Source organism: Neorhizobium galegae, assembly GCF_017877135.1.
Classification (GTDB): domain Bacteria; phylum Pseudomonadota; class Alphaproteobacteria; order Rhizobiales; family Rhizobiaceae; genus Neorhizobium; species Neorhizobium galegae_A.
This window is the reverse complement of sequence record NZ_JAGIPH010000010.1, coordinates 114633-172303: the sequence shown is the minus strand read 5'-3', so window position 1 is coordinate 172303 and position 57671 is coordinate 114633. Positions and strand designations below refer to the sequence as shown.

Genomic DNA, 57671 nt, shown 5'->3' with positions numbered 1-57671 from the left:
CGCCGACTATACCTTCCTCAAGAATGCCGAGCAGCGCTATCCGATCACGGTGGATCTCTGGAAGCGCATCCAGGGGTCGCGCGCCGCGCTGATGCCGAACCTCAATTGCAAGGATCCGGTGTGGAACGCGCTGTTGCGCGACGTTCGGGTGCGCCGGGCGCTGTCGCTTGCCGTCAACCGGCACGAGATCAACATGGCGGTGTTCTTCGGTCTTGCCAAGGAAAGCGCCAATACGGTTTTGCCGGAGAGCCCGCTGTTCAAGCCGCAGTATCGCGATGCCTGGGCAAAATACGATCCGGATCAGGCCAATCGCCTGCTGGACGAGGTGGGCCTTACGGGCCGTCGCCACGACGGGCTTCGCCTGCTGCCGGATGGCCGCTACGCCAAGCTGATCGTTGAAACGACCGGCGAGCACAGCGTCGATACGGATATTCTCGAGCTTATCCACGACCATTGGCTGGAGATCGGCATCAAGATCTTCGTGCGCACCTCGCAGCGCGAGCTCTTGCGCCGCCGCGTCAAGGGCGGTGATACGGTGATGACCATTTCCGCCGGCCTCGACAACGGCGTGCCAACTGCCGACATGTCGCCGAAGGATCTGGCGCCGACCAGCGACGACCAGATGCAATGGCCGCTCTGGGGTCTCTTCTCCTATTCGGGCGGCAGCGACGGGCAGGCGCCCGACATGCCGGAAGCAATCCGCCTCAACGAGCTTCTGGACAAATGGCGTCATTCGGAGACCGAGGAAGAGCGGGCCGCCGTCTGGCACGAGATGCTGGCGCTCTGCGCCGACCAGGTGTTCACCATCGGGACCGTCAACGCCACGCTGCAGCCGGTGGTGCATTCCACGCGGCTGCGCAATATGCCGCGCGACGGGCTCTACGGCTTCGATCCCATGTCCTATCTCGGCGTCTACAGACCCGACACATTCTGGTACGATCAAGATGCGTGAGATGATCCGCTACATCCTCTGGCGCTTTATGGTGATGATCCCGACGCTGGTGCTGATCTCCATGCTGATCTTCACCATCATCGAGCTGCCGCCGGGCGACTATTTCGAAAGCTATGTCGAGGAGCTGAAGGCGATCGGCGAAAAGGCCGACATGCAGGAAATCGAGGCGCTGCGCGCTCGCTATGGCTTCGATCAGCCGCTGCCGATCCGCTATGTGCACTGGGTGGGCGGCATGCTGACCGGTGATTTCGGCTATTCCTTCGAATACCGCATGCCGGTGACCGACGTGGTGGGCGACCGGTTGTGGCTGACGGTTCTGGTCTCCACCGTCACCATCATCCTCACCTGGCTCCTGGCCTTCCCCATCGGCATCTACTCGGCCACCCACCAGTATAGCTGGGGCGATTACGGCCTGACTCTGCTTGGCCTGATCGGTCTTGCGGTGCCCAATTTCGTGCTGGCGCTGGTGTTGATGTATCTTGCCAATATCTGGTTCGGCACATCCATCGGGCACCTGATGGACCAGAAATATCTCTCCGAACCGATGAGCTGGGACAAGTTCACATCGATCCTCGAGCACATCTGGATCCCGGTTATCATCATCGGCACGGCTGGAACCGCCGGCATGGTGCGCCGCGTGCGCGCCAACCTGCTCGACGAGTTGCACAAGCAATATGTGATGACGGCGCGGGCCAAAGGCCTGCATCCGTTCAAGGTGCTGATCAAGTATCCGCTGCGCATGTCACTCAACTTCTTCATCTCGGATATCGGTTCGGTGCTGCCGGCGGTTATTTCCGGCGCTGAAATCACCGCGGTCGTTCTGTCGCTCGAAACCACCGGGCCGATGCTCATCCGCGCGCTGCAGAGCCAGGACATGTATCTGGCGGGGTCGTTCCTGATGTTCCTCGCCTTCCTCACCGTGATCGGCGTGCTGATCTCCGACATCGCGCTTGCCATTCTCGATCCACGGATCCGCCTGCGCGGAGGAGCCACGAAATGACATCGCGCACCGATACCCCTTCCGACATCCTGCCGCATTACGTGCGCGATACGCCGTTCGACCCTTATGCCGACGATGCCGCCGCCGGGACCATGCCCGCCGACCAGGCCTCGCAGTTGAAGCTGATGTGGTGGCGCTTTCGTCGCCACCGGCTGGCCCTCATTTCGGGCATCGCGCTTCTTCTCGCCTATCTGATGATCGTGATCGTGGAATTCCTGGCGCCCTACAAGGTGCACACCCGCAATGTCGAATTCATCTATGCGCCGCCGCAATCGGTGCACCTCTTCCATGAGGGCAGCTTTGTCGGCCCCTTCGTCTATGGCCAGACCATGCGGCTCGACATGCAGACGCTGCAGCGGGTCTATACGCCCGACAAGACGGATATCCAGCCGCTGCGCTTCTTCTGCCATGGCGAACCCTACAAGTTCTGGGGGCTGGTGGATGCCGACCTGCATCTGGTCTGCCCGCCGGAAAACAGCCAGTTCTTCTGGCTGGGCACCGACAGGCTCGGTCGCGATATCCTGTCGCGTATCCTTTACGGCGCGCGCATTTCGCTCACCATCGGTCTTCTCGGCGTCATGACCAGTTTCGTTCTCGGCATTGTGATCGGCGGGCTCGCCGGCTACTGGGGCGGCTGGTTCGATCTCGTCGTGCAGCGGGTGATCGAGGTGCTGCAATCCATCCCGAGCATTCCGCTCTGGCTGGCACTTGCCGCCATCCTGCCGGTCGACTGGAGCCCGCTTCTTGTCTATCTCGGCATCACCTTCATCCTCGGCCTGCTCGACTGGACGGGACTTGCCCGCGCGGTGCGCTCCAAGCTTCTGGCGCTCCGGGAAGAGGATTATGTGCTGGCGGCGCAGATGATGGGGGCGGGGAGCACCCGCATCATCGGGCGTCACCTCATCCCCGGCTTTCTGTCGCATCTGATCGCCAGCGCCACGCTCACCATCCCCAGCATGATCCTTGGGGAAACGACCCTGAGCTTCTTGGGCCTCGGGCTGCGTCCCCCCATTACCAGCTGGGGCGTTCTGCTCACGGAAGCGCGAACGGTGAGTGTTCTGGCACTGTATCCCTGGCTGCTTTTTCCGGTCCTGCCGGTCATTTTCGTGATCCTTGCCTTCAATTTCCTGGGCGATGGCCTTAGGGATGCTGCAGACCCATATAAATGAGAACCAAACGGATTGCGCGGGGAGGCGTTGTCCGGCACCTGAACTCGATGGAGTAGACTGAGCATGCCAAGACGCCTTGGGAACGCTCGTATCCTGATGTACAGCCACGATACATTCGGGCTTGGCCATTTGAGACGCTGCCGCACGATTGCCCATTCGCTGGTCGAGGATTACCGCGGCCTCAACGTGCTCATTATCTCCGGCGCCACCATCGCCGGGGCCTTCGACTATCGCGCCCGCGTGGATTTCGTCAAAATCCCCAGCGTCATCAAGCTGCGCAACGGCGAATATACGTCCATGGACCGGCATATCGATTTGCACGAGACCATGAAAATGCGCCAGTCGATCATCCGCCATACGGCAGAGACCTTCGAGCCTGACATCTTCATTATCGACAAGGAGCCGCTTGGCCTGCGCAACGAGGTGGAGGATACGCTTGCCTACCTCAAGACCCGCGGCACGACGCTGGTGCTGGGTCTGCGTGACGTCATGGATGCGCCGCACCTCCTGGAGGCGGAATGGAAGCGCAACGATGTCCTGCGCAAGATCGGCAATCTCTATGACGATGTCTGGGTCTATGGGCCTCCGGATTTCTATGATCCGCTGACCGGCATCGATATTCCGCACTCGGTGCGCTCCAAGATGAATTTCGTCGGCTTCCTGCAGCGCAAGGCTTCGCTGGAGCCCAGTACCTCGCAGGCCGGCCGCGAGGATTACCTGCTGGTGACGACAGGCGGCGGTGGCGATGGCGCCGATCTGGTGCGTGACGTGATTGCCGCCTACGAGGCAGATCCGACGCTGACCCACAAGGCGGTGATCGTGCTCGGCCCCTACATGTCCGGCGAACAGCGCAGCCACTTCAAGGATGCCTGCGAGAACAACCCGCTTCTGGAGATCATCGAGTTCGACAACCGCATGGAAGATCGCATTGCCGGCGCAAAGGCGGTCGTGGCCATGGGCGGCTACAACACCTATTGCGAAATCCTCTCCTTCGACAAGCCGGCTCTCATCGTTCCGCGCACGCAGCCGCGCGAGGAGCAACTGATCCGTGCGACGCGGGCAAGCGAGCTTGGCCTTGTCAGCATGGTATCGGGTGAGGAGTCCGTCGATCCCGTGAGGTTTGCCGCAGCCATCAAGGATGTGTTGCAGCGCGATCCGCCGTCGGTGAGTGCGCCCGGCATGCATATGGAAGGTCTCCCCACCATTTCGCGCATCGTCGCCAACTGGTTCAAGCGCAAGGGTTCGTACCATCTGTCGCTCGCGCAGGGCTGAATTCGCATGAAGAAGATTCTGGTCCTGCTGAAGGGCTATCCTCGCCTGTCCGAAACCTTCATCGCGCAGGAATTGCTGGGGCTGGAACGGGCAGGTTTCGAGCTCGAACTGGTGGCCATGCGCCGCCCGACCGACAAGAAGCGGCATCCGGTGCATGACGAGATCCGCGCCAGGGTCTGGTATCTGCCGGAATACCTGCACGAGGAACCGCTTCGGGTGCTGAAGGCGCTGGCGGCGGTCGCGCGCCTCCCGGGCTTTTCCACGGCGTTGCGATCCTTCCTCAAGGATCTTCGCCGCGATGTGTCACGCAACCGATTTCGCCGCTTCGGTCAGGCCGCCGTGCTGGTGGCGGAATGGCCGGCGGATGCCGGATGGCTGCATGTGCATTTCATCCACACGCCTGCCTCCGTGGCGCGCTATGCCAGCATGATCTCAGGCATTCCCTGGACGGTTTCGGCGCATGCCAAGGATATCTGGACCTCGCCTGACTGGGACCTTGAGGAAAAACTCGCCGATGCCGATTGGGCCGTCACCTGCACCCGCGTCGGCTTTGATCAGCTGACCAGGCTATCGCGGGGGCGAAACAATGTTCATCTGAGCTATCACGGTCTTGATCTCGACCGCTTTCCGCATTTTGGCGGTGAGCGGCCAGCACGAGATGGGTCTGATCCGCAAGACCCGGTCCGGCTGCTGAGCGTCGGCCGCGCCGTGCCGAAAAAAGGCTATGACGTGCTGTTGCAGGCGCTCGCAAAACTGCCATCGGATCTTGCTTGGCATCTTACCCATATCGGCGGTGGTGACGAGCTTTCGCGGCTGAAACCGCTCGCCGAGGAGCTTGGCATTGCCGGCCGCATCACCTGGAAGGGCGCGCTCGACCAGCGCGAGGTGCTTCAGCATTACCGCGACAGCGATCTCTTTACGCTCGCCTGCCGGATTACCGCCGATGGTGATCGCGACGGTCTGCCCAATGTGATGGTGGAGGCCGCAAGCCAAGGGTTGGCGGTTGTATCGACGACCGTTTCGGGTATTACCGAACTCTTCGAGGATGCGCAAAACAGCCTGCTGGTTGCACCCGATGCCCCCGACGCGCTTGCTGGAGCGCTTGCGCGGATGATCGGCGATCCGCTGCTGCGCGCGAGCTTGGCGCAAAAGGCCGAGCAGAAGGTGCGCACGCAGTTTGACCACCACAACAGCATCCGCGATCTGGAGCGGCTGTTTGCAGCAAGCTGGACAAGGAGTGTGTGACGTGACGGAAACGGATAGCGAGACGGTGAAGGCACCGAAGCGGATTTTCTTCTACGTCCAGCATCTGCTCGGCATTGGCCATCTCGTGCGGGCAAGCCGCATCGCCGCAGCGCTCCATGCCGCCGGCATGGAGGTGACGCTGGTGACCGGCGGCAATTCCATCGAAGGGTTTCCTGGTCCGAACGTGCGGCATGTGCAACTGCCGGCCGTGCTTTCCTCCAGCACCGGTTTTTCGGGCCTGATCGACGCCGATGGCCGCCGTGTCGATGAGCGGTTCGAGGCGCGCCGGGCAGCACTCCTCAGCGAAGCCTTCCAGGCGGCAGCCCCCGATGCGGTGCTGATCGAAGCCTTTCCCTTCGGCCGCCGCCAGATGCGGTTCGAGCTTCTGCCCCTTCTGGAGGCCATCCGGCAGGCATCCCCGCGCCCGCTTCTCTACAGTTCGGTGCGCGATATCCTGCAGGAAAACCGCAAGCCGGGCCGCGACCGGGAAACCGCCGATCTTGTCACGAATTATTTCGACGGTGTGCTGATCCATGGCGATCCGCAATTCGTGCGGCTGGAAGACACGTTTCCGCTCGCCGGAGACATTGCCGGCAAGGTGCATTACACCGGGCTTGTGGCACCTCAGACGCCGGTGCCGTCACCGGATCGGTTCGACGTCGTCGTGTCTGCAGGCGGTGGCGCGGTGGGAGCCGCCCTTGTCGAGGCAGCGCTCGATGCCCGCGATATCCTCAGCGACGACCGCAGCTGGTGCCTGATTGCCGGGCCCAACATGCCGGCCGAAGCGTTTGACCGCCTCTCGGCGCGGGCGGACAAGAATGTTGCGCTGGTGCGCTTTCGCACCGACTTTCCGAGCCTCCTCATGAATGCCGAACTGTCGATCTCGCAGGCCGGCTACAATACTGTCTGCGATCTTCTCTTGGCCACATGCGGATGCGTGCTGGTGCCCTTCGCATCGGGCGGCGAGACCGAACAGACGATGCGCGCCGAAAAGCTGGCAAGCCTCGGCTTTGCCGAAGTGGTTGGTGAGCAGCAGCTGAGCGGCGAGACACTGGCTGCAGCCATCGGCAGGGTGCGGCAGCGTCCGGCGCGGCCGCAGATTTCGATCCTGATGGACGGGGCAGAGACCACCGCTGCCCTGATCGGGCAACAGCTCGACGCGCGCGCCGCTGCGTCCGGATCCTGATCACAGGACATCAGACGCCGGCGCATCCTTGGCCGAAGTCAAGGACCTGCTAAAAAAGTTCGACAGGTGTCTCATTCTATTCCAGATTTGAATGACCGCGGGGTGGATTCGTTCTATGGACTGGCCGCAAGAGGCTATGCGAGGGCGCATGATGGACAACAATAGCGGTGCCGATGTTTTCGATCTCGCGCCTATTGCCATGTGGATCGAGGATTTCAGCGGCGTTGCCGCTCAATTCGACGTCTGGCGTCGCGAGGGGGTGACCGACATCCGCCGTTTCCTGCGGGCGGATCTGTCGCGCGTGGCGCTCTGCGCCTCCAAGATCCGCGTGCTGGAGGTCAATCGAAAGACGCTCGAGCTCTTCGGGGCCGAAAGCCAGGCGCATCTGGTTGCTAATATCGACCGCGTCTTCCGGGACGACATGCTGGAAAGCCACATCAACGAGCTTTCCGCTCTGTTCGATGGGCATAAGGAGTTTTTCGGCAGTGCGGTCAATTACACGCTGTCGGGCCGGCGTCTGGATATACAGCTGCGCGGTGCCGTCTTGCCGGGCCATGAGCAAACGCTCGACCGGCTTCTGCTGACGACGGAAGACGTGACGGAGCGCGAGGATGCCCGCCGCCGTGAACTGTCGAACCGTCAATATGCCGAAGGGATCTTCGAACACTCGCCGGTGTCGCTGTGGGTCGAGGATTTCAGCCGTATCCGCACCATGCTTGAGGATGTGCGCGCGCAGGGCATTGCCGATTTTCGCGTGTTCACCGACGTGCATCCGGAGTTCGTGCGCCAGTGCATGAGCGAGATCCGCGTCATCACGGTCAATCAGTCGACGCTCGATCTGTTCTGTGCGCCCGACCGCCAGACGCTGTTGCAGCGGCTCGGCGATATTTTCCGCGATGAGATGGAAAAGCATTTTCGCGAACAGCTGGTGGAGCTGTGGAACAACAATCTCTTCCACCAGCGCGAGGTGGTCAATTATGCGCTCGACGGGTCCGAGCGCTATGTCCTGATGCAGTTTTCCGTGCTTCCGGGCCACGAAGACGACTGGTCGCTGGTGCAGGTGGCGCTCACCGACATCACGGCGCGCAAGAAGGCGGAAGCCTATCTCGAATATCTCGGCAAGCACGATGTGCTGACCAAACTGCATAATCGCGCCTTCTATGTCGATGAAATGAACCGCATGGAGCGCAAGCCGCTGAGGCCGGTCTCTATCCTCGTGATTGACCTCAACGGGTTGAAGGACACCAATGACACGCTGGGCCACGATGCGGGCGATGCCCTGCTGCGACGGATCGGCGAAGTGCTGAACGGTGCCGTGACGCGGCCGAACCACGTCGCCCGCATTGGTGGCGACGAATTTGCCATCCTGATGCCGGGTGCCGACCGGGCCGCAGCGGCGGCCATGGCTGACACGATTCAGGAGCTGTTGAAGATCAACAACCAGTTCTACTCGAACGCACCGCTCAGCATCGCGCTCGGTATCGCCACCAGCGAGCAGGGTGAAAAGATCGAAGCCGTGGTGCGGCGGGCCGATGCGGCCATGTATCAGCAGAAGCGCCAGTTTCACTCTGCCCGGCAGAGGCGCCTCGCAGAGGAGATGGGAAGAGACGATCATCATCCGGGCGAGCAGATTGCCGCCCTTGGCCAGCCCGCGGCCGAATAGCCGGCCTCCGACACGGCTTGCGCGAAGGTTTGGCTGTCTGCCCGGTGACGCTTGACGCCCATCGGCGGCGCGCCTCGTCTTTCTGCACAACGCGCCTGCAGCCGCCGGTCATCCTATAGCCGCATTCCTGTCAATCGAAAATTGCCTGCGGATGATGCAGCCAAAGGCATTTGGCGGGGAGGGGTCGAGGACGCCTTGCATTCGCTGCATAGGTGGCCTGACGCATTGCGACTGTTCGCTGGCCGCCCCCGAGTCTATATTAGCGACATCAAACGACGCCGGAGCCAAGCACGGTTGCTGACGTCAAACGAACCTCAGGAAAGGGGAGCATCATGAACGTAGCACGCTCTCTCAACAATTGGCGCAAGTATCGTCAGACGGTCACGGAACTTGGCCGCATGTCCAACCGCGAACTGAACGACCTGGGCATTGCCCGCGGTGAAATCCGCGATGTGGCGCGGGCCTCTGTCGGCTTCTAAGCCTTTCGCGCCAGTTCTGTCTTGCAGACGCCCGCTCTCGACGCGGGCGTTTTTGCGTTTGGGCCGCAGTCACGATGCTGGATATGGGTTCTGGAGCATCCCGATTTTTGCATAGCTGCACTGCAACATAATGCCTATCAAATCCGCCGATCTGGCGTATGATCATCCTCATCGAAGCAATGCTCCTCCTCCCGCAGAGCTTCGTGTGTCAGACGGCCCACTCCTCCTCCCAAGGGGCGTCTGCAGAGTGGCGGCACTCCTCCTCCCAGCGCCGTTCAGTTCTTTTCGAAAAGCCTGCCGCACCTCCTCCCGCGGCAGGCTTTTTGTTTTTGGACCTGGCTTTTGATGCGCGGTGCCCGGTCACATCTGCATGATCCTTCAGCCCTTCATGCCTGAAAAGCATCCGCAGTCGAGGCAGTTGAGCGGCTCAATGCTGTGCGCGATCGCGGCGATCGCGCAATAGGCCGATGCAACGGCGCCTTCCTGCCATCCGGGCCAGTAGCTCCAAGTGTCGCCGGCGCAGAAGAAGCGGCCCGACGGGTCGAATGTCGTGATCTCCCGATAGACGTTCGGCGACGTGCTTGCCGTATCGGACGCCCAGCCGCCGACCTGGTTCGGCATATATTGCCAAGCGATCGACAGGCCCCGGTAAACCTCCTCCTTTGCCTCCGGATGGAGAAGCCCGAGGCCGTGCCGCGCCGTGGCGATACGCTCCACATTGCCCTGGCGCGCATAGGTGACAGCCGGCGTACCGCGATTGTAGGCGCCGGTCAGGATGCCGGTATGGGCGGTGAAATCCTCCGACGGGTACCAGATCTGGCCGATGATGTCGGTGGTCCAGGAAATGCCGCCATAGATCTCATCTTCGGTTTCCCAGAAGCGGCTCTTGCCCTGCCATCCAACCTTGATCGCCGGTGTCCACAGATTGGGTGTGGGATCGTCATCGCCCCATTCCCCCTGGACCGAAAATGCGTCCAGCCCGTTGATGAAGGCCCGCGGCAGGCCTTCCTTCACCAGGATGCGGTTGAGAAGGGAGGGGGCGGTCGTGGAGATGCAGAAGTCGAATTCGTGTTGCTGGACGCCCGTCTCTCCCGTGGCATTGGAAGGGTTGACGCGCAGGCTGACGCCGCTGCTGCTGGGCGCAATGCCGGTGACGGCCGTATTCAGGAGAACGAGGTTGCCAACCTTGGCGCCGGCGCCGGCGACCGGCTGCAGGCTTTCGTTCCAGATCGCCGTTTTCGGCACATCCTGCAGCAGCAATTGCTGCCAGATTCGGTCCATGCCCCCGATCGGCTGCATCAGCGACGGCTGCCAGTCGATGTTGAAGCCGTTGAACAGAAACGATCCCGGCGACAGTTCCGGATTGGCGTCGGCATCGCCGATGAAGCCGGAGGACAGGATCTTGTCGAGGGGGACGCTGTCACGCAGCGTGCCGCTATCGCGCCAACCGCCTGGCAGATGCGTGTATCCGAGCCGCGAATTCGGCTGGATGTCGCCGCTGCTGCTAAGGTTGCCGAACAACTGGTAGAGGTTCTCCAGCGCTTTCGTTTCTTCGGCGCCTGGGTTGCCCTTCAGTTTGATCCCCTCGCGGGCCACCTGGTACATCATCTGCGCCATTTCGGCATAGAGACTGTAGGTCACCTGGGCAAAGCTGATGGGCTTGCCGTTGTCAAAAGTCTGGCTTTGAATGAGGTTGGACATGGACTGGAAGAAATAGGGCTCGAGCGCCACGCCGATCTCCTGGCAGAGCGCGATGAGATTGACGTGGTTGGACGGGATGCGCCCTGGCCCGGCATTCAGAAACAGTTCCACCGGATCGCGCCCTGACTCGGGCTTCCAGTCATCATCCATGAATTCGCAGATCTGAAGATCTGGGGCAGGGCTTGTCGCCACCTCCTGGTAACGATCCGCATACATGGCCGGAAACTGATCGGTTCCGGGATATTTCTTGAACCACCATTTGCGGTAGGCTTCGTTGGACGGACGGGCGGTCAGGCTGCGCCCGCCATAGCGGCTGTCTGCCTCAAACACCACGACCTTGAAGCCGGCATTGGCCAGCCTGAGGGCCGATGTGAGCCCGGCTACCCCAGCGCCGACAATGGCGACGCTCCTTCCGCGACCGAAGTCTGCGGGAAGATCCGGACGGGTTGTCCTATAGGCGGCCTGCGCCTGGCCAAGGCCGGAGAGAAGCGGCGGCGCAAACAGACTGCCCGCAAGGGCCGTCATGCTGCGCAAAAGTGTACGGCGTGTCCATGAAGATCTCATCCCAGTTTTCCTCCGAGGCATGGTGAAAAATCGTAAAGCGGAACAAGGTGTTCTGCATTTCGCGCGCAAAAAAATCGCTGGAAACGCAGTCTGCTGGCTATTGGTAAAAGCGAACGCCAGGCCGCATCGAGTTGTCTGCTCGAATGGCGTTGGCGATAGACACGGGCTCCCAATGCCGCTGGCGGATAAGGCCGGCAGAGGGGGCAAGGCATGACATGATTGACGGCCCGTTCGATGCGGGCCGTGGATGATTACCGGTGCATTTCGTCTCTAGGGAGAAGTCGCTACCGATGCGATTACTTAAAGTTGATTTATGTTATTTGTCAACCGGAGGATGTAATTCTTGTTCTCATCGGTCCTGATCATGCGTCGGCATCGAATCCACGTGTCCTGCGCGGCATGACCAGCGATGCCTTGTCGACGGGCGGGCGGCCGATGCACTGGTATCCGCGCCGCCGGCGGCTATAGGCGAAATGGGTCCTGCCGGCGGCATGGGTTGTGGCAAGCACCCGGTAGCCGTTGATGAATTCGTCCGTCACCTCCAGGTTTTCACCCCAGAGCCAGCCCCCATAGGCGGTGCCCTTGTCCGACCGCAGCACCAGTTCGAAGAAATAACCACCGCCGGTTTGGCTCATGCGGAAGACGAGATCGACATTATCCTGGTCCGTCTCCTCGAATGCCCCTTGCGCAAGTCTCGCATAAGCAACCTTTGCTTCAGTCAGCGCACCGATTGCGTAGAATGGATAGCCTTTGAACCACATGAACTCGGTAATGGCGAAGCCGACATCATCGGCGCGCTGGTAGGGTTCAGTGTAAGAAGAAAATTGTACATAAGAAGAATTGAATGTCATGCGGTGCATCGTTTCTATTTGACCGGAAGAATGATGTCCGGGCGGGCTCCCCTGCTATTTAACTTCGGGAGAATCATGCGACAAACGGCGTCACACCGGCGTCAAATACGGGGCATTATCTCGTTCGATGTCGCGGGAGTGGCGAAATGTCGGCAACCACGAGGGGTGGGTTCTTGAACGGCGACGAAGGCAAACCATTCATCCGGCTGTTCGGGACGCCGCGCTGCGAGACCGAGGGGCAGGCATTTTTTCCCGCAAAGGGGTTTGTCCTGGTTGCAGCGCTTCTGCTTTCTCCCGGCTTCTTTCTGACCCGGCAGGCAGCGGCGGCCCTCTTGTGGGAAGAGGCGGATCAGAAGCGGGCGCTTGGAAATCTGCGGCAACTGCTGTCGCGGCTGCAGCCGCTGGCAACGGCGGACGGGGCGTTCGTCACCGGCACGCCGACGGGGCTCAGCGCCGGCGTGCTGGCGCAAAAATCCGATCTGGCCTTCTTCCTCTCGGCGCTGAGATCGGAGGATGTCGGCTTGCGCCTGCAGGCGCTCTGCAGCGTGGATGGCGAACTGCTGGCCGGGCTTGAGGAGAACCAGGAGCAATTTTACCTCTGGCTGGTCTCGGAGCGACAGCGGCTGAAGGACCTGTTCTTTTCCGCCCTGGGCTCGGCGCTCGAAGATCTCACCCGCTTCGGGGGGGCGAAGACCACGGCTATTGCGGCCCTTGCCGATGTCGCGCTGAGACTGGAGCCGGAGCGGGAGGAGACGTTTCGCGCCCTGATGGCGGCCTATGCGCGCGCCGGCGACATTGCCGCGAGCGACCGGATCTTTCAGATGCTCACCCGGCAATTGCAGCTGGAAGGGCGAAACCCGGAACCGGCAACGCTTGCGCTGCAGCGGCGAAACCGAAGCTATGCCGCACCGGCCGCCGAGGAAAAACCGGCAGCCGCGCCGGAAAAGGCGGTGCGCAAGCCCCGCGTGGCTTTCCTGCCGCCGGTCACACTGCAGGCCGGCACCGCCTCCTTTCCCATCGCCCATGCCTTTGTCGAGGATGTCGCAAACAGTCTGGTGCGCTATCGTACATTTACCGTGCTTGCGCCGCACAGCAGCTTTGCTTCTGCCGAGGATGCCTCGGGTAGGCTCTACCAATCCCTGCGCGCCGATTACCGCGTCCGTTCCACCCTTATCGAGCCGACGCGCCTGTCGATATCGCTGATCGAAGAGGAGACGGCGGAGGTGGTCTGGGCACTGGAAGTGGCGCTGGATGCCGAGCAGGTGCATGCCGCCTTTCGCCTTCTGTCGAAACAGATTGCCGCAGCGCTTGCCGAACAGATCGAGCGTTTGCAGGTGGATCCGTTTCGCGCCCATGATGCCAATGCCTATCAGCGGCTGCTGGCCGGCCAGCATCTGTTGCGCGGCAAGTGCGACCTGCCGTCGCTGCGGCGCGCCCGGGCGGAATTTCGCAGGGCCGTGGAGCTCGATGGACGCATGGCAACGGCGCGCGCCCGCATCGCTCAGACCCTGCAACTGGAATGGCTGATGCTGGGCGGCGGCGATCCGCATCTTCTTCACCGGGCAAAGGCCGAGGCGGAAGCCTCGCTCGACATCGATCCGGCTTCCGGCATGGGTCACTGGATGTGCGCCGTCGTTGCCCTTTACCGGCGCGATTTCGACACATCCGCCCAGCGTTTTTTCGAGGCCGAAGCGCTTGCCCCCAACTCCGCCGACCTGCTCCTGCAGCACGCCGATGCGCTCGCGCATTTCGGCCAGCCGGACGCCGCCTGGCCCCGCTTCCAGCAGGCCATCGACCTCAACCCGATCGCCCCCGACATCTATTGGTGGGCGGGCGCCAGCATTGCGTTCAAGCGGGAAGCCTATGGCGAGGCGGTTCAGCTGTGCCGGCGCATGGAAAATGACGAGCCAGCCCTGCGGGTGCTGACGGCAAGCCTGGCTCTCAATGGAGATCTTGAGGCGGCACGCCAGTGCGGCTTGCGGCTTCAGGACATGTACCCGGGCATGAGTGCAAGGGACATCAGCGGGTTATCGCCGAACCGCGATCCCGCAATCAATGAACGATTTTATCACGCCTTCCGAACGGCAGGCCTTCCTTAAGGAGAACACATGACCAGCTCCAAACTCTATATCATCGGTAAAAAGGGCGACGGCGTCATTTTCTTACGCACCGAGCCGCTGCGCGTGGCGCAGGTTTCGCATCAGACCATCGTGGATTATGAAACAAGCCATCCGGGCGTCGATGGCTATGCCCGCATTGCCGCTGCCGCCAAAGGCATGCTGGCAAGCCAGGATGGCCAGGCCGAAACGTCGCTGGATCAGGTGCAGATCCAGGGTGTTGAAGCCTTGATTGCGGGCGGCGCCGTCATCTCCGAAGCTGATTTTGCTTTGGTCGGCACTGTCGTCGATACCGGGTGGGACACCAACCGCGACATTCGCCTGCCGATCGAAAACCCGCTGATGGCCGTTGGCCCGAGCGGTGCGACCACTGGCGACCTCTTCGACGCCATCCTGTCCGACACGCCAAACACCACGCCGTGATCCGTGCCGACTGAGCGGACACCCGTTGCCGAACTGAATGCCAACGGCGCGCCCGATCTGTCCGCCACGCTTCTGGATGATCCCGAACTGCTCAGGCGGTTCGGGATTACCCGGGTCGGGGATGTGACGGATCTGGACGTGATCGGCGTGCCGGTATGGTTTGCGGTGCGGCCCAATTCCCGGGGTCTTTCGGTGGCGCAGGGCAAGGGCTTGAGCGTGCGGCAGGCAAAGCTGTCGGCCGTGATGGAGGCGATCGAGGGGGCGGTGGCTGAAGAGACCGGGCGTCATATTGCCGAGCAGGGCACGCCCGAGGCACTTGTCGCGCGCGGCCTCTGCCCGATGCCGTTGGAGCGCATGGCCCGCATCACCCATGATCATTTCGATGCAGGCCGTGCTCGCGCCTGGGTCAAGGGATTTTCCGCGCGTGACAATCGGCCGGTCTATGCGCCCTATGAACTGGTCGGCATGGATTTTCGCGCCGATTTTCCCTGGGATCGCCAGGCCTTCCAGATGACATCGCACGGGCTGGCGGCCGGTTTTGACGAAGACCGCGTCGTCCTGCATGCGCTGCTGGAACTGGTGGAGCATGATGCCTGCGTGCTGATCGACACGTTCGAAAGCCGTGCGCTCGGCATGCGGCCCTTGTCCGTTTCACCGGGTCAGTTCCAGCCTCTCGACGACCTGCTGGCGCGGCTTGAGAGCCAGAAACTTCAGGTGGGCTTCTTCGACCTCACCGGCGCAACCGGCGTGCCGGTCATTCTGGCCGGCATCGAGCGGCCGCTGATGTCGGACGATGGCCCCGGTCAGCGCCATTCCGCCGGCATTGCTTGCCGGCTTGACCCGCTGGAGGCCGCCCTTGCCGCCCTTCTGGAAGCGATCCAGTCACGCCTCACCGATATCAGCGGTGCGCGCGACGATCTGTCGCCGGAACGCTACCGGCCGGATTTTTCGGCCCGTTTCAGCAATGTCGCGCCAGCCGGAAAAGGGGTCGGGTTCCCGCCAAAGCTTGATCTTTCAGCCGGTGGCGGGCAGGGCCCGGTGTGGCGACGGCTCGCCAGACACCTGTTTGATGTCGGCATTCGCGATCTCTACGTCTTTCCGCTGGATACCGGCACACCCGGCATCCATGTCGCAAGAGTGCTTGCGGATGGACTTTCGGCCGGCAATGCGGGCCTCAACCGGCTTTCCCTGAATACGCTCAGCGGGTTTTTGAAATCGTGACGTGCCATACGGTGGTGTTTGCCGGGCCTTCGATACATGGCCTTGATCTTTCCTCCTTTGCGGGGCTTGTCTTTCGCGGGTCTTCGGCCTGCGGCGATCTTTTGTCGGCCGTGCACGATGGCGCGCAGGTGATCGGTCTGATCGACGGGCTCTATGGCGATTGCGCCGCCGTCTGGCACAAGGAAATCCTGTTTGCCCTGTCGAAGGGCGTTGCAGTCATCGGCGCGGCCAGCATGGGGGCGCTGCGCGCTGCCGAATGCGAAGCCTTCGGCATGACCGGCATCGGCAGGGTTTTTGAAGACTACCGCGATGGCCGCCGCGTCAGCGATGCGGATGTGGCGCTGTCACATGCCCCTGCCGATCTCGCCTACCGGCCGCTGACCCTTGCCCTCGTGGACGCCCAAGCCACCATCGACAGGCTTGCGGACACCCTTGGCGAAGACGATCACGCACGGCTGATGGCCGCCGCATGCCGGCTGCATTTTTCAAGGCGCACCTGGCGCGCCATTGCCCGGGAAGGCGGTTTTGCGATGGAGATGGCCGACCGGCTTGCGGGGAACGCCTTTTCGGTCAAACAGGCGGATGCGGTCGCCTTGCTGAACCTCCTTCAGGACGGGACCCTTTGTGCCCCGCCCGCCGGCACCTGGCGGTTTCAGCACACGTTGTTCTTCCGCAGCCTTCTCTCGCGCCAACAAAGTGGGAGCCGTACCTGATGTCACAGGTGCCGCCAGCCCGCCTGCTTGCCGATTGTGGCGGTTTGATCGAAAAGCTGGGCATTTCCCTCCCTTCCGCCTTCTTCGGTGGGGAGAGCTTTGATCGCTGGAGCCGGCCTTTGGCTCCGATCGGCAATCTCATCGCGGCGTTTCCGGCTGGGATCGCGCTTTTTCTGGTCGTGGATCGCCAGCGGCTTGCAGAGGCGGAGCGGTGGTTGGCGACACTGCCTCTTGCGGTGTCGGTGACGCTGGTGCCGCTCGATATGCCGGAAAGCGCGCGCCAGAGCCCCTGGATGCAGGATCTCTTTCATGTGCGCGACCATGCGGGTAACCACCTGTCGGGAGGCGAAATCTTAAGCCGTGCCGGCACGGCCATTGGCCCGACCCTTGCCCGCTCTCTCGGCTGGAAGAGCGTTTCGGTGACGCTGGACCTTGATGGCGGAAACCAGCTGGTGGGCGAGAATTTTCGGATCGTCGGCGCGGCAAGCCTCGAGCGCAACGGGCTTTCAAGCCCCCCGCCGGAGAGTGCTGCACCGGCCGACCTTGGTCTCCTCGAAACGCTGGACGATCGGCCCGTCCACCTGTTCGGCTACCGGGCGGCGGGCGGCGGGCGGCTGCACCAGCCGGGTTTTCATGTGGACCAGTTCGTCTCGGTAACCGGCCTTTCGCAGAACGCCCGTCCGCTGCTTCTGGTGGCCGAGCCATGCCTTGAAGGTGGCGGTGAAAGCCGGCTGGTCGAACAGGCGCGGAGTCAGCTCGATGCCTCTGCCGTCTCTCTGGAGCGCCAGGGCTTTGCCGTCATCCGCAACCCGGTGCCCTTTGCCGTGACGCCGGATAGCGGCAAGAGACTGGCGCGGCTTTACAACAATGTCCTCCTTGAAAACGTGGTGCGCAAGGGGCGGGAAAAGCCGCTCGTCTGGCTGCCGCACTTTGGTGATATCGAGGCGCTGTCCGCTTACGACGAGGCCAACCGGCATCTCTGGCAGGATCTTGGCTTCGAGGTGATCGGTGTTTCCGGCTGGAGCCATCTCGCCAGCCGCAACGGCGCCCTGCGCTGCAGCGCAAAAGTGCTGCAAAGGCTGAAGACAGGGTCATCGTCATCCCTTCCAGACGGCGCGACTGCGGTGTGACGCCCGCGTGACGCCTGCCATGTTCTTCTCTTCTCGAAGCAGCAGATCACGCCTCCAGGATCTGCTCCTTCAAACGGGGTGGCACCGTTCCAACCTTGCTCACGCGCCAAGAGCCGCAGGCTCCCTGGTGCGGTGGTAAAGGAACGGCAGGTCGGAGAAGAGCATGATGCACGTGATGGAGACCACAGATCTGCAGGTGGAGCCCAACCGTCGGGAACTTCGCACGGTTCTCGATGCGGCGCCGATTGCGCTCTTCTGGGCCTCGCTGAAGGATTTCAATGTCCGTTCCGCCAATCATGCCTTCACCGATAAGTTCGGCACTCTGGATGGCTGCTTCACGTCGGTGGAGCAATGGCTGGATGCAGCCTGCTGCCATCCGGAGCAGCGCCATCGCGCGCGGATCCTCTGGCAAAACCTGCGCAACGGTAACAGCCTAGGCAATGCGGCAAGCTCCGGCATCGAGCTTGATCTGCGCTGCGCCGATGGCACGATCGTCACCACGCTCCACCGTGGCACGGTCGACCGTTACGAGGGCATCGCGATTGCGACGTTCGAAGACATCTCCCAGTGCAAGGCTGTGGAACATGCCCTTCGGCGTATCGCGCTGGAGGATCCGCTGACCGAGCTTGCCAACCGGCGGGCACTGAGCGATCGCTGGCATTTCGAGCTGCGCTGGCATGAAAGCCATCCGTCCCTGTCCATCGCCGTCCTGCTGATCGACCTCGACCGGTTCAAATCGATCAACGACAAGTTTGGTCACGATGCCGGCGACGAGGTACTGAAGACGGTTGCAACGCGCCTGCGGGCGGTCGTGCCGCCAACGGGCATCATCTCTCGGCTGGGGGGCGACGAATTCGCGGTTTTGCTGCCGGGGCTCACCTCAGGCGCCGAGGCCGAGCTGGTGTCTCGGCGCATCTGCAGTGCACTTTCGCAGCCCTTCACTTGGGAGGCGAAGCAGCTATCCGTCGGGGCAAGCCTTGGTATCAGCTGTTACCCTCAGGATGCCGGCGATCTGCAGACCCTGATGCGCTATGCCGATCAGGCGCTTTACCGGCGCAAGAAGACAGGCGAGGGCGGATGGGCCTGGTTCCGCGGGGCCTTCTCCGGAAGCCGGAACCCGGCCTGACGCCGGCTCAACGCCTGTCAGGCAGCAGTTTCGGCGTGTCGCTATACGCCATCAGGCGCTTTTCGACTGCGGGGGACGTGCGAGGGCCGGGCTTGGTCTTCCGAAGAAATAGCCCTGCAGATAGTCGATGCCGAGCGCTTCGAGCTCAGCCACCTGCTGTGCTGTCTCGACACCTTCCGCCACGATGGCAATCCCGAGCTTTCGGGCAATGAGAGCGGTTCCCTCGATGATGGCGTGGCCATGGCTGTCGAGCGCCTGGACGAAAGACCTGTCGATCTTCAGCGCCTGCACCGGCATTTCATGCAGGCGTGACAGCGACGAATAGCCGGTGCCGAAATCGTCGATATGGATTTCGACGCCATAAAGATGCAGTTCAAGCAGGACTGCCTTGATGATCGACTGCCGGCGCGTATCGAAAATGGATTCCGTCACCTCCAGAACGAGATCCTCCGGCCGCGCCTGATGGCGCTCCAGCGTGGAGCGGACTACCTCGAAAAAGCCCGGGGCGATCAACTGGCGAAGCGACACGTTGACAGCAAGGCGGCGCGGACCATCAGGATCGGCCGTTCGGGCGATCTCGCGCAGCGCTGTGTCCAGCACAAAGGCGCCAATCGTTACGATCTCGCCCGTATCTTCGGCAATCGGAATGAATTCGTCGGGACTGACCAGACCGTAATCCGGATTGTTCCAGCGCAGCAGCACCTCATGGCTATGCACCGCATGGGAACCCGCCTGAACCACCGGCTGGAACACCACCGAAAACTCACGATTGGCAATGGCCTGCTTGAGGGCCTGGACAAGGGCCAGATTGCGCTCCTGCTCGGCCAGCAGCGTCTTGCGGTAGATCTGGGTAACGCCGCGCCCCTTGCGCTTGGCATCGCCGGCGGCGAGATCGGCACAGTGAATGGCGTCCGTTACTCGGAGGCGGTCGCTGCCGGTCGCGGCGACGCCGGCGCTGAAGCCTACCTGCAGCTGGCGCCCGGCAACAGCAATCGGCTCCTCCACCGCCGCGCGCATGCGGTCCACCAGCGTGCAGCTCCAGTCTTCCGGACGCTCCTGCGGTGTGCGGACAATGGCCACGAACTCGTCGCCACCCCAACGGCCCAGGGCGCCATGGGCCCCAAGTGCCCGATCCAGCCGCCTTGCCACTTCCACCAGCACGATATCACCAACCGTATGGCCCAGGCCGTCATTGATCTGCTTGAAACGGTCGAGATCGATGAAGATCGCCGCAAAGCCGGCCGACGCACTGACGCTTTCCTCCTGCTCGGCGCACCATTGCATCAGGCCGCTGCGGTTGAGAACGCGGGTCAGAGGATCCTGCGCCGCCAGTTCCTTCAATTCCGCCGTGCGCTGGCGCACCCGTGCTTCCAGAGTGGCGTTGAGGTTTTCCAAAAGGCTGCGTTCAGCCTCAAGCTTCTCGACGAGATCATTGTTGCGAAACTGCAGCTCGAAACTCTGTCTGAGAACCTGATGATTGTTGCGGTGTGCAATCAGCATCACGATGGTGAAGATGACGCCCAAGACCGCCATCAGGTGTTCCGGCTCCCTGGCAAGGGCAAGGGCGAGTGAGCCCTGAAGCAGCATCACCGAAATATAGATGCGGCCGATCACCCGTTGCGACGCCAGAATGCCGGTTGCGCCGGCCGCAAGTGCCGGAATGATGACAAGCGCCGCATGCCGGCTTTCCTCATGTCCCGCAAGCACGGTCGAGGCCGTGATGATCCCCCACAGACCGGCTGCCGTCAGAAGGCCTGCGGCGTAGAGAAAGAGGTGCGGCCGCAACTGGGCCTGGGTGATGTCGGGCTCGTCCCGAAGGCGCTTGATGACAAAGAAGGAATGCGTCAGCCGCGCCAGCGACAGCACCGATAGCGCCACCAGCCATTGCGCCAGAAAGCTCTCGCTCATCTCCTCGGACGGCCAGATGATCAGGACGAAACCGAAGCCCGCGGCCAGATTGACGGTAATATTGGCGAAGTTGTTGCGAAACGCCAGACGCACAAGGCTGACATAGAGCCACCTCTTGAAAGATCTGGCGTCTTCGGCCTTGTCCAAAAGCTGGTTTTTCGCAAACAGGATGCTCATCGCGCGCGCTTTTCTGCCATCCCTCAGGTCTCCGAAGGTTCTAGCACCGAAGCGCCTGTGCAACCAGACCTTGCTGAGACGACCATCACGATGCAATTGCCTACACATATATATAAGCAAAATACGAAATAAACGGTAAGCGGATAAGCTCTGAATTGCATCATGTTCTATAGTCTATGATGCCGCGCTGGAAGAAGACCGGCGGGAACTTGGCAAGGGCCTCAGGCAAGGCGCGCCGCCGAATGCGGGCAATGAGAGAGCCGTGGTCGGGCCGCGGCCTCTCCGTCATTGCCGTGGAAAGGGCCTTTCCGGCAGATCGCCTCGCGCGTTTGCCGGATGTTCGCGGTTGCCTATTGGATGCGCTTGCCGCTTGCGTCGAACAGCAGCAGATCCCGGCTGTCAAAGGCAAGCGCAACCCGTTCGCCACCCGGCACGGTGACGGACTGGGAGAGCTTTGCGGTGACGAGTTCGCCACTGCCGCGGCCATGGACCAGCGTCTCGCCCCCCAGGTACTCGATCATTTCGACATTGAGCGTCAAGGAGCAGTCACCGTCCGGACGGAAGGCTTCCGGCCGCAACCCTACCGTAACGGGCGTTCCGGGTTGCAGGCGGGTCGCGATCGCTTTCATCGGCAGGATCGTGTCGAATTCATCCAGCCGCACTGCCGGCTGGCCATCCGTGGAGACCGCGACGGCCGGCAGAAAGTTCATTTTCGGCGAGCCGATGAAACCCGCCACGAACCGGTTGTTGGGATCGTTGTAAAGCGTGCGCGGCGATCCCACCTGCTCGACCATGCCGGCGCGCAGGACGACGATCTTGTCGGCCAGCGTCATCGCCTCCACCTGGTCATGGGTCACATAGATCATGGTGGTGCCGAGCTTCTTGTGGAGCTTTGCAATCTCCATGCGCATGTGGACGCGCAGTTCCGCATCGAGATTGGAGAGCGGCTCGTCGAACAGAAATACTTTTGGATGGCGCACGATCGCCCGGCCGATTGCCACCCGCTGGCGCTGACCGCCGGAAAGCTGCCCGGGCTTGCGCTCCAGGAGCGGTTCCAGTTCCAGAATGCGGGCCGCTTGCATCACCTGGGTGTCGATATCGGCCTTGGGAACTCCGGCAAAGCGCAGCGCAAAGCCCATGTTCTGACGCACGGTGAGGTGCGGGTAGAGCGCGTAGGACTGAAAGACCATGGCGATGCCGCGCCGCGACGGATCGGTGTCGTTCATCCGCTCGTCGCCGATGATGAGATCGCCGCCGCTGATATCCTCAAGTCCCGCAATCATGCGCAGCAGCGTGGATTTGCCACAGCCGGAGGGGCCGACGAAGACCGTGAACTCGCCCGGCTGGATGTCGAGATCGACACCCTTGATCACCTCCAGCGATCCGTAGGATTTCCGGATGCCTTGCAACGAGAGCGCGCTCATGCGGTCTTCCTCTTTTTCACACGGCGGACAGCGAAAGGGTGCGCGGCTTAAACCGCGCCGATGACACGGTGACGTCGATTGAACCAACCTCTCCGGTCGATTCCAGCCAGAAACCGGTCGCGCCACCGGTGAGAACCGGATTGGATGGACCAAGCAGCTTTGCCGGGCCCTTTACCGTCACCTGGACCGGCTCGTCGAGGAAGGGAAGCAGATTGCCGGTCTGGTCGAGCGCCCGCACGATCACCCGCACCTGGTCCTTGGTGGCGGCCGGCAGCGTCTGATCGTCCGCCACCACCTCAAGACGCGTCGGCACCGCACCGCCCGACATTTTCACCGTCGCTACGGGCTCGCCATTGCGGTAGCCGATCACTTCGCCATCCTGCCAGGCCATGCCCCAGCTTCCCAGTTCCTCGGCGGAAAAATGCCGGCGGTCGATGATAACCGGCGGATGGGGAAGGTGCGGATAGCTGTCGCGATCCGGTCCGACGCGCTTTCGCAGGTGGCTGCCATAGACGAATTCCACCTCGTCGCAATTCGTCAGCACGATGAGCGGCATGATGCCGCCGATATTGCGTTCGCCGCGCGCCCAGAAGGTCACCGGCTTCAGGATGATCTCCTCTTCCGGGGCGCACTGGCTGGCATAGACAGAGGCGGCAAACTTCGGCTCGCGGAACATGTCCATCACGCCGTGGTGGCAGATGCGATCGCCCGAGCCGAAATCGCGGTGGGTGTTGTAATCGAAGGCGCACCAGCCAATGGCACCCGAGATCGAGGGATCGCCGTACATGGCGTTCAGCACCTGCAGGTGGCGCGTCACATGTTCGGCCTGGCGGGCTTCCTGGTCATGGCGTTTGGTCGGATACATGTGGCCGTTGAACTCGGTCACCATATAGGGAACCCTGGTGGGCAGGCCCGTGCAGGCCTGCTGGTCGCGCAGCGGCGTGCGGGCATGATTGGCGCCCGGCATTTCCTCGCTGCCGAGATAGAAGTCGTTCATCGTATAGACGTCTTCGAGGAATTCGCTGTCGGTGATGAAGCGCACGCCGCCGGTCTGGCGGGTCGGGTCAGTCTCGCGCGCCACCCGGTTGGTCTCGGCGTAGAAATCATGGCTGTCCTGCGACTCGTTGATGCGCACGCCCCAGAGGATGATCGAGGGGTGGTTCCAGTCGCGGGTGATCATGCGCTCGACATTGCGCACCGATTCCGCCTGCCATTCCTTGTCGCCGATATGCTGCCAGCCAGGAATTTCCTCAAACACCAGAAGCCCAATGCGGTCGCAGTGGTCGAGGAACCAGGGCGATTGCGGATAATGCGAGGTGCGCACCAGATTGCACTTCAACTCGTTCTTGACGATTTCCGCATCGTGCTCCTGGGCCCGCCTGCCCATGGCATAGCCCGTATAGGGGAAGGCCTGGTGGCGGTTGAGGCCGCGGATCTTCAGAAGCTTGCCGTTGAGCTTGAAGCCGCTTGCGGTGAATTCTGCCGTGCGGAAGCCGAAGCGGGAGGTGTAACTGTCTTCGCCGGCGTCGCTCTCAAGGCGGGCCTCCGCCGTATAGAGGACCGGATGATCGGGCTCCCACAGCGACAGGCCTTCAAGACCGGTGAAGGTAAAGGTGTGGCGAGCGGCCGCCACATCCAGTGTCTCAGAAGCGATCACGCGCTCGCCGTCCTTCAATGCCACGGTCAGCCGGCCGGCAAGGGCCGCGTCCGACGGATTGGCAAGATCGACACGGACGGTCACGCCCTTCGCGTCGGAGAGCGTCTCCTGCGTCTCGATCTTCAGCTGGCCGATGGAGACAGGCGTCGTCACCTTCAGCCAGGCATCGCGATAGATGCCGGCATAGGTGAGGTAATCGATGCGGCCGCCAAACGGCGGGATGTCCGGGTTCTCGCTGCCGTCGATGCTCACCGTCAAAAGGTTGTCGCCGGGCTTCAGCCGGCCGGTGAGCCGCGCTTCGAAGGGCGTATAGCCATCCTTGTGGGCGATCACGGCCTCGCCGTTCAGGTAGACATGCGCATTGGCCATGGCGCCGTCAAACACCACGGAGACTTCACGCCCGTCGAACTCCGGCTGCCAGGCCAGGATCTTCTGGTAGGTGAAGGGTCGCTGGTAGCTTGCTTCATCGAAATAGTTGAACGGCAGGTCGAGCGCATTGTGCGGCAGGCGAACGGTCTCGCCCTTGGCAAGAGCCGTTTTCGAAGCCTCGTCGAAGCCTTCCGAAAAAATCCAGTTGTCGTTGAAAAGACGGGTCATGCGCATCGCAAACATTCCTATTTCACGGAGCCAAGCATGCCCTGGACGAACTGGCGCTGCATGGCGAAGAAGACGAAAAGGGTGGGAAGGGTGGCAAGGATGGTGCCGACCATCACGGCGCCGTAATCGGGATAATAGGCGGAGGCCAGCGAGGAGACGACGAGCGTGATCGTCTTCGTCTCATTGGATTGAAGCACGATCAGCGGCCACAGGTAGTTGTTCCAGCTGGTCATGAAGACGATGACGAAGGCCGCCGCATAGGTGGAGCGCATCACCGGCACATAGATGAAGAGAAAGATCTGCCATTCCTTCAGACCGTCGATCTTGGCGGCATCGCGCAGCTCGGCGGGAAAGGCTTTGGAGGCCTGGCGGAAGTAGAAGATGATGAAGACCGAGGCGAGCGTCGGCAGCACGATGGCGATATGCGTATCGATGAGCCCGGCGCTTGCCATCATCATGAAGAGCGGGATCATGATCGAGGCGAACGGCACCATCAGCGTCAGCAGGATGACGGAATAGATCCGGTCCCGGAGCCTGGAGCGGAACATCTCGAACCCGTAACCGGCAATTGATGACACGATGATGGTGACGGCGGTGCCGAGGATCGCAATCTTTGCCGAGTTCCACAAAACGACCGGCACGTCCACCTGCGCCACGAAGGAGCGGATATTGTCGAGGAGCGCTGCGCCGGGGGTGACCTTGCCGGTGTTGATATCGGCGGTGATGTTGGTCGCACCGATCAGCATCCAGAAGAAGGGGAAGACGGATAAGAAGGCGGCCAGCGACAGGAGGCCATAGCGCAGGCCGCTGCCGAGGCGGGCCGTGAGGCGGTCGCTCATCAGGCGCTTTGTCATCGCCGCTCCCTCACCGCATAAAATTGCAGGAAGGACAACAGCGCCACCAGCACCACGATCACATAGGAAATCGTCGCCGCATAGCCGAAGTTCGGCATGAAGCGGAAGGTGAGGTTGTAGATATAGAGCGACAGCGTCAGCGTCGCGTTCGAGGGACCACCTTTGCCTTCCGTCAGGCTGTAGACCTCGTCGAACAATTGCAGCGTGCCGATGGTGGAGGTGATCGTGGTAAACAGGATCACCGGCTTCAGCATGGGCACCGTCAGATAGAAGAAGCGCCCCCAGGAGGGGACACCATCGATACGGGCGGCCTCATCGATGGAGCGGTCGATGTTCTGGAGGGCTGCGAGGTAGAAGATCATGTTATAGCCGGTCCAGCGCCATGTGATGGCGGTGATGACGAGAACCTTGGCCCAGAACGGGTCGGTCAGCCAGTTGATCGGCTGGTCCATGACGCCAAGGCCGATCAGGGTGCGGTTGACGATGCCGTCGACGGAAAACATGCTCTTGAACAGAATGGAATAGGCCACCAGCGACGAGACGCAGGGCAGGAAGATCGCCGTGCGGAACAGGCCGGAAAACCGGAGTTTTGGATTGTTGAGCGCATTGGCGATGATCAGCGCCAGGACGATCATGATCGGCACCTGGATGATGAAGAAGGTGATCGTGTTGGTCAGCGCCTTCCAGAAGATCGGATCATTGTAGATCCGCACCAGATTGCCGAAGCCGGTAAACTTCATCATCATGCCGCGGCCGGAATAGACCGACAGCGTCAGCGACTGCACGATCGGATAGAGCAGAAAAATCGCGATCAGCACCAGCGCCGGGCCGATGAACAGCCAGCCGTTGACATCGTAATACCGCTTCAGACCGCCGTGCCTGTTTCGTGCCGTGAAGATCGCCACCTGGGCCTCACCCTGAACGCTTTGCCGTGAAACCGGCCACCCGCTTTGCCCGCAAGTCCTGCGGCAATCCTGCCGCAGGAGAGGGCTGCCGGCTGAATGGCGCCGGCAGGAGAGGCCTGTGAAGGACGTTACTGGATCTGCGTCTTGGCCTGCTCTTCGATGTCCTTCAGCACCGCATCCACCGGCTTTCCGGCAATCAGCGCCTGCAGATTGGCGGTAACGGCATTGTCGAGTTCATTGGTGAAGATGCCGTAGTTGACCGGCGGAACCTTTGCCAGCCAGTCGGCGAAGCGCTGCCAGACCTGCTCGCCGCCGAAGAAGGCATCCGACTGCTGGTAGACTGCGCCGGACCGGGCCGCGGTCAGGGAGCCGACCGCACCGCGATCGGCCAGGATCTTCTGGTAGAAATCGATATCCTTGCCGTAGATTGCGCCGAGGAAATTGATAGCCTCATCCTTTTCCTTGGATTTTGCCAGCACATACCAGCTCGAACCGCCAAGGTTCGATGCATTGGTGGCGCCGGCCATGTCGAGACGCGGAGTGGGGGCGACGCCCCATTTCCCGGCCTGCGCGGCCTGTGCCTTGATCGTGCCGGTAATCCAGACGCCGGTGACGACCGAGGCGACGTCGCCGGATGTGAAGCCCTTGACGAAATCGTTCCAGCCGGTTGCAGGCTTGACGATGCCGGCCTTGACCATCTTGGCCTGGGTATCCAGTGCCCCCTTCAGCGCCGCATTGCCGGTCACGTCCAGTTCGCCGTCGTCGTTGAAGTACCACTTGCCGCCCGACTGCATGATGATGCGCGTCATGCCGCCATCGTTGAGGTCCTCTGTCGTCATCTTCTTGCCGGTCTTGGCCTCGACGGCCTTGCCGATCTCGATGTAGCGGTCCCAGGTGATGTTCTCGAGGTCGGCGGGCTTGAAGCCCGCCTGTTCCAGATAATCCCGGCGATAGAAAAGCCCGGTGACGCCGCTGTCGAAGGGCACGCCGTAGGTCTCGCCTTCCAGCGTCATCAGCTGCACCTTGTAGGGCGCAAAGCCGGAGTAATCGATCTTCTTGGTCATCGGCGCAAAGGCGCCGGGGAAAGACTGCAGATATTTTTGCGCGCCGTAATCCTCGATCAGCACGATGTCCGGCAGCGCATTGCCGGTGCCCGAGGCAAGCCCCGTCTGCAGCTTCTGCTCCACGTCTGCCTTGGCAAAATCGACGATGTTGAACGTCGTGCCCGGATGCGCCTTCGTATAGCGTTCGCCGGCTTCGCGCATGATCGCGACGTTGAAATTCGGGTCCCAGCACCAGATGGTGATTTCACCGGCAAATGCGGGCGCCGCCGCCATGAGGCTTGCGCCAACCCATGCTGCACGCAGGGTCCATGTCTTCAATGGCAATCTGTCCATGTTTTCCTCCCCGAAAACATCAAGCTGATGGCGATCCTCCGCCCGGGCCAGACCTAAGCGGAAAAGAAATCCGATGGCAAGAAAAGTTTTACTAAATATTTTTTGCAAGTGCGAAGGCACAGGTGAGCAGGCACCGCGGCCCGCTGGCGCGGCCTGTCGGTAAGAGGTCGTTATGCTCGGGAAACCAATGCGTTAGATGATGGGCTTGCGGCAGCTTTCGCGCCAGATCATTTCCGTCGGCAGTATCACGTGCTTGGCGTATTCGCGGCCCTGGATGCGCTCCACCAGAAGGTCCACGGCCGTTTCGCCGATGGCTTCGCTGAGGATGCGCATGGTCGACAGCGGCGGGTTGAGGAATTGCGCGACGGGGATGTCATTGTAGGAGACCACGGCAATATCGTTGGGAATGGACAGTCCCGCCTCCTGGATGGCCCTGTAGGCGCCGATCGCCAGATTGTCATTGGCCATGACGAGGGCATCCGGCCGGGTCGTCCGCGCCAGGATGACCTTTGCCTGTTCGTAGCCCACTTCCAGGCGCAGGTTCTGGCCATGGCGGTGGTCGTCCGGGGAACTCAGCGCCATCAGGTCTGCATCAAAGCCGCCGCGCTCGCGCTGCCACTCGATATAGGCCCGGCAACGCCGTTCGCCGAACATGCCACCATCGGCGCTGACCGGATCATGGGCGCCGATAAACGCGATGCGCTGGTAACCGGCACTTGCCAGCCCGTCGAGGATCTTGCGGGTTGCAAGGCCGAGATCGCTGCACACATAGTCGAGATCTTCCCGGCGCGGCACGAAATCGGCAAAGACGAGATGGCGGGCATGCTCGAAAAGCCAGGCGATTTCCTGGCGGGAATGCTTGCCGACAACGATGGCACCGGAAACGCTCTGCAGCAGCGCCCCTGCCGTGACGGCCTCGGAGTGAAAGACCTTGACCGCCTCGATGCGGTATTCCCGGCAGCGGTTTTCGATGCCCAGGCGCACACCGATATAATAGGGGTCGATCAGTTCCTCTGAGGGCTCGAGGAAATGCACGATGGCCAGGCGCGGAATGGCCAGAACCCGGTTCGGCAGTTGCAGCGGTCCCGCCTGGGCGCGGTTGCGGTTGCGCGGTGTCGCATAATTGAGCGCCTCCGCCGTTTCGATCACCGCCTGGCGCTTGGCCGGCGAGATCGACAGCGTCGGATCATAGTTCAGGACACGCGACACGGTGGCGGGAGACACGGCGGCGGCCTTGGCGATTTCCTTGATGGTGACCATGCATTTTCCGGACCGGCAGTCGCCGATCCGCTTCCAGGCAGCGTTTAGTAAATTTTTCCGGTTCGGTCATAGCCCATAAAGGCCCGGGATCGGAAGGGCTGCCGAGGACAATTTCAGCATCTGCAGAAGCATCACCTTCGAGGCACGCCATTACCGGAGGGCCTGTGGGTTTCTCAAATGGTCGTGGAGCGCGAACAGGCATTGCCTGTTCAACCCGAACCGCCAAAAATTACGCTGCACTGCGGCAATCGGCGCAACTTTATTTCATGATACCCCGACATCTTTTTCCAGTTTGGAAAGTCGGGAAAAAATATTACTGTTTCCCCAGTCCTCGCGGGGGCGGCAGGCTTTACAAGGGTGTCCTAACGGATATGAGGAATGCCGTGTTTCCGGATAAGCTGCGGGCAAATGCCCACATCTTGGCCGCAGACACGGCTGAACAGGTCCTATGGTGAGCCACCGCGTGGAAAGAACAACAAGATAAACGGGCTGCGCGATTTCAAATCCAGACAACCGGCACAGGCGGCAATCCCGCTTGTCATGCCGATGGGAGACTTCAATGAACTTTAAATTTGGTTTTGCTGCGGCACTGATCGCAGCCTCGTTCCTCTCGACCACCGCCGCCAGCGCAAAGACCTTCGTCTATTGCTCGGAAGGTTCGCCGGAAGGTTTCGATCCGGGCCTCTACACGGCCGGCACGACCTTCGATGCCTCGGCGCATCCGGTCTACAACCGCCTGCTCGAGTTCAAGCCGGGCACGACGCAGCCGGAAGCAGCGCTTGCCGAAAGCTGGGACATTTCCAAGGACGGCACGGTCTACACCTTCAAGCTGCGTCCGAACGTCAAGTTCCAGACCACCGATTTCTTCACGCCGACCCGCACGCTGACCGCCGATGACGTGATCTTCTCCATCGGTCGCCAGATCGACGAGAAGAGCGCCTGGAACAAGTACATTTCCGGCGGCACCTGGGAATACGCCGATGGCATGGGCTTCCCCAAGCTCATCAAGTCCATCGAGAAGGTCGATGACCTGACGGTCAAGATCACGCTTAACCGTCCGGAAGCGCCGTTCCTCGCCAACCTTGCCATGCCGTTCGCATCGATCCTGTCCAAGGAATATGCCGACAGCCTGGAAAAGGCCGGCAAGAAGGAACAGCTGAACCAGAACCCGGTCGGCACTGGCCCGTTCTCCTTCGTCGCCTATCAGCAGGATGCCGTCATCCGCTTCAAGAAGAACGCCGATTACTGGGGCACCGCCCCGAAGATCGATGATCTGGTGTTTGCCATCACCACCGACGCTGCCGTGCGTTACCAGAAGCTGAAGGCCGGCGAATGCCACCTGATGCCGTATCCGAACGCAGCCGACGTCAAGTCGATGAAGGCCGATCCGAACCTGAAGGTTCTGGAGCAGGAAGGCCTGAACATCGCCTACCTCGCCTACAACACCACCCAGGCACCGTTCGACAAGCCGGAAGTGCGCATCGCGCTCAACAAGGCCATCAACAAGAAGGCCATCGTTGACTCGGTCTTCCAGGGCATGGCTGCACCGGCAACCAACCCGATCCCGCCGACCATGTGGTCCTACAGCAAGGAAACCAAGGACGACACCTACGATCTCGACGCGGCCAAGAAGATGCTGGCCGATGCCGGCGTCAAGGATCTGTCGATGAAGATCTGGGCCATGCCGGTTTCGCGTCCCTACATGCTGAACGCCCGCCGTGCGGCCGAAATCATGCAGGACGACTTTGCCAAGATCGGCGTCAAGGTCGAGATCGTCTCCTACGAATGGGCAGAATACCTGCAGCGTTCCAAGGACAAGAACCGTGACGGTGCCGCCATCCTCGGCTGGACCGGCGACAACGGTGACCCGGACAACTTCCTCGACACCCTGCTGGGTTGCGATGCCGTGGGCGGCAACAACCGCGCACAGTGGTGCAACAAGGAGTTCGACGAACTGGTGAAGAAGGCCAAGGTCACCTCTGACCAGGCTGAGCGCACCAAGCTTTACGAACAGGCGCAGCTCGTCTTCAAGAAGCAGGCTCCCTGGGCAACCATCGACCACTCGCTCGCCGTCGTTCCGATGGCAAAGGGTGTAACCGGCTTTACCCAGAGCCCGCTCGGCGACTTCACCTTCGAAGCGGTCGACATCGCTGAATAATTCGCTGGTCTAGCGAAGATCCGGCCGCGGAATGGCGACATTCCGCGGCCTTTGCTCAAAGATCGGCGCTTCGGGAAAGGTGTCCGATCGGGGAATGGCATATGCGGCAGGCCATGGCCGTCGCGCGCTCATACCTTGCTTTTCAAGAATAAAAAAACAGGTCTCCACCATGTTTGGCTTTCTTCTGCGGCGTATCGCCGTCCTGATCCCGACCTTCATCGGGGTTTCCATCATCGCCTTTGCCTTCATCCGCCTGCTTCCGGGCGATCCGGTGGCACTTTTGTCGGGCGAACGGGTGATGTCTCCGGAGCGGCACGCGCAGATCAGCGCCCAGCTCGGGCTCGATCGTCCCATGGTGATCCAGTATCTCGATTACCTGCGCGGCGTGGTGACCGGTGATTTCGGCACCTCGATCGTCTCAAAGTCTCCCATTCTCAAGCAGTTCCTGGCGCTGTTTCCGGCGACGGTCGAGCTGTCCTTCTGCGCCATCCTGATTGCTGTCGCCCTTGGCATTCCTGCCGGCATCATCGCCGCCATCAAGCGGGGTTCGGCGCTCGACCAGTCGATGATGGGCGTCGCGCTCGTCGGCTATTCCATGCCGATCTTCTGGTGGGGCCTTTTGCTGATCATCCTGTTTTCCGGCATCCTGCAATGGACGCCGGTCTCGGGCCGCATTTCGCTGATGTATTTCTTCAAGCCGGTCACCGGCTTCATGCTGATCGATTCGCTGCTGTCGGGCCAGAAGGGGGCGTTTTCGTCCGCCGTCAGCCATCTCATCCTGCCTTCCGTCGTGCTCGCCACGATCCCGCTTGCCGTCATTGCGCGCCAGACGCGCTCGGCCATGCTGGAAGTGCTGTCGGAAGATTATATCCGCACGGCGCGCGCCAAGGGCCTGTCGCCGTTCCGGGTGGTCAGCCTGCATGCGCTGCGCAACGCCATGATCCCCGTCATCACCACGATCGGCCTGCAGATCGGCGTGATGCTGGCGGGCGCCATTCTCACCGAAACCATCTTCTCCTGGCCGGGGATCGGCAAGTGGATGGTCGATAGCGTGTTCCGCCGCGATTACCCGGTGATCCAGGGCGGTCTTCTTCTGATCGCCGGCATCATCATGGTCGTCAACCTGATCGTCGATCTGCTCTACGGTCTCGTCAACCCGCGCATCCGCCACTAAGAAGGAGAAAATCCCATGGCAGACACAGCAAAGACCCAGCCGGTCACCAGCGCGGCTCTGCGCCGCCAGATGCTGGCCGAATTCTGGTTCTATTTTTCCGAAAACCGGGGCGCCGTGATCGGCCTCTTCGTCTTCATCGCCCTTGTCATCATCGCCGTCCTTGCGCCGGTCATTGCGCCGCATTCGCCGTTCCAGCAGTACCGCGAATTCGTGCTTCTGCCGCCGGCCTGGCTTGCCGGCGGCAATACGAGCTATCTGTTGGGCACCGATCCGGTCGGTCGCGACATTCTCTCGCGCCTTATCTACGGCGCCCAGTATTCGCTGTTCATCGGCCTTTTCGTCACCACGCTGTCGCTGACCGGCGGCATCCTGGTCGGCCTGATCGCCGGCTATTATCGTGGCTGGATCGATACCGTCATCATGCGCCTGATGGATATCATCCTTGCCTTCCCGTCGCTGCTTCTGGCGCTGGTTCTGGTCGCCATCCTTGGGCCGAGCCTCACCAATGGCATGATTGCAATTGCGCTGACGCTGCAGCCGCATTTCGTGCGCCTGACGCGTGCTGCGGTGATGGCCGAAAAGTCGCGCGACTACGTGACGGCCGCACGCCTTGCCGGCGCAAACCCGTTGCGTCTGATGTTCCGCACCATCCTGCCGAACTGCACCGCCCCGCTCATCGTGCAGGCGACGCTCTCCTTCTCGAACGCCATCCTGGATGCCGCAGCACTCGGCTTTCTCGGCATGGGCGCGCAGCCGCCGGCTCCCGAATGGGGCACGATGCTGGCCGAAGCCCGCGAATTCATCCTGCGCGCCTGGTGGGTGGTGACCTTCCCCGGTCTTGCCATTCTCATCACCGTGCTTGCGATCAACCTGATGGGTGACGGGCTGCGCGATGCGCTCGATCCCAAGATGAAGAGGTCCTGATCATGGCGCTTCTTGAAATCGAAAACCTGACCGTCGAGTTTGAAACGGCAACCGGCTGGTTCAAGGCGGTCGATGGCGTGTCGCTGTCGGTCGAGGCTGGCGAAGTGCTGGCCATCGTTGGGGAAAGCGGCTCGGGTAAATCTGTCTCGATGCTGGCCGTGATGGGGCTTCTGCCGTGGACGGCAAAGATCACCTCCGACAAGATGCTGTTTCAGGGACGCGACATCCGCAACATCCCTGACACCGAGCGGCGCAAGCTGATCGGCAAGGACATGGCGATGATCTTTCAGGAGCCGGTCGCAAGCCTCAATCCGTGCTTCACCGTCGGCTTCCAGATCGAGGAAGTGCTGCGCATCCACATGGGGCTCGGCGCCAAGGAACGCCGCGCCCGCGCGGTGGAACTGTTCACGCTGGTCGGCCTGCCCAACCCGGCCGAGCGCCTCAACCATTTCCCGCACCAGATGTCCGGTGGCCAGTGCCAGCGCGTGATGATCGCCATGGCGATTGCCTGCAATCCGAAGCTGCTGATTGCCGACGAGCCGACGACGGCGCTCGATGTCACGATCCAGAAGCAGATCCTCGATCTCCTGATGACGCTGCAGGCCGAGCATGGCATGGGCCTCATCATGATCACCCATGACATGGGTGTAGTCGCCGAAACCGCCGACCGGGTGATCGTGCAGTACAAGGGCCGCAAGATGGAGGAGGCAGATGTGCTCTCGCTCTTCGAAGCGCCGAAAAATGCCTATACCCGCGCGCTTCTCTCGGCCCTGCCGGAAAATGCCACCGGCAAGCGCCTGAGCACGGTGTCGGATTTCATGGCGACCGCCGATCTTGCCGGCACAGCAGCAGGAGATGCACGATGACCGCCACCACCAATTCCGTGCCGATGCTGGAAATCCGCAATATCCGTCAGGATTACCATGTGCCGCAGGGCCTGTTCAAACCGGAGAAGATCGTCCATGCGGTGAAGGGCGTTTCCTTCAAGCTGGACACCGGCAAGACGCTCGCCATCGTCGGCGAAAGCGGCTGCGGCAAGTCGACGCTTGCCCGCATCCTCACCTTTATCGACGAACCGACGGCTGGGGAATTGCTCATCGAGGGCAAGACCGTCGATACCCGCCCCGGCCACCTGACGGCCGAGATGCGCCGCAAGGTGCAGATCGTCTTCCAGAACCCCTATGGCTCACTCAACCCGCGCCAGAAGATCGGTGACGTCTTGGGCGAACCGCTCGCCATCAACACAAAGATGTCGGCGGCGGAACGGCGCGAGCGCGCGACCGAGATGCTGGTGAAGGTGGGCCTCGCACCAGAGCACTACAACCGCTACCCGCACATGTTCTCCGGTGGCCAGCGCCAGCGCATCGCCATTGCCCGCGCGCTGATGATGAACCCGAAGCTTCTCGTGCTGGACGAGCCCGTCTCGGCGCTCGATCTTTCCGTGCAGGCGCAGGTGCTGAACCTGCTTGCCGACCTGCAGGAAGAATTCGGCCTGACCTATGTCTTCATCAGCCACGACCTTTCCGTTGTGCGCTATATCGCCGACGAGGTGATGGTGATGTATTACGGCGAAGCGGTGGAATACGGCACGCGCGACGAGGTGTTCAGCAATCCGAGCCACCCCTATACGCGCACGCTGTTTGCCGCGACCCCGCGCGCCGACGTAGAATCCATCCGCGCTCGCGTCGAAAAGAAGCGCGCCGCCCGCTGATCCTATCGCAACGTCACCCGGCAATCAGTAGAGGATGCCGGGTGAACTCTTCTGGCATCACGACAGGTCGTGCAGATCCTTTCCGAGCGGATCGGTGACGAAAAAATCGGAAAAATGGACGGCAAGCCCGGCCCGTTCCGGCGTGCAGCACATCGGGCCGACGCTGTAAAACTCGGCCTCCGGAAACGGGCAGAGGCGCACCAGCGGCCAGTGCGTGCCATCAGCCGATGCTTGAAGCCGCAGCGAACCCTTCTCCACCGTGATCCGCAGGTAAAAATCGCGGGCATCGTCCGCGTAAGGCGCGGTTGCCCAGTCGGATTGGCCAAGGGTCAGCACGCTGCCGAGGCAGGCGACATCGTCGGAAAACTCGATGCCCGCCTTCAGCCAGTGCGCGTCATCGATGCGCACCATCAGGCCCGCCTGATCGTAGAGATGGTCATAGTTGGCGCGCACGCGGATCTGCGCCGTGAAGGCGCCGGCGCGGCGATGGCCGAAAAAATGGCCGCTGTCGCGGGTAAAGCCGTAATAGGTCTTGCGCCAGAAATCGCTGCCCTTGTCGGTCACGACATGCAGGTCATTGCCCTTGAGCGACCAATTTTTCGGCGCGTTCAGCCACTCGCATGGTTCGAACATTGTCATCCTGCTTCCTCCATAGGGCCAAGGATTTAGGCCCCTCCGGGCGGTTTTCCAAGCCGCGGGCCATCCCTATCTGACGGAAAGTACTCGCGGTTGCCGCCCCGTCGGTGCATAATGGCCGCCATTCCATGAAAGCTGTCCCATGCCGCAGACGAATTCCCGCATCGATCCCTTGTTTGACACTCACGGCACCAAGAATCCGCTTTCCGTTCTGAAAGAGATCTATGGCTACCCGGCCTTTCGCGGACGCCAGGCGGAAGTTGTCAACCGCGTGGTGTCCGGCGGCGATGCGGTTGTGCTGTTTCCGACCGGGGCCGGCAAATCGCTGTGCTTCCAGATCCCGGCGCTCTGCCGCAATGGCGTGGGTATCGTCGTCTCGCCGCTGATTGCGCTGATGCGCGATCAGGTGGAGGCGCTGAAGCATCTGGGCGTAAAGGCCGCCGCCCTCAACTCCTCGCTCACCCGCGAGGAATTTCTCGAGGTGCGCCGCGCCGTTGCCGATGGCACGCTCGATCTTCTTTATGTGACGCCGGAGCGCATCGTCACGCCCGCCTTCAAGGAGATGATGGCGGGCGCAAGAATTGCACTTTTCGCCATTGATGAGGCCCATTGCGTCTCGCAGTGGGGGCACGATTTCCGGCCCGAATATCGCGAGCTTGGCCAACTCGGCACGCTTTATCCCGGCGTTCCCCGCATCGCGCTGACGGCGACGGCTGATCCGCATACGCGCGAAGACATTATCGACCGGCTGGGGCTGCGCAAGGCCGAGGTGTTCACCACCTCGTTTGACCGGCCGAACATCGCCTATGAAATCGTCGAGCGCGACCAGCCGCGCCAACAGTTGTTGCGGTTTCTGTCGCGCCATACGGGATCGAGCGGCATCGTTTATTGCCTGTCGCGCGCCAAGGTGGAGGATACGGCCGCCTGGCTGAACGAACAGGGCGTGCGCGCGCTTGCCTATCACGCGGGCATGGATCGCAGCATTCGCGACGCCAATCAGGATGCTTTCCTGAAGGAAGAAGATCTCTGCCTCGTCGCAACCGTCGCCTTCGGCATGGGCATAGACAAGCCGAACGTGCGCTATGTCGCCCATCTCGATCTGCCGGGATCGGTGGAGGCCTATTACCAGGAGACCGGACGCGCCGGGCGTGACGGCCTGCCATCGGACGTCTGGATGGCCTATGGCATGGCCGATGTCATCCAGCGGGGACGGATGATCGATGAGGGCGGATCGAGCGACGAGATCAAGCGGGTGGAACGCGCCAAGCTGAACGCGCTTCTCGGCATCTGCGAGACACCGGGCTGCCGCCGCCAGGCGATCCTGGCGCATTTCGGCGAGGCGCATGCCGGCCAGTGCGGCAATTGCGACACCTGCCTGAAGCCTGTCGAAACCTGGGATGGCACGGAAGCCGCGATCAAGGCGCTGGCGGCGATCTATCGCACCGGCGAGCGGTTTGGCACCGGTCACCTGATCGACGTGCTCCTCGGCAACGTCAACGAAAAGACCACCCGCTTCGGGCACGCGGATATGCCGGTCTTCGGCGCCGGCAAGGATATCGCGTCAAAAACCTGGCAGTCCGTCTATCGCCAGTTGCTGGCGGCTGGCCTGATCAGCGTCGATCACGCAGCCTTTGGCGCGCTGAAGCTGGAGCCCGAGGCACGCGCCGTGTTCAAGCGCGAACGGGACGTGCGGTTTCGCAAGGACCGGCCGACCAAGGGCAAGGCGTCGCGCACTGCCTCTCCAAGCTCGAACAATGCAAGGTCTGCGCTGGAGGGCTCGGAGATGGAACTTTTCGAGGCGTTGCGCGTGGCGCGACGGACGATTGCCAAGGATCTGGCCTTGCCGCCCTATCTCATCTTCCCGGATACGACGCTGGTTGCCTTTGCCAAGGAACGCCCGACAACCGAGGACGAGCTTCTCGCCATTTCCGGTGTCGGCCAATCCAAACTGAAACGGTATGGCGAGGCATTTCTCGACGTCATCCGCACCTTCGAGGGCTGAAGGCGGCGCCGCGGTCCTTGCTGCCGGTCACGTGCGTCAATCGGCGGCCGAGCCGTCTTGCGCCGATCTCGCCTCCACCTCTGCCGAGGAGGCAAGACCGGTGCGCAGCGAGTGGCCGGAAAAGCGCGTCACCCGGTCGGTTGTGGACAGGTCCCCGCGGATGCCGGCCGACAGCGCGGTGCGCTTGACAAGGCGGGCGATCTCCCGGTCGTTCAAACGCTCCGGCCCGACCTTTGTCCCTTGACCGGTGACCCGGCGAAACAGCGGCCCGCGGCTGATGCGCGACAGTGACAGCCAGGTTTCGAGCGCAAACACCGGGCAGCTGGCATCCGATGCGCCCCGGCCGATGTCGAGCGTGCGCCAGCCCGTCCTGTCGCGCAAGTTCACCTGAACGCCCTTGTCGAGGATTTCGATCCAGCCGCAGCCATCGGCGCTCTGGCCACGGCCCGCATCGAGACCGACGATTTCGGAGCGGCGCAAGCCGGCGGCAAAGCCGATCAACAGCATGGCCCGATCGCGCAGGCCCCGCAGCGTGCCCCGGTCGAGCGTTTCGATCATCGCCAGCAAGTCGTCGCGCATCACCGCTTCCTTCTGGCGGGGCGGGCAAGCGCGCTGGCCCCGAATGCCGCCAAGAACCGTGGCAATATGCGGATCCTTGCGCTCGAACGGAACGCCCCGCTGTGCGTAGTTCCAGGACAGCGATGACAGCCGACGCTCGATGGTCGATACCGAATTGGTCCTGGATGTCGGGTCCGCTTCACCACGGGCGCAGGCCGTGAGATAGCGACCGACGACCTGCGGATCGGGCAGCATTGCATCAAGGCCGCTGCGACGGCACCAGGCGGAAAAATGCTTCCAGTCGGCGCTATAGGCGCGCCGCGTGTGGGCCGAACCGGATGCTTCGACGGAGCCGCGCTCTGGCTGGGGTGGATGCGACTGCGACGTCTCGGCCGCAGAGAGCACGTCCGCATCCTGCCTCTCGTCTTCAAGGGCCTCGGCGGCGTCAGGGGTGGTGATTCGGTTCATGCCGTATCATGCCCGCATTGCCTGCCTTTCGCACCATGGCAGTTGGTGCAGCGCTTCAGTCCACCACCAGCCGGTAGCCGACACCGGGTTCGGTGCGCACGATGGCCGGCCGCGCCGGATCGCGCTCGATCTTCTGGCGCAGCTGGCCGATGAAGACGCGCAGGTAATGCAGGTCTTCGCCATGGGCCGGGCCCCAGACGGCGGTGAGTAGCGTCTTGTGGGTCACGACCCGCCCGGCATGGCGGCCGAGCAGGGTCAGGAGATCGTATTCCTTCGGTGTGAGCCGGATCGGTTCGCCGCCGCGCGACACCAGCCGGTGCACCGTATCGATGGTGAGCCCATCCGCCACCATCACCGTTGGCGCGGCATCCGCCTTGCCGCGATGGCGCAGCGCATTGCGGATCCGGGCCGTCAGCTCGCCGATCCCGAAGGGTTTTTCAATGTAATCGTCGGCGCCGAGATCGAGCGCTGCAATCTTTTCGCTCTCGCGGTCGCGGGCCGAGAGAATGACGATCGGAAGATCCGACCAGCCGCGCAGGCTCGAAATCACATCCTTGCCATCCATGTCCGGCAGACCGAGATCGAGGATGACAAGGTCGGGTGCCGCGGTTGCAACCGCCTTCAATGCATCTGCGCCGCAGAGCGCCTCGATCACCTCATAGCCGGCCGCCGAAAGCGCCGGTTTGAGGAAGCGCTGGATCTGCGGCTCGTCGTCCACCACAAGGATACGGGCTTGCGTCATGTCGGCCGGCCTGCAGGAGGCTCCGCCAAGGGCAGCGCTGCTGTCTTGTTCGTGGAAAACCGCATGACGATGCGCGTTCCTCTCTTCTTCACCGCCGGGCTTTCGGCATGGATGCGCCCGCCCATGGCCTCGACGAAGCCGCGGGCGATGGAAAGCCCAAGCCCGGTTCCGGGCGCGCGGCCATCCGGCTTGCCGCGCCGATAGAATTTTTCAAACACCCGGTCTATATCGTCTGCCGGAATGCCTTTGCCAAGATCGGTGACGGAGATCAGCACATCCTGATCGTCGCGCCGCGCATAGACATTGATCGGCTCGTCGCCCCCATACTTGACCGCATTGTCGAGAAGGTTGAACAGCACCTGACCAAGCAGGACAGCATCGCCCTCGATGAGCGGCAGGTCGCTGGCAATGCCTGTTTCAATGATCCGACCCGGGAAATACCTGCGCGTGCGCTCCACCGCCGATTGCACCACGTCGCCCACGTCCACCCAGTCGCGCCTTGCTTTCAGCGTGCCGGCCTCGATGCGCGTCATGTCGAGGAGATTTGCCACGAACCGGCTCATCCGGCTGCCTTCCTCCTCGATGGACTGGAGAAGATCGTCGCGGCTTTCCGGGCTCATGCGGTCGCCGAGCTGGCGAAGACTGGTGACGGAGCCGGTGATGGTGGCAAGCGGCGTGCGCAGATCATGCGAAATGGACGACAGAAGCGCGTCGCGGTAGCGCTCGCCCTCCAGCCGCGCCGCCTGGGCAACGCTTGCCTCCGACAGGCGCGCGCGGTCGATGGCAAGCGCCGTCTGGTCGAGGATGGCCGCGAGCGCCCGCTCCGCATTGACATCCATCCGCTCGGCCGTCTGCTCCACGCCGCAGACGCCGACCACCCCGTGGGGGCTTAAGAGCGGGCGAAACTCAAAACGGCTGCTGGGCAGCGTGCCGGTGCCGTGGCCTGCCTTTTCCTGCTTGTCCTCTGCCCACCGTGCCGCCGTCATGTCGGTGACGTCAAGCTCGGTATCCGGCGGCCAGGCGGCGGCAATCTTCAGGTCGGGGCCGTCGGGGATCAGCAGCACGACATTGCGGCGCAGGCTTGCCTGCAACTGCGACACGGCTGCCCAGATCGCATCCTCGGCTTTTTCCGTGCCGGCAAGCTTGCGGGAGAAATCATAGAGCGATTGCAGGGCGGTCGCGCGCACGCGCGCCGTCGCGGCCTGTTCCTGGATGCGCGAGGCAAAACCGCCGGCAATCACCGCCACGGCAAAGAAGACGATGAGCGCAAACACCTCGTGCGGGGCAGCGATGGTGAAGGTGTAGAAAGGCGCGATAAAGAAAAAATTGTAGCAGAGGGCAGACAGGATCACGGCGATCAGCGCTGCTGCATAACCGGCCGTGACCGCCGCACCAAGAACGGCCAACAGAAACAGCAGCGAGATGTTGGGCAGGTGCATGATCCGGTCGATGGCAACGCCGGTTCCGGTTGCAAGCGCCACCAGCGGCACGGCAACGAGGGCGGCGCGGATGAGGCCGGCGCGCGAAAGCAGGGGCAGGCGCCGCAAGCCTCTTTGCGTGCGAACCTCCTCCCGATCGCCGGTGACGAGATGGATGCCGAGACCTGAGGCGCGGCTTGCCAAGGCGTCCGGCAGCGATGGTGACCCGAAGGGTCTTGCGCCCTTGCTCCAGCTGCTGCCCCAGCCTCTGGCGCGCGGCGCACCGATGACAATCTGGGTTGCATGTTCGCGCCGTGCAAGCTTCAGGATTTCTTCCACGAAATCCGTGCCGATGACCCGGCGGGTCTCGGCCCCCAGCTGTTCGGCAAGGCGAAAGATCCGCTCGATCTGCTCAATGCCGGCGCGGCCTTCGGCTTCCTGGTCGGCGCGTTCGATGGAAACGACGATCCACGGCGCGTTGAGCCCTGACGCGAGCCGGCTTGCGACGCGCACGACTTTTTCCGACAGCGTATCGGCGCCGACGCAGACGATCATGCGCTCGCCCGATGCCCAGGGGCCTTCGATGGCGTTCTGCTTCAAATAATCGACCATCTGGTCATCGACGCGGTCGGCGGTGCGGCGAAGCGCCAGTTCGCGCAGGGCCGTCAGGTTGCCGAGCCGGAAGAAGCGATCCGCCGCCCGCCCGGCATTTTCCGGCAGGTAGACCTTGCCCTCCTTCAGCCGCTCGATCAGTTCGCTCGGCGGAAGGTCAACCAGCAGAACCTCATCGGCCCGCTTCAGCACCACGTCCGGCACCCGCTCGCGCACGACGACGCCGGTGATGTCGGCCACGAGATCGCCAAGGCTTTCCAGATGCTGGATGTTGAGCGCCGTCCACACATGGATGCCGGCGCCGAGCAGTTCCTCGATGTCCTGATAGCGCTTCGGGTGGCGGCAGGCTTCCGGATTGCTGTGGGCGAGTTCGTCAACGATGACGATATGCGGGCGGCGGGCAAGCGCCGCATCGAGATCGAATTCTTCCAGCATGCGGCCGCGATGGGGCACCCGCATGCGCGGCAGGACGTCTAGCCCTTCGAGGAGGGCGGCCGTTTCGCTGCGGCCGTGGGTTTCCACAAGGCCGATCACCAGATCGACGCCATCCGCCTTCAGCCGGCGCGCCCGCGCCAGCATGGCATAGGTCTTTCCGACGCCGGGGGCGGCGCCGAGAAAGACCGTCAGCTTGCCGCGGCCATCCTTGCCGGCAAGCGCCAGCAGGGCATCCGGATCAGGCCGGCGATGCGTCGTGCGGTCGTCTTGCGCCATGCTTGGCTTGCCTCCGGCGTGCTTTAACTCTTCAGGGCATCCAGCGCCATGTTGAGCGCAAGCACGTTAATGCGCGGTTCCCCGACAAGCGCAAGAGCGCGCCCCTCGGTCTGTTGCTCCACAAGGCTTGCCACATCGCTTTCGGCAAGCCCCCGGGCCTTTGCGATACGCGCCACCTGCGCGCGGGCAAACTCGGGAGAGATATGCGGATCAAGCCCGGAGCCGGAGGTGGTGACCGCATCACCGGGCACAGGTCCCGCAATGCCGGTGGCGTGGAGCTTCTCCAAGTCGGCTTTCACCCGGTCATGCAGCTTGACCGAGGTGGTGCCGAGATTGGAGCCGGACGATGACGTGGCATTATAGGCATCCGGCGAGGTGGCCGAAGGGCGCGACCAGAAATAGCGGTCGGAGGTAAACGACTGGCCGATCAGAGCGGAGCCGAGCACCGTGCCGTTCTTTTCGATCAGGCTGCCGTTTGCCTCTGCCGGCATCACCGCCTGGGCGATGCCGGTGACGGCGAGCGGATAGGCGATGCCGGTGATTGCAGTCATGACCACGATGAGTGTGATGGCGGGGCGAAGATGAGTAAGCATGGTTACACCAGGTGAAGGGCGGTGATGGCAAGGTCGATGATCTTGATGCCTGCAAAGGGCAGGAGAAGACCGCCGAGGCCATAGACCAGCAGGTTGCGGCGAAGGAGGGAGGCAGCACCCGACGGACGGTAGGAGACGCCGCGCAGCGCCAGCGGGATCAGCGCCACGATGATCAGCGCGTTGAAGATGACCGCCGACAGGATGGCCGATTGCGGCGAGGCAAGGCCCATGACGTTCAGCGCATCAAGCGCCGGATAGGTGGCGACGAACATTGCCGGGATGATGGCGAAATATTTCGCCACGTCATTGGCAATCGAAAACGTCGTCAGTGAACCGCGCGTCATCAGCAGCTGCTTGCCGATTTCGACGATCTCGATGAGCTTTGTCGGGCTGGAATCGAGATCCACCATGTTGGCGGCTTCGCGGGCGGCCTGCGTGCCCGTCTGCATGGCAACGCCGACATCGGCCTGGGCAAGCGCCGGGGCATCATTGGTGCCGTCGCCGCACATGGCGATCAGGCGACCACCCTGCTGTTCGCGGCGGATGAAGGCAAGCTTGTCCTCCGGCGTGGCCTGGGCAAGGTAATCGTCGACGCCGGCTTCCGAGGCAATCGCGGCAGCGGTCACCGGGTTGTCGCCGGTCACCATGACGGTGCGGATGCCCATGGCGCGAAGGGCAGCAAAACGTTCCTTGATGCCGGGCTTGACCACGTCCTTCAGGTGAATGGCGCCGAGCAGGCGGGTGCCATCGGCAACGGCAAGCGGCGTGCCGCCGGACCGTGCGATGGTATCAACGGCGCGGCGAAAATCTGCAGGCGCGTCGTCTTCGGTAAGGCCTGCAAATTTCAGCACCGCATCGACGGCCCCCTTGCGCAGGCGGCGGCCGGCAAGATCGACGCCTGACAGGCGGGTTTCGGCGGTAAAGCCGATGACGGCATCAAACTTCGCCTGCGGCATAGCCACGCCGAACTCGCCGGTGGCAAGCGCCACGACTGAGCGGCCTTCGGGTGTCTCGTCCGACAGGCTGGCGAGAAGGGCAGCTTCTGCCAGTTCCACCTGGGTCACGCCGGGGGCTGCGACGAAATCGCTCGCCATGCGGTTGCCGAAGGTGATCGTGCCGGTCTTGTCGAGCAGAAGCGTGTCGACGTCGCCGGCGGCTTCTACGGCACGGCCGGAGGTGGCGATCACATTGAAGCGCACCAGACGATCCATGCCGGCAATGCCGATGGAGGAGAGGAGGCCGCCGATGGTGGTCGGGATCAGGGTGACGAGGAGGGCTGCCAGCACGGTGACCGACAGAACCGTGCCCGAATAGCCGGCAAGACCCCAGATGGCGACGCAGACGAAGAGGAAGATCAGCGTCAGGCCGGACAGAAGGATCGAGAGCGCGATCTCGTTCGGCGTCTTCTGGCGCTTGGCCCCCTCGATGAGGGCGATCATGCGATCGACAAAGCTGGAGCCGGGGGCGACCGTGATCTTCACCTTGATCTCATCCGACAGCACCTGCGTGCCGCCGGTGACGGCCGAGCGGTCGCCGCCGGATTCGCGGATCACAGGGGCGGATTCGCCGGTGATGGCGCTTTCGTTGACCGAGGCAACGCCTTCGATGACTTCCCCGTCGCCGGGGATCAGCTCGCCGACCTTCACAATAACTATATCGCCGATCTTCAGGCTGGTGGAGGGCACGCTTTCGGTCTTGCCGCCGGCAATGAGACGACGGGCGACAAGTTCGGACTTGGTGCGCTTCAGGCTGTCGGCCTGGGCGCGGCCGCGCCCTTCGGCAACGGCTTCGGCAAAGGTGGCAAACAGCACAGTGAACCAGAGCCAGGCAGCGATCTGGCCGGAGAAACCGGCTTCTGCCGGATTGGAGACAAGATCGCGCAGGAAGAGCAGCGTCACCACGCCGGCGACAACCTCGGTGACAAAGATCACCGGATTGCGCAGCAACTGGCGCGGGTTGAGCTTCTTCACCGCATCGCGCATGGCCGGCATGAGAATGGCGGGGTCCAGAAGACCGGGCGCCTTATGGTCTTTTGACATGGGATGATCCTTTAGAAGGTCTGGCCGGCAAGCATGGCGAAGTGCTCGACGATGGGGCCAAGGGCAAGGGCGGGGAAAAACTGCAGGCCGCCCAGGATGAGGATGATGCCGATCAGCAGGCCGACAAAGAGCGGGCCATCGGTCGGAAACGTGCCGGAGGAGGCGGGAACCTTGACCTTTGCGGCAAGCGATCCGGCAATGGCCATGACCGGCACGACATAGGCGAAGCGGCCAAGCAGCATGGCGATGCCGAGCGTCGTGTTGTACCAGAGCGTATTGCCGGAAAGCCCGCCGAAGGCCGAGCCGTTATTGCCGGCAGCGGAGGTGTAGGCGTAGAGGATTTCCGACAGGCCGTGCGGGCCGGCTGTCCCGATGCTGGCCACCGCAATCGGCAGCATGGCGGAGATGGCGGTAAAGCCGAGGATGGCAAGCGGCAGGATGAGGATGGCGAGCATCGCAAACTTCATCTCGCGGCCCTCGATCTTCTTGCCGAGGAATTCCGGCGTGCGCCCGACCATGAGGCCGGCGACGAAGACGGAAAGAAGCGCAAAGACGATCAGCCCGTAGAGCCCGGAACCGACGCCGCCCGGCAGCACTTCGCCAAGCTGGATGAGGAACATCGGGATGAGCCCGCCAAGCCCCGTAAACGAGCCGTGCATGCCGTTGACGCCGCCATCCGAGAGGCCGGTGGTGACGGCTGCATAAAGCGCGGTCATGGCCTGTCCGAAGCGGACTTCCTTGCCTTCCATGTTGCCGAGTGCGGGATCGACGCCAAGTGCCGTCAGGATGGTATTGCCCTGCGCTTCCGCCCAGTAGGTGACAGCCACGCCTGCAATCAGCAGCACGGCGATGGCGGAAATCAGCGCCCAGCCCTGGCGGCGGTTGCCGACCATCTGGCCGAACGTATAGACCAGCGCCGCCGAGATCGACAGCATCGCGAAGATGTTGAGATAATTGGAGAATGCCGTCGGATTCTCGAAGGGATGCGCGGCATTGGCATTGAAGAAGCCGCCCCCATTGGTGCCAAGCTGCTTGATCGCCTCCTGGCTTGCGACAGGTCCGAGGGAGATGATCTGATTGGCGCCTTCAAGCGTGGTGGCGCTGATCGAGGCCTGCAGCGTCTGGGGCAGGCCCATGGCCACGAAGACGATGGCTGTTACGATGGACAGCGGCAGAAGCACGAAGAGCGTGGCGCGCGTCATGTCCACCCAGAAATTGCCGAGCGTTGCAATGCGCGAGCGGGTGAAGGCACGGGTAAAGGCAATGGCGAGCGCCATGCCGGTTGCCGCCGACAGGAAGTTGTGAACGGTCAGGCCCGCCATCTGGCTGAAATGGCTCATCGTCGCTTCACCGGCATAGTTCTGCCAGTTGGTGTTGGTGACGAAGGAAACGGCCGTGTTGAAGGCAAGGTCGGCCGGCACCGCTGCAAACCCCTGCGGGTTGAGCGGCAGATAGGCCTGGAGCCTCAGGATCGCATAAAGCGACACGAAACCGATCAGCGAAAAGGCAAGCATCGACAGCGTATAGGCAAGCCAACCCTGCTCCTTGCGCGGATCAATGCCGCTTAACCGGTAGATGCCGCGTTCGAGCGGCCCCATAACCGGCGAGAGGAAGGTGCGTTCGCCCTCAAAAACCCGCGCCATGAAAAGCCCGAGCGGCTTGATGACGAGGGCAACGGCTGCGAAAAGGAGGCTGATCTGCAGCCACCCGATGATGGTCATGGGAGATCTCCTCAGAAATCAGAAGCGTTCGGGGCGCAAAAGCGTCACCACGAGATAGACGCCAAGGGCGATGGCGACGAGAAGGCCGAAAAGGGGCTCAAACATTGTCGAGCTCCCTCAAAGCCGGTCGAGGGCGCGGGCATAAAGGGCAAGCGCCAGAAGCGTGCCGCAGCCAAGCGCCAGAAAAATGAAATCGGACATGTCCGTTCTCCTGTTGGAACAGAAGATAGGTTACGCCCGCTGAGGATCAGGGTTCGATTGGGAAGATGGAAGCGCGAGATAAAGAAAACATAAGGAACGGCGGGCGCCGCTTCGGGGCCGCTCACGGACGGGCGAGGGCCGGCGCGCCGGTCTCAGGCTTCGTCTGCCACCTCATCCGCCCAGACCAGTTGCAGCAGGCGGCGCAACTCGCGCCGCTCATCCTGCGACATGCGGGCAAGGATGCGGTCTTCGTGCGCCTGCACGAGCTGCAGCCAGTGGTGCGCCGTCGCAATGCCGGCCTGCGTCGGGTAAAGCCTCTGGATCCGCTGGTCCGCCGGGTCGTCGGCGCGGCTGAACAGGCCTTTTGCCTCCAGGACCTGCAAAAGTGCCACGATGTTGGCGCGCTTGATGGCAAGGGTTCGGCAGATATCGGCAGAGGTGCGGCCGGGATGTTCCACGATGCTGATGAGAACACTCATGGTGATCGGCCGGGCGCCTTCCGGCTCGAGCGCGGCAACCGCCCCGTTCATGTCATAGACCGATGCCCGGCGAAGGTGATAGCCGACGAGTTCGCCGAGCGCCTCGCGGATCTCGGAAAGCTCGGGCACGGTGTCGCTCTGGTCGGATTTCATCGGGCGTGAGGTTTCCTCGTGCATCGCATCTCCTCTTGACGCCGTTCCAATGTAGCGACATTAATGCTATGAAACATAGCAGTCAATCAACGCGTCGATGTCCGGCCTCGGGAGGATCGGTATAGCACAGGGACAGCGGGCCTTTACAGGCTCCGATGTGCCTATCCGCCGGGATGGATGGTCGCATATTACGCGCATTCGGGGGCCGGATGCCCGTATCACGGATGTCAATCGCCGGATTTTTCCGCGCCCCGCCGACAGGTGCGGCGCAGAGACACAGACCAAGGGAGCAAGGAGAACAAGATGGCCAATGATGTAGATACAGTGTCCTACGACGTGCGCGACGGCATTGCCTGGCTGCGCTTTAATCGTCCGGACAAGCGCAACGCGATGAGCCCGACGCTGAACCGCGCCATGATGGTGGCACTCGACGAGCTGGAATTTCGCGAGGATGTCGGTGTTCTGGTGCTGACAGGCGAGGGCAGTGCCTGGACCGCCGGCATGGACCTCAAGGAATATTTTCGCGAGTCCGAAGCCGACGGCCTGAAGGGCGTGCGCCGGGCGCAGCGCGAAAGCTATGGCTGGTGGCGCCGCCTGCGCTGGTATCAGAAGCCGACCATCGCCATGGTCAATGGCTGGTGCTTCGGCGGTGGCTATGGCCCGCTGTTTGCCTGCGATCTTGCCTTTGCGGCAGATGAATCGAAGTTCGGCCTCTCGGAAATCAACTGGGGCATCCTGCCGGGGGGCGGAGCCACCAAGGTTGCGGTGGAACTGCTGCCGTTCCGCAAGGCCATGTATCATGCCATGCTGGGCGAGCCGATTGACGGCAAGACGGCGGCTGAATGGGGGCTCGTCAATGAAAGCCTGCCGCTCGACCAGCTGGAGGGGCGCGTCATCGAGGTGGCACGCAAGCTTCTCGAAAAGAATCCCGTGGCTCTCAAGGCCACCAAGGATGCCGTGCGCCGCGTCGGCGTGATGACCTATGACGAGGCCGAGGATTACCTCGTTCGGGCCCAGGAAGCGGCCAATTCCTACGATGCGACCGGCCGCAAGGAAGGCATTCGGCAGTTCATCGACGAGAAGAGCTACAAGCCGGGGCTTGGCGCCTACGACAAGTCGCGCCGCTGAGCCATCCGCTCGGGCCAGTGTGAAACCAAGCACCGGTGACGCCAAGAGGCGCCACCGGTGCTGTCGCATTGTCGTTCTTGTGCTTCAGCAGGACCGGATCGGTCACGCCATTGCGACATCGGCACCGCGCAAAGTCGCCGCGCAAAATAAATTTTTCGGCGCGTGAAACTTTTTGTAATCCCCCGCGTTTACAAAAATTGGATCGAAAACCGTGTGACGGTCTGCGACCCCGGATACGGGTGGCAGCGGTTGCTCGATCATATTTTGCACACGATCAAGACTTTGAAATATGATGGACGCTGCCTCGAAATCCCCGATTCCCCAGCTTCGATCGGCCGTGCCGGTAAGGCGCCCGTTGAGGGGCAGCGGAGAGGACGGACAGGAGCAGATCCCGATGGCCGAGGCGCTTCGGCATGTCGGCATCAGCAAGCTTGTGCTGCATGCGTGGGAGCGCCGCTATCAGCAGCCATTGGCAGAAAGAACCGAAACCGGCAGGCGGTATTTTACTGCCGATCAGGTCTATCGGCTGATCCTGCTCAAGCAGTGCAGCGACGCAGGCTATCGGATTGGCACCATCATCTCCCTTCCGATCGAAAGCTTGGCCGAGATCGCGCGCGCCCATCACAAGCTCATAAACCTCACCCCGCTTCTTGACGCCATCCGGCGAATGGACGCGATTGCCATGAAAACCCTGCTTGAGGAACATCTGGCTGTCGAAACGCCAGCCGAATTCGGCAAGGCGACGGTTGCACCACTGATGAAGGAGGTTGGCCGGCAATGGAGTGAGGGCACGCTGTCTATTGCTGCAGAACACATGGTTTCGGCCGAAATCCGCGGCATGCTGTCGATCTGCCTCAACAGCCTGCCGCTCGACCCGGCTGCGCCCAAGGCGATCGTGGCCACGTTGGAAGGCGAACATCATGAGATCGGCGCCTTGCTGGCGACCCTTCTTGCCCGCAACGCTGGACTTGCGGCGGTTTATCTTGGGCCTAATCTTCCCATCGATGATATCGTTTCTGCCGCAGAGGCAAGTTCCGCACGTGTGGTCTGTCTCAGCTGCCTGATCGGCAAGGCGCGCAATTTGAAGCCGAGGCTGGAACGCCTGCGCCAGACCCTTCCCGTGCCCATCGAGATCTGGACGGGCGGACCGGGTTTTTCTGAAGCGCCTGCCATCAGCGGCATTCGCCATTTCAGCGAGATCGGTGATTTCGAAAAAGCGGCTGAGACTTTGGCACTGGGTGAAAAGGCGCCATCGCGGCGTCACGCCGCAAGGGCTGATTGAACAGGAGTTCCCTGCCTGATGGCGCCCGCCGCGATGAACAGCGCCTGGCGGATCCGGCTCGAACGTCCCATCTCTGGTTTCTTGAGATGACGCGCGCGGGTATACGGCGAGACAAAAACAGCTCTTCAAGACCACTTTTGACGTTCGCCAATCCCTCCGAACGCAGCATTGCTGCGCGCAGCCGCATGCTGCCTGGGCGTGACGTGAGCATATACAAAAGCGCATTAAATTAGTTTTTTCTTAGATTGTTGTCGATATTCTGCGATCCTCCACTCCGGCGCTGCTGCGCTTGCGCCAGACCCTGCTACGAGGACACACGGAATGTTCGAAGCCACGCTGAACAAGAAGATTGCCGCCAAGCTTTCGGCCCTTGACGCTTTGCAAGCCAATGTGATGGTTGCGGATTCAAACTTGAACATCACCTATATGAACCCGGCGGTGATGCAGCTCCTGAAGGATGCGGAAAAGGACCTGATCAAGGAACTGCCGCGTTTTTCGGTCGCCACCTTGATCGGCAGTAATATCGACGTGTTTCACAAGAACCCAACCCATCAGCGCACCATGCTGGCGGCGCTGCGGGAGCGTCATCAGGCGACGATCCAGGTTGGCGCGCTGAGCTTTGACCTTTTGGTAACGCCGCTGAAGCGCAACGGTAAAACGCTCGGTTTCGTCGTTGAATGGGCAAACGCCAAGGAGCGAATGCTGAACCTTGATTACGCGGCCCAGATTGCGGCCATCAGCCGGTCGCAGGCCATCATCGAATTTACGGTCAGTGGAGAAATCCTTGGGGCCAACCGGAATTTCCTCGATGCCCTTGGTTATGCCTCCATTGAGGAACTGAAGGGTCGCCACCACAGCATGTTCGTGTCGAAGGAATATGCGGCAAGCCCTGAGTACAAGGCATTCTGGCAGGAACTCGCGGCAGGGCGATATCAGGCGGCGGAATTCACCCGCGTCACCAAGGACGGCCGCCAGATTGTGATTTCGGCCTCCTATAATCCCATCCTGGAAATCAACGGCAAGGTCACGAAGGTCGTCAAGTTCGCAACCGACGTGACGAAACGCATCAGGACCGTCTCCGCGCTGGGCGACAGTTTGAAACGCCTGTGTTCGGGTGATTTCGCCTTCCAGCTGGAGGAGGCGTTTGCCCCGGAATTCGAATTCCTGCGCCACGATCTCAATCGCTCCGTCGGGCAGCTTTGCGATACGTTCCGCCAGATCTCCACCAGCGTCGATCTGCTGAGCACGGGCACCAGCGAGATTACCGGTGGCGTCAAGGATTTGTCGCGCCGCACGGAATCGCAGGCTGCGAGCCTTGAAGAGACGGCCGCCGCCCTTGATGAAATCACCTCGAACGTCACGTCGTCGGCGCAGCGTGCGCTCGATGCACGCGATGTTGCGGCCAGGGCCAAGCTCAACGCGGAACAGTCGGCAAGTGTCGTTGCCCATGCGGTGGATGCGATGAGCCGCATTGAGGACTCGTCGAGCAAGATTTCCAACATCATCGGCGTAATCGACGAAATTGCCTTCCAGACCAACCTGCTGGCTCTCAACGCCGGCGTTGAAGCGGCGCGTGCCGGGGAAGCCGGTCGCGGCTTTGCCGTCGTTGCCCAGGAAGTGCGCGAACTGGCGCAGAGATCGGCGAAGGCTGCCAAGGAAATCAAGGATCTCATCCAGAACTCGACCACGGAAGTCGAAAACGGTGTGCGGCTGGTGAGCGAGACGGGCGGGGCCCTGAAGAGCATCAGTGCTCTGATCGTTGAGATCAACGACCACGTCGATGCCATTTCGACTGCCGCGCGCGAACAGTCGACGGGGCTTGCGGAGGTCAATGGCGCCGTCAACAGCATGGACCAGACGACACAGCAGAACGCTGCCATGGTGGAGGAAAGCAGTGCAGCGGCAGCGACCCTGTCTGCCGAAACGCTGAAGCTGAAGGAAATGGTGGGCGCCTTCACACTCGACAATCGGGATGGCCGCCGTCATGCCGTTGGCCAGGCGGGATATCGCAGCCCCCCCACCGCGCCGCGTAACTTACGGACGCGACGCGCAAGCGCACGAGAAGCCGGCAGGCAAATCGATGCGGGCCGACGATAAGGACGTTCGATCCCGTGCTAGTTTTTGAGAATACCTGTCGGCAGGCAGCTTAGAGCAGCGGCAAGGATTGGGTTTTAAGGCAGGTGGGCAGAGAGGTTTTCGGAGACGAGCATTTTACACTGGCATCAACAGAAGCGTGACGCTATCGGTCGCCGTCGACCCGTCTTACGAGTGCTTTGCAGGCCATGCAGTCATCCGCCCTTCTTACCGGTTTCACCACCGGGCTCAGTCTCATCCTTGCCATCGGTGCGCAAAACGCCTTCGTGCTGCGCCAGGGGCTGCTTGGCGCGCATGTCCTGGCCGTCTGCCTTGCCTGTGCCGTATCGGACGCGCTGCTGATCCTCATCGGCGTCACCAGTTTTCGCCAGATCGCCGCGGTGCTGCCCTGGCTTGATCCGGTCATGCGGCTGGGGGGAGCCGCGTTTCTTCTCGCCTATGGCGCGCGCAGCCTGTATTCGGCCTTTCGTTCCAGCGGCAGTCTGTCGACCGAGGGCGAAGCGGTGGCAGGCTTGTGGCCGACACTTGCCACATGCCTTGCGCTGACCTGGCTCAACCCGCATGTCTATCTCGATACGGTAGTACTGCTCGGGACGATTTCCACGCGCTTTCCCGGGGCGGAGCTGGTCTTTGCCGCAGGCGCCGCCATCGCCTCCTTCAGCTTTTTCTTTCTCCTTGGCTACGGCGCGGGCTTCCTGCGGCCGGTCTTTCAAAAGCCGGGCAGCTGGCGCGTTCTGGAAGCCTTGATCGGCCTTGTGATGTGGGCCATTGCGCTGAAACTGCTGTTTGCCGACTGATCCTGACGCTATAGCCGCGCCCGCGTGCTGCGCGGTGTGGCAAGAAGCAGGCTGGTTTCGCTGCCGGTAATGCCCGGTACCAGACGGATGCGCCGCAGCACCGCGTCAAACTCCGCAAGGCTTGCCGCGCCCACCTCGACGATCAGGTCGAAGCGGCCATTGGTGGTATGGATCTCGGAAATTTCCGGAAAACCGCCGAGCGTGCGGATCACCCGGTCGGCCATGCGCCCCTCGATCTCGATCATCATGATACCGCGCACCGGCAGTTCCACCGCATCGGCGCGCAGGATGACCGTATAGCCGATGATATTGCCGCTGGTTTCCAGCCGTTCCATGCGCGCCCGAACCGTCGCACGCGAGACACCGAGGTCAAGCGCCAGATCCGAGACGCTACGGCGTGCATCATGGCGCAGAAGCGTGACCAGGCGCGTATCCAGATCGTCCATCGTCTCATGCCAATTCGGTTGATCATCCTGCCATATTGCTAAGCTACACTGATAAAGATGGCAATTATCGATGTTCAAATTGCCAGTCCCGCATGGTTCATTGAAATGAAGGAGACATGGGCATGATTTGCAAACTGATCGGTGTGCCGCTGCAGGATGGCGCTTCACAACTGGGCTGCGAGATGGGACCCAGCGCCCTGCGCACCGCCGGCATCGTCGCCGCACTGTCGGAGCTTGGTCATCAGGTGCGCGACCTCGGGAACCTCGCACCGACCGGGAGGGCGAGCGCAACCCATCCGAATGCGGCGGTGCGCAATCTTGCCGAAATCAGCGGCTGGATCAAAGCGATCGAGCAAGCGGCCTACCTTGAGAGCGAAGACGGCATGCCGATCTTCCTCGGCGGCGACCATGCCTTGTCTGCCGGTTCTGTCGCAGGTGTTGCCCGGCGCGCCGCTGAGAAGGGCCGGCCGCTCTTTGTGCTCTGGCTCGATGCCCATACCGATTTCCATACGCTCGATACGACCGGCAGCGGAAACCTGCATGGCGTACCGGTCGCCTATTTTACCGGCCGCCCCGGCTTCCAGCCTTTCTTTCCAGCACTCGCCGCGCCCGTCGATCCGGCCAATGTCTGCATGATCGGCATCCGCAGCGTCGATCCGGCCGAGCGCGCGGCACTCAGCAAGACCGATGTGGTCGTGCATGACATGCGCGCCATCGATGAGCATGGCGTGGCGGCACTGTTGCGCGGCTTTCTGGAACGGGTCGCCGCCGTCAACGGGCTCCTGCATGTGAGCCTCGATGTCGATTTCCTCGATCCGTCGGTCGGCCCGGCTGTCGGCACCACGGTGCCGGGTGGGGCAACCTTTCGCGAGGCCCATCTCGTCATGGAAATGCTGCATGACAGCGGCCTCGTTTCCAGCCTCGATCTTGTGGAACTGAACCCTTTCCTCGACGAGCGCGGCCGCACCGCAACGCTTCTGGTGGATCTCACCGCGAGCCTGATGGGCCGCACGGTCATGGATCGTCCGACCCGCAGCTACTGACAGATTTTTTCCGCAGGAGGATCATCATGCCGGCGCAGACAGACCTCAACCTCGTGCCCTTCGTTAGCGTCGAGACCATGATGAACCTCGTGGCGTCGACCGGCACGGAAACCTTCCTCACCGAGCTTGCCGCCTATATCGAGGAGGATTTCCGCCGCTGGGAGTGTTTTGACAAGACACCGCGCATCGCCTCGCACTCGCTCGATGGCGTGATCGAACTGATGCCGACCAGCGACGGCCGGCTCTACGGCTTCAAATATGTCAACGGTCATCCGAAGAACACCCGGACCGGTCGCCAGACGGTGACCGCCTTTGGTGTTCTGTCGGATGTCGATAGCGGCTATCCGCTGCTCTTGAGCGAAATGACCATTCTGACGGCGCTGCGCACAGCCGCGACTTCCGCCCTTGGCGCGCGCTATCTGGCGCCGAAGGGCGCGCGCACCATGGCACTCATCGGCAATGGGGCCCAGAGCGAGTTCCAGGCGCTCGCCTTCAAGGCGCTGCTCGGCATCGACCGTCTGCGGCTGTTCGACATCGAGCCTGCGGCGAGCGACCGCTGCCGGCGCAATCTGGAAGCCTTCGGTTTTCAGATCGAGATCTGTCGGTCAGCCGAGCAGGCGGTGGAGGGGGCGCACATCATCACCACGGCCACCGCCGACAAGCAGAGTGCCACGATCCTCACCGACAACATGATCGGCAGCGGTGTGCATATCAATGCGGTGGGCGGTGATTGCCCGGGCAAGACCGAACTGCACCGCGACATCCTGCTGCGCGCCGACATTTTCGTGGAATTCCCGCCCCAGACCCGCATCGAAGGCGAGATCCAGCAATTGCCGGCCGATCATCCGGTGACGGAACTCTGGCAGGTGATGAGCGGAGCCGCACCCGGCCGGCAGACGGCCGAACAGATCACGCTGTTCGACAGCGTCGGCTTTGCCACCGAGGATTTTTCCGCCCTGCGCTACGTGCGCGACATCCTGATCGCCGGAGGAAAAATCGACTATCTCGACCTCTTGGCCGATCCCGACGAGCCGCGCGATCTGTTTGGCATGCTGCTGCGCCATAAGGCGCGGCAGCAGACATAGGCTGAAGTGGGCTCAGTAGGATGCGGCGGCAATCGGCGGCGGCGCTTCGCCCCTGGCGCGGGCCTCTTGGATCGCCCGGTATTCGCCCATGGCGGCAAGGCCGCTGTCGCGCAGTAGCGCCACGTCATAGGGACCGGGAATGAAGCGGTAGCCGCGTTCCAGCAGGTCATGCACATTGGCCCCTGCATTCGGCACCGTGCCCATGATCTTGCCGGCCGCCAGGATATCGCGTTCGGCCTTGCGGGCCAGCGCCTGCACTTCCGGATGGCCGGTCTGCCCGAGCCGACCGATGGAGCCGGCGAGATCATTGATGCCGATGAAGATCACGTCGGCGCCCTCGATTGCCGAAATTTCGTCCGCATGCTCGACTGCCGTATAGGATTCCAGCTGTAGCACGATCAGCATGTTGGCATTGGCCTTCTCGAGGTAATCTGGCTCGGTGCCATAGCTTGAGGCGCGCACCACGCTTGCCGCATAGCCGCGAATGCCCTGGGGCGGGTAAAGGCAGGCCTTTACCGCATCGGCCGCCGCATCCGGCGTGTCGACCTGCGGGATCATCACCGACTGTACGCCGCCATCGATGACGCGCTTCAGGAAGACATGATCGTTCCACGGCACACGCACGACGGGCGGCGTTGGTGTCGCCTCGATGGCGCGCAGCGCGTCCACGATGTCGCGCGTTTCACCCAGGCCATGCTCATGGTCGGCCAGCAGGAAATCAAAGCCGAGATGGCCAAGGATTTCGCAGTTAGTCGGTGAGCCGCCGCCGACCCAGCAGCCATAGGCGGCGTCTCCGGCAAGGAGGCGGGCTTTGAGATGGTTGGGCTTGAACATGAGCAGATACCTTGCGTGGGAACCGGAATGATGTCGATGAAGGCTTCAAAGCCTCTGGTGCAACCTTAACCGCGCCGTGCGCGGTCGCCTACCGCAAATTACCGGCCGAAGGCGAGCGTGCAGCGCACTGCCGAATCCCAGCCATCAAGCAGGCGCCGGCGTTCGTCCGTCTGCATCGATGGAACGAACTGCCGCTCGCGGTGCCAATCGGCCGCAAAACCCTGCCGGTCGGGCCAGATTCCGGCGCCGTGGCCCGCAAGCCAGGCCGCCCCGAGCGCCGTCACTTCCGGCGATGCCGAGCGATCGACGGCAACGCCCAGAATGTCGGCCAGCCGCTGCATGGTCCACTCGTTTGCGGCCATGCCGCCATCGACACGCAGCAGCGTATCGGCATTGCCCGGCCAATCCTTGCGCATGGCGCCAAGCAGATCGCGGGTCTGGAAGCAGACCGATTCCAGCGCTGCCCGGGCAAATTCCGCAGGGCCCGTGTTGCGCGTCATGCCGAACATGGCGCCTCGCGCCTCCGCATCCCACCAGGGCGCACCAAGGCCGGTAAAGGCCGGCACCAGATAGACGGCCTGGCCTGGATCGGCACTGGCCGCAAGCTCTGCGGTTTCCGATGCCTTGCCGATCATCTTCAGCCCGTCGCGCAGCCATTGCACGGCCGCGCCCGCGATGAAGATCGAGCCTTCGAGCGCATAGTGTATTTCGCCGTCGAGCCTGTAGGCAATGGTGGTCAGCAGCCGGTTCTTCGAGGTGACCCGATCCTTGCCGGTATTCAAAAGGGCAAAGCAGCCGGTGCCGTAGGTAGATTTCATCATGCCGGGCGTGAAGCAGGCCTGCCCGATGACGGCGGCCTGCTGGTCGCCCGCTACGCCGCGAATGGCGATGGCACCACCGAAGAGATCCGGGACCGTCTCGCCGAATTCATCGATATTGGAAAGGATCTCCGGCAGCATCGAGGCCGGGATGTCAAACAGTCGAAGCAGATCCTCGTCCCAGGTGGCGGTGCCGATATTGCACAGCATGGTGCGCGAGGCGTTGGTCACGTCGATGACGTGGCGCCTGCCGCCGGTCAGCTTGTAGATCAGCCAGCTGTCGACGGTGCCAAAGGCGAGATGCCCCGCTTCGGCGGCGGCCCGAGCGCCCTCGACATTGTTCAGCAGCCAGGCGATCTTGGTGGCGGAAAAATAGGGGTCGATCAACAGGCCCGTCCGCTCCGCCACCAGATCGGCATGGCCGTCCGACCGCAGGTGGGCACAATGGTCTGCCGTGCGCCGGTCTTGCCAGACGATGGCACGGTGAATAGCCTTGCCGGTGCGCCGGTCCCAGACCAGCGCCGTCTCGCGCTGATTGGTGATGCCGATGGCGGCAATCGCTGCGGCGGTGACGCCTGCCGTTTCCATGGCCCTGCGGGCAGTCTCAAGCGTTGTCGTCCACAGATCCTCGGCCTCATGCTCCACCCAGCCTGACTGCGGAAAATGCTGGGGGAATTCCAGCTGCCCGGTGCCGCGGCTCTTGTAGGCGCGGTCGAAGATGATCGAGCGGGTGGACGTGGTGCCCTGGTCGATGGCGAGAATATAGTCCTTCATGCGGCAGATCCCTTGTCCGTCATGGCGTGCAGATCATGGAGGACCGGCCAATCGAACCGATCCTTGAAAACGCCGTTTG

47 protein-coding genes (1 of these 47 only partly in view) are annotated in these 57671 nt (G+C 62.2%); 26 read left to right on the top strand and 21 right to left on the bottom strand.

Going from position 1 to position 57671, the window contains the following annotated elements; translation table 11 throughout:
* The 8 genes from J2858_RS22170 to J2858_RS22135 form a co-directional block, all read left to right on the top strand.
* Window positions 1–952: the 3' portion of an ABC transporter substrate-binding protein gene (locus J2858_RS22170; protein ID WP_210107040.1), read on the top strand. Its footprint begins 950 nt before the window's first position; the window shows 952 of its 1902 coding nt (coding positions 951–1902); its start codon lies beyond the left edge, outside the window; it ends in the stop codon at window positions 950–952.
* Between the two features lies 1 nt (window position 953).
* The gene (locus tag J2858_RS22165; protein WP_210107039.1) at window positions 954–1952 is read left to right on the top strand and encodes an ABC transporter permease; all 999 of its coding nucleotides are present in this window, start codon (window positions 954–956) and stop codon (window positions 1950–1952) included.
* Window positions 1949–3121, top strand: a complete 1173-nt coding sequence (locus J2858_RS22160) for an ABC transporter permease (RefSeq protein ID WP_210107038.1) — start codon at window positions 1949–1951, stop codon at window positions 3119–3121. The genes J2858_RS22165 and J2858_RS22160 overlap by 4 nt, the downstream gene beginning before the upstream one ends.
* A gap of 63 nt (window positions 3122–3184) precedes the next feature.
* Complete coding sequence (locus J2858_RS22155) at window positions 3185–4393, top strand: glycosyltransferase family protein (RefSeq protein WP_210107037.1); 1209 nt, start codon at window positions 3185–3187, stop codon at window positions 4391–4393.
* 6 nt (window positions 4394–4399) lie between these two features.
* Window positions 4400–5638, top strand: a complete 1239-nt coding sequence (locus J2858_RS22150) for a glycosyltransferase family 4 protein (RefSeq protein WP_210107036.1) — start codon at window positions 4400–4402, stop codon at window positions 5636–5638.
* Between the two features lies 1 nt (window position 5639).
* Window positions 5640–6824 carry a glycosyltransferase family protein gene (locus tag J2858_RS22145; RefSeq protein WP_348635517.1) on the top strand — a complete coding sequence of 395 codons (1185 nt, stop codon included), beginning with the start codon at window positions 5640–5642 and terminating at the stop codon, window positions 6822–6824.
* Window positions 6825–6975: 151 nt separating this feature from the next.
* Window positions 6976–8487 (top strand): sensor domain-containing diguanylate cyclase, encoded by a 1512-nt coding sequence (locus tag J2858_RS22140; RefSeq protein ID WP_210107074.1) that lies wholly within the window; start codon window positions 6976–6978, stop codon window positions 8485–8487.
* A gap of 332 nt (window positions 8488–8819) precedes the next feature.
* Complete coding sequence (locus J2858_RS22135) at window positions 8820–8966, top strand: DUF1127 domain-containing protein (RefSeq protein ID WP_210107035.1); 147 nt, start codon at window positions 8820–8822, stop codon at window positions 8964–8966.
* 378 nt (window positions 8967–9344) lie between these two features.
* On the opposite strand, the gene J2858_RS22130 is transcribed toward J2858_RS22135, so the two are convergent.
* Entirely contained in the window at window positions 9345–11231 is a 1887-nt protein-coding gene (locus J2858_RS22130) for a flavin monoamine oxidase family protein (RefSeq protein ID WP_245367000.1), read from the bottom strand.
* A 362-nt stretch (window positions 11232–11593) separates the two neighbouring features.
* The gene (locus tag J2858_RS22125; protein WP_210107033.1) at window positions 11594–12082 is read right to left on the bottom strand and encodes a hypothetical protein; all 489 of its coding nucleotides are present in this window, start codon (window positions 12080–12082) and stop codon (window positions 11594–11596) included.
* A gap of 173 nt (window positions 12083–12255) precedes the next feature.
* On the opposite strand from J2858_RS22125, the gene J2858_RS22120 reads away from it, so the two are divergent.
* The 6 genes from J2858_RS22120 to J2858_RS22095 all read left to right on the top strand — a co-directional run bounded on the left by J2858_RS22120 (window position 12256) and on the right by J2858_RS22095 (window position 18812).
* Window positions 12256–14181, top strand: a complete 1926-nt coding sequence (locus tag J2858_RS22120; RefSeq protein WP_245366995.1) for a BTAD domain-containing putative transcriptional regulator — start codon at window positions 12256–12258, stop codon at window positions 14179–14181.
* A gap of 9 nt (window positions 14182–14190) precedes the next feature.
* Window positions 14191–14622 (top strand): hypothetical protein, encoded by a 432-nt coding sequence (locus J2858_RS22115; RefSeq protein ID WP_210107031.1) that lies wholly within the window; start codon window positions 14191–14193, stop codon window positions 14620–14622.
* 3 nt (window positions 14623–14625) lie between these two features.
* On the top strand, window positions 14626–15843 hold the full coding sequence (locus tag J2858_RS22110; RefSeq protein WP_348635516.1) for a YcaO-like family protein: 1218 nt from the start codon (window positions 14626–14628) through the stop codon (window positions 15841–15843).
* Window positions 15840–16556: a TfuA-like protein gene (locus tag J2858_RS22105; protein ID WP_210107030.1), complete on the top strand. Its 717-nt coding sequence runs from the start codon at window positions 15840–15842 to the stop codon at window positions 16554–16556. Before J2858_RS22110 ends, J2858_RS22105 begins: the two co-directional genes overlap by 4 nt.
* Entirely contained in the window at window positions 16556–17686 is a 1131-nt protein-coding gene (locus J2858_RS22100) for a hypothetical protein (protein WP_210107029.1), read from the top strand. Before J2858_RS22105 ends, J2858_RS22100 begins: the two co-directional genes overlap by 1 nt.
* Window positions 17687–17849: 163 nt before the next feature.
* Complete coding sequence (locus J2858_RS22095; RefSeq protein WP_210107028.1) at window positions 17850–18812, top strand: GGDEF domain-containing protein; 963 nt, start codon at window positions 17850–17852, stop codon at window positions 18810–18812.
* 51 nt (window positions 18813–18863) lie between these two features.
* Here the strand turns inward: J2858_RS22095 and J2858_RS22090 are convergent, their stop codons facing one another.
* From J2858_RS22090 to J2858_RS22060, 7 genes are all read right to left on the bottom strand, one after another.
* The gene (locus tag J2858_RS22090; protein WP_210107027.1) at window positions 18864–20897 is read right to left on the bottom strand and encodes a putative bifunctional diguanylate cyclase/phosphodiesterase; all 2034 of its coding nucleotides are present in this window, start codon (window positions 20895–20897) and stop codon (window positions 18864–18866) included.
* A 350-nt stretch (window positions 20898–21247) separates the two neighbouring features.
* A complete protein-coding gene (locus J2858_RS22085) occupies window positions 21248–22321 on the bottom strand; it encodes an ABC transporter ATP-binding protein (protein WP_210107026.1) in 1074 nt (357 codons plus the stop codon).
* 16 nt (window positions 22322–22337) lie between these two features.
* A complete protein-coding gene (locus tag J2858_RS22080; protein ID WP_210107025.1) occupies window positions 22338–24581 on the bottom strand; it encodes a glycoside hydrolase family 2 protein in 2244 nt (747 codons plus the stop codon).
* A gap of 11 nt (window positions 24582–24592) precedes the next feature.
* Window positions 24593–25429, bottom strand: a complete 837-nt coding sequence (locus J2858_RS22075; RefSeq protein WP_432443389.1) for a carbohydrate ABC transporter permease — start codon at window positions 25427–25429, stop codon at window positions 24593–24595.
* The gene (locus tag J2858_RS22070) at window positions 25426–26328 is read right to left on the bottom strand and encodes a carbohydrate ABC transporter permease (RefSeq protein WP_210107071.1); all 903 of its coding nucleotides are present in this window, start codon (window positions 26326–26328) and stop codon (window positions 25426–25428) included. Before J2858_RS22070 ends, J2858_RS22075 begins: the two co-directional genes overlap by 4 nt.
* 134 nt (window positions 26329–26462) lie before the next feature.
* Entirely contained in the window at window positions 26463–27731 is a 1269-nt protein-coding gene (locus J2858_RS22065; RefSeq protein ID WP_210107024.1) for an ABC transporter substrate-binding protein, read from the bottom strand.
* Between the two features lie 192 nt (window positions 27732–27923).
* Complete coding sequence (locus tag J2858_RS22060) at window positions 27924–28991, bottom strand: LacI family DNA-binding transcriptional regulator (RefSeq protein ID WP_210107023.1); 1068 nt, start codon at window positions 28989–28991, stop codon at window positions 27924–27926.
* A 559-nt stretch (window positions 28992–29550) separates the two neighbouring features.
* On the opposite strand from J2858_RS22060, the gene J2858_RS22055 reads away from it, so the two are divergent.
* The 5 genes from J2858_RS22055 (at window position 29551) to J2858_RS22035 (ending at window position 34958) form a co-directional block, all read left to right on the top strand.
* Entirely contained in the window at window positions 29551–31149 is a 1599-nt protein-coding gene (locus J2858_RS22055) for an ABC transporter substrate-binding protein (protein WP_210107022.1), read from the top strand.
* Between the two features lie 169 nt (window positions 31150–31318).
* Window positions 31319–32323 (top strand): ABC transporter permease subunit, encoded by a 1005-nt coding sequence (locus J2858_RS22050; RefSeq protein WP_210107021.1) that lies wholly within the window; start codon window positions 31319–31321, stop codon window positions 32321–32323.
* A 15-nt stretch (window positions 32324–32338) separates the two neighbouring features.
* Window positions 32339–33247, top strand: coding sequence for an ABC transporter permease subunit (locus tag J2858_RS22045; RefSeq protein WP_210107020.1), 909 nt, complete (start codon window positions 32339–32341; stop codon window positions 33245–33247).
* Window positions 33248–33249: 2 nt separating this feature from the next.
* Window positions 33250–34113, top strand: coding sequence for an ABC transporter ATP-binding protein (locus tag J2858_RS22040; protein ID WP_210107019.1), 864 nt, complete (start codon window positions 33250–33252; stop codon window positions 34111–34113).
* Complete coding sequence (locus tag J2858_RS22035; RefSeq protein WP_245366993.1) at window positions 34110–34958, top strand: dipeptide ABC transporter ATP-binding protein; 849 nt, start codon at window positions 34110–34112, stop codon at window positions 34956–34958. The genes J2858_RS22040 and J2858_RS22035 overlap by 4 nt, the downstream gene beginning before the upstream one ends.
* A 57-nt stretch (window positions 34959–35015) precedes the next feature.
* Here J2858_RS22035 and J2858_RS22030 read toward each other — a convergent pair whose 3' ends face one another.
* The gene (locus J2858_RS22030) at window positions 35016–35591 is read right to left on the bottom strand and encodes a DUF1349 domain-containing protein (RefSeq protein ID WP_210107069.1); all 576 of its coding nucleotides are present in this window, start codon (window positions 35589–35591) and stop codon (window positions 35016–35018) included.
* Window positions 35592–35736: 145 nt separating this feature from the next.
* Here J2858_RS22030 and recQ point away from each other — a divergent pair, with 145 nt between their 5' ends.
* Entirely contained in the window at window positions 35737–37596 is a 1860-nt protein-coding gene (recQ, locus tag J2858_RS22025) for a DNA helicase RecQ (RefSeq protein WP_210107018.1), read from the top strand.
* 36 nt (window positions 37597–37632) lie between these two features.
* Here the strand turns inward: recQ and J2858_RS22020 are convergent, their stop codons facing one another.
* From J2858_RS22020 to J2858_RS21985, 8 genes are all read right to left on the bottom strand, one after another.
* A complete protein-coding gene (locus J2858_RS22020) occupies window positions 37633–38622 on the bottom strand; it encodes a tyrosine-type recombinase/integrase (RefSeq protein ID WP_245366990.1) in 990 nt (329 codons plus the stop codon).
* 55 nt (window positions 38623–38677) lie between these two features.
* Window positions 38678–39364 carry a response regulator gene (locus tag J2858_RS22015; protein ID WP_210107017.1) on the bottom strand — a complete coding sequence of 229 codons (687 nt, stop codon included), beginning with the start codon at window positions 39362–39364 and terminating at the stop codon, window positions 38678–38680.
* The gene (locus J2858_RS22010) at window positions 39361–42105 is read right to left on the bottom strand and encodes a sensor histidine kinase (protein ID WP_210107016.1); all 2745 of its coding nucleotides are present in this window, start codon (window positions 42103–42105) and stop codon (window positions 39361–39363) included. The genes J2858_RS22015 and J2858_RS22010 overlap by 4 nt, the downstream gene beginning before the upstream one ends.
* Window positions 42106–42128: 23 nt before the next feature.
* Window positions 42129–42698, bottom strand: coding sequence for a potassium-transporting ATPase subunit KdpC (gene kdpC / locus J2858_RS22005; RefSeq protein WP_210107015.1), 570 nt, complete (start codon window positions 42696–42698; stop codon window positions 42129–42131).
* A 2-nt stretch (window positions 42699–42700) separates the two neighbouring features.
* Window positions 42701–44737, bottom strand: coding sequence for a potassium-transporting ATPase subunit KdpB (gene kdpB, locus J2858_RS22000; RefSeq protein ID WP_210107014.1), 2037 nt, complete (start codon window positions 44735–44737; stop codon window positions 42701–42703).
* A gap of 11 nt (window positions 44738–44748) precedes the next feature.
* Window positions 44749–46458, bottom strand: a complete 1710-nt coding sequence (gene kdpA / locus J2858_RS21995) for a potassium-transporting ATPase subunit KdpA (protein WP_210107013.1) — start codon at window positions 46456–46458, stop codon at window positions 44749–44751.
* An 18-nt stretch (window positions 46459–46476) separates the two neighbouring features.
* Window positions 46477–46563: a K(+)-transporting ATPase subunit F gene (gene kdpF / locus J2858_RS24370; protein WP_210107068.1), complete on the bottom strand. Its 87-nt coding sequence runs from the start codon at window positions 46561–46563 to the stop codon at window positions 46477–46479.
* A gap of 248 nt (window positions 46564–46811) precedes the next feature.
* Window positions 46812–47315 carry a MarR family winged helix-turn-helix transcriptional regulator gene (locus J2858_RS21985; protein ID WP_210107012.1) on the bottom strand — a complete coding sequence of 168 codons (504 nt, stop codon included), beginning with the start codon at window positions 47313–47315 and terminating at the stop codon, window positions 46812–46814.
* 279 nt (window positions 47316–47594) lie between these two features.
* Here J2858_RS21985 and J2858_RS21980 point away from each other — a divergent pair, with 279 nt between their 5' ends.
* The 4 genes from J2858_RS21980 (at window position 47595) to J2858_RS21965 (ending at window position 52592) form a co-directional block, all read left to right on the top strand.
* On the top strand, window positions 47595–48419 hold the full coding sequence (locus J2858_RS21980) for a p-hydroxycinnamoyl CoA hydratase/lyase (protein WP_210107011.1): 825 nt from the start codon (window positions 47595–47597) through the stop codon (window positions 48417–48419).
* A gap of 394 nt (window positions 48420–48813) precedes the next feature.
* Entirely contained in the window at window positions 48814–49701 is an 888-nt protein-coding gene (locus J2858_RS21975) for a MerR family transcriptional regulator (RefSeq protein ID WP_210107010.1), read from the top strand.
* Between the two features lie 321 nt (window positions 49702–50022).
* A complete protein-coding gene (locus J2858_RS21970) occupies window positions 50023–51798 on the top strand; it encodes a methyl-accepting chemotaxis protein (RefSeq protein ID WP_210107009.1) in 1776 nt (591 codons plus the stop codon).
* Window positions 51799–51983: 185 nt separating this feature from the next.
* Window positions 51984–52592: a LysE/ArgO family amino acid transporter gene (locus tag J2858_RS21965; protein WP_210107008.1), complete on the top strand. Its 609-nt coding sequence runs from the start codon at window positions 51984–51986 to the stop codon at window positions 52590–52592.
* 8 nt (window positions 52593–52600) lie between these two features.
* On the opposite strand, the gene J2858_RS21960 is transcribed toward J2858_RS21965, so the two are convergent.
* On the bottom strand, window positions 52601–53038 hold the full coding sequence (locus tag J2858_RS21960; RefSeq protein WP_210107007.1) for an Lrp/AsnC family transcriptional regulator: 438 nt from the start codon (window positions 53036–53038) through the stop codon (window positions 52601–52603).
* Between the two features lie 122 nt (window positions 53039–53160).
* On the opposite strand from J2858_RS21960, the gene rocF reads away from it, so the two are divergent.
* A complete protein-coding gene (gene rocF / locus J2858_RS21955; RefSeq protein WP_210107006.1) occupies window positions 53161–54081 on the top strand; it encodes an arginase in 921 nt (306 codons plus the stop codon).
* A 26-nt stretch (window positions 54082–54107) separates the two neighbouring features.
* Window positions 54108–55166: an ornithine cyclodeaminase gene (locus J2858_RS21950; RefSeq protein WP_210107005.1), complete on the top strand. Its 1059-nt coding sequence runs from the start codon at window positions 54108–54110 to the stop codon at window positions 55164–55166.
* A gap of 12 nt (window positions 55167–55178) precedes the next feature.
* On the opposite strand, the gene J2858_RS21945 is transcribed toward J2858_RS21950, so the two are convergent.
* Both J2858_RS21945 and glpK read right to left on the bottom strand, forming a co-directional pair.
* A complete protein-coding gene (locus J2858_RS21945; RefSeq protein WP_210107004.1) occupies window positions 55179–56000 on the bottom strand; it encodes an HpcH/HpaI aldolase family protein in 822 nt (273 codons plus the stop codon).
* A gap of 98 nt (window positions 56001–56098) precedes the next feature.
* Window positions 56099–57592, bottom strand: a complete 1494-nt coding sequence (gene glpK / locus J2858_RS21940) for a glycerol kinase GlpK (RefSeq protein ID WP_210107003.1) — start codon at window positions 57590–57592, stop codon at window positions 56099–56101.
* Window positions 57593–57671 lie beyond the last annotated feature (79 nt).

Excerpts from the sequence above, each read along its gene's own strand:
- J2858_RS22165 (WP_210107039.1), top strand. The coding sequence starts at position 954 with ATGATCCGCTACATCCTCTGGCGCTTTATGGTGATGATCCCGACGCTG.
- J2858_RS22160 (WP_210107038.1), top strand. The coding sequence starts at position 1,949 with ATGACATCGCGCACCGATACCCCTTCCGACATCCTGCCGCATTACGTG.
- J2858_RS22155 (WP_210107037.1), top strand. The coding sequence starts at position 3,185 with ATGCCAAGACGCCTTGGGAACGCTCGTATCCTGATGTACAGCCACGAT.
- J2858_RS22150 (WP_210107036.1), top strand. The coding sequence starts at position 4,400 with ATGAAGAAGATTCTGGTCCTGCTGAAGGGCTATCCTCGCCTGTCCGAA.
- J2858_RS22140 (WP_210107074.1), top strand. The coding sequence starts at position 6,976 with ATGGACAACAATAGCGGTGCCGATGTTTTCGATCTCGCGCCTATTGCC.
- J2858_RS22135 (WP_210107035.1), top strand. The coding sequence starts at position 8,820 with ATGAACGTAGCACGCTCTCTCAACAATTGGCGCAAGTATCGTCAGACG.
- J2858_RS22130 (WP_245367000.1), bottom strand. The coding sequence starts at position 11,231 with ATGAGATCTTCATGGACACGCCGTACACTTTTGCGCAGCATGACGGCC.
- J2858_RS22125 (WP_210107033.1), bottom strand. The coding sequence starts at position 12,082 with ATGACATTCAATTCTTCTTATGTACAATTTTCTTCTTACACTGAACCC.
- J2858_RS22115 (WP_210107031.1), top strand. The coding sequence starts at position 14,191 with ATGACCAGCTCCAAACTCTATATCATCGGTAAAAAGGGCGACGGCGTC.
- J2858_RS22100 (WP_210107029.1), top strand. The coding sequence starts at position 16,556 with ATGTCACAGGTGCCGCCAGCCCGCCTGCTTGCCGATTGTGGCGGTTTG.
- J2858_RS22095 (WP_210107028.1), top strand. The coding sequence starts at position 17,850 with ATGATGCACGTGATGGAGACCACAGATCTGCAGGTGGAGCCCAACCGT.
- J2858_RS22090 (WP_210107027.1), bottom strand. The coding sequence starts at position 20,897 with ATGAGCATCCTGTTTGCGAAAAACCAGCTTTTGGACAAGGCCGAAGAC.
- J2858_RS22085 (WP_210107026.1), bottom strand. The coding sequence starts at position 22,321 with ATGAGCGCGCTCTCGTTGCAAGGCATCCGGAAATCCTACGGATCGCTG.
- J2858_RS22080 (WP_210107025.1), bottom strand. The coding sequence starts at position 24,581 with ATGCGCATGACCCGTCTTTTCAACGACAACTGGATTTTTTCGGAAGGC.
- J2858_RS22075 (WP_432443389.1), bottom strand. The coding sequence starts at position 25,429 with ATGACAAAGCGCCTGATGAGCGACCGCCTCACGGCCCGCCTCGGCAGC.
- J2858_RS22065 (WP_210107024.1), bottom strand. The coding sequence starts at position 27,731 with ATGGACAGATTGCCATTGAAGACATGGACCCTGCGTGCAGCATGGGTT.
- J2858_RS22060 (WP_210107023.1), bottom strand. The coding sequence starts at position 28,991 with ATGGTCACCATCAAGGAAATCGCCAAGGCCGCCGCCGTGTCTCCCGCC.
- J2858_RS22055 (WP_210107022.1), top strand. The coding sequence starts at position 29,551 with ATGAACTTTAAATTTGGTTTTGCTGCGGCACTGATCGCAGCCTCGTTC.
- J2858_RS22050 (WP_210107021.1), top strand. The coding sequence starts at position 31,319 with ATGTTTGGCTTTCTTCTGCGGCGTATCGCCGTCCTGATCCCGACCTTC.
- J2858_RS22045 (WP_210107020.1), top strand. The coding sequence starts at position 32,339 with ATGGCAGACACAGCAAAGACCCAGCCGGTCACCAGCGCGGCTCTGCGC.
- J2858_RS22040 (WP_210107019.1), top strand. The coding sequence starts at position 33,250 with ATGGCGCTTCTTGAAATCGAAAACCTGACCGTCGAGTTTGAAACGGCA.
- J2858_RS22035 (WP_245366993.1), top strand. The coding sequence starts at position 34,110 with ATGACCGCCACCACCAATTCCGTGCCGATGCTGGAAATCCGCAATATC.
- J2858_RS22030 (WP_210107069.1), bottom strand. The coding sequence starts at position 35,591 with ATGTTCGAACCATGCGAGTGGCTGAACGCGCCGAAAAATTGGTCGCTC.
- recQ (WP_210107018.1), top strand. The coding sequence starts at position 35,737 with ATGCCGCAGACGAATTCCCGCATCGATCCCTTGTTTGACACTCACGGC.
- J2858_RS22020 (WP_245366990.1), bottom strand. The coding sequence starts at position 38,622 with ATGAACCGAATCACCACCCCTGACGCCGCCGAGGCCCTTGAAGACGAG.
- J2858_RS22015 (WP_210107017.1), bottom strand. The coding sequence starts at position 39,364 with ATGACGCAAGCCCGTATCCTTGTGGTGGACGACGAGCCGCAGATCCAG.
- J2858_RS22010 (WP_210107016.1), bottom strand. The coding sequence starts at position 42,105 with ATGGCGCAAGACGACCGCACGACGCATCGCCGGCCTGATCCGGATGCC.
- kdpC (WP_210107015.1), bottom strand. The coding sequence starts at position 42,698 with ATGCTTACTCATCTTCGCCCCGCCATCACACTCATCGTGGTCATGACT.
- kdpB (WP_210107014.1), bottom strand. The coding sequence starts at position 44,737 with ATGTCAAAAGACCATAAGGCGCCCGGTCTTCTGGACCCCGCCATTCTC.
- kdpA (WP_210107013.1), bottom strand. The coding sequence starts at position 46,458 with ATGACCATCATCGGGTGGCTGCAGATCAGCCTCCTTTTCGCAGCCGTT.
- kdpF (WP_210107068.1), bottom strand. The coding sequence starts at position 46,563 with ATGTTTGAGCCCCTTTTCGGCCTTCTCGTCGCCATCGCCCTTGGCGTC.
- J2858_RS21985 (WP_210107012.1), bottom strand. The coding sequence starts at position 47,315 with ATGCACGAGGAAACCTCACGCCCGATGAAATCCGACCAGAGCGACACC.
- J2858_RS21980 (WP_210107011.1), top strand. The coding sequence starts at position 47,595 with ATGGCCAATGATGTAGATACAGTGTCCTACGACGTGCGCGACGGCATT.
- J2858_RS21975 (WP_210107010.1), top strand. The coding sequence starts at position 48,814 with ATGGCCGAGGCGCTTCGGCATGTCGGCATCAGCAAGCTTGTGCTGCAT.
- J2858_RS21970 (WP_210107009.1), top strand. The coding sequence starts at position 50,023 with ATGTTCGAAGCCACGCTGAACAAGAAGATTGCCGCCAAGCTTTCGGCC.
- J2858_RS21965 (WP_210107008.1), top strand. The coding sequence starts at position 51,984 with ATGCAGTCATCCGCCCTTCTTACCGGTTTCACCACCGGGCTCAGTCTC.
- J2858_RS21960 (WP_210107007.1), bottom strand. The coding sequence starts at position 53,038 with ATGGACGATCTGGATACGCGCCTGGTCACGCTTCTGCGCCATGATGCA.
- rocF (WP_210107006.1), top strand. The coding sequence starts at position 53,161 with ATGATTTGCAAACTGATCGGTGTGCCGCTGCAGGATGGCGCTTCACAA.
- J2858_RS21950 (WP_210107005.1), top strand. The coding sequence starts at position 54,108 with ATGCCGGCGCAGACAGACCTCAACCTCGTGCCCTTCGTTAGCGTCGAG.
- J2858_RS21945 (WP_210107004.1), bottom strand. The coding sequence starts at position 56,000 with ATGTTCAAGCCCAACCATCTCAAAGCCCGCCTCCTTGCCGGAGACGCC.
- glpK (WP_210107003.1), bottom strand. The coding sequence starts at position 57,592 with ATGAAGGACTATATTCTCGCCATCGACCAGGGCACCACGTCCACCCGC.